The organism is Luteitalea sp., assembly GCF_044337415.1.
Taxonomy (GTDB): Bacteria; Acidobacteriota; Vicinamibacteria; order Vicinamibacterales; family Vicinamibacteraceae; genus Luteitalea.
Map to the genome: position 1 here is coordinate 1 of NZ_JBIINP010000026.1, position 43,784 is coordinate 43,784.

Consider the following 43,784-nt stretch of genomic DNA (forward strand, 5'->3'; position numbering starts at 1 on the left):
GCGGCGCCATCGTGGCGGCCGCCGACCGATTCGGCTACCGCGTCCTGTCGGCGGAAGAAGCCGAGGCCTTGCGCGGCCGCGACAACCGCGTCGTGATGGAGGCGATGGGCGTCAAGGCGTGGCAGCTGCCGCGCATCATCGCCCACATGCGTCGCGTCGCACTCGAGCGCGCCGGAGAGATCGCACTGTTTCCCGGTATCGACGCCCTGCTGCCGGCCCTGCCGCGGGCCGGCGTGCGCGTCGCCGTGGTCAGCTCCAACGCCGAAGGAGTCGTGCGCCAGGTGCTCGGCCCCGAACTGTCGGCGATGGTGAGCGACTTCGATTGCGGCGCGTCGCTGTTCGGCAAGGCAAGCAAGTTCCGCCGTGTCGTCAGACGGACCGGCGTGCGGCCGGACGCCGTCGTGAGCGTCGGCGACGAGGGGCGCGACATCGAGGCGGCCGTGGACGCGGGCGTGGCGTCGGCGGCGGTCACGTGGGGCTACGCGACGCGCGACCTGCTGGCGAGCAAGTCGCCCACACACCTGGTCGACAGCGTGGAGCAACTCGCGGCGCTGCTGGTCGGCTGACGGCCTCGGAAGGGCCCGTGTCCGAAGGTGGCCCGTCGAGCGTCGACCTGAAGGTCGACGCCCACGAACTGCGAAGGTCGACGCCCACGAGCCGTGAGGGGCGCCGCCCACCCTCCTGACGTTCGTGGCCGCCGATGTTCACATCGGCGGGCCTGTCACCGCGACCCCGCTACTGCGCGGTGGTCTTCTGCGCCGCGGGGCGCACCGTCGGGTACGTGATGCCGAGCTGCTCGAGGTACGTCTTGTACTTCGACGGGTCGTAGTAGTACTTCGACAGCGCCGGCCGGTACTTGTCCTGGATGGCCGTGTTCAGGTGCGTCGCCGGCTGGTCGCCCTCGCGGATCAGCGGGATGTACTTGCGGTCCTTCGTCTGCACGTCGGTGAAGTAGGCGCGGGCGTCCTTCACCACGTCCGGGCGCAGCACCACGTCGAGCACCGTCATCGCCACGACCTGCGCGCCATGGTTCACGCCCTTGTGCGCGATGGGCGTGGCCATGGGGATGGCGTTGGCCCAGTTGTGGCCAGGGCCAGCCTGGAAGTTGGCCGGGAAGCGGAGCGACACGGTGGGCACCGTCCACGAGATGTCGCCGATGTCGTCCGAGCCGCCGCCCCGCTTGGTGTCGTCGGGAATCTCTTCCTGTCCCTTGAGTTCGGACACTTTCGTGGTGAGGCCCACGACGGGCACGCCGAGTTCCTGCTGCGTCGCCTTGGCCAGCGTGACGTCGGCGTCGGTCCAGGTGGGGAGGCCCACCGCCTTGATGTTCTCGTGCATCGTCAGCGCCAGCGGCTTGTTGTAGTGCTGGGGCCATGCCGAGCCGAGCACACGCGAGGTCCACGTGGTGTCGGTCATGAGCGCGGCGCCCTGCGCCATCTTGTCGCCGATGTCCCACAGCTTCCGAATCTGCTCGTACGTCGTCTCGCGGAAGTAGTACCAGACGCTCGCGTTGCGAGGCACCACATTGGGCTGGTCGCCGCCATTGGTGATCACGTAGTGCGAGCGCTGCTGAAGTCGCAGGTGCTCGCGGCGCGCGTTCCATCCGGCGTTCATCAACTCCACGGCGTCGAGCGCCGACTTCCCGCGCCACGGGGCGCCAGCCGAGTGCGCCGACTCACCGGCGAACGTGTACTCGACCGACACCAGGCCGTTGCCCTGCGCCTCGCCCCACGAGGTGATGAGGTCGGTGCCGACGTGGTTGTAGAGCACGACGTCGACGTCCTTGAACAGGCCGTCGCGCACGTAGTAGGCCTTGGTGCCCACCAGTTCCTCGGCGATGCCTGGCCAGATCACGAGCGTGCCCGGGAGCTTCGCCTTCTGCATCTGACGCTTGGCGGCGATGGCCGCGACGATGTTGAGCGGCGTGCCGGAGTTGTGGCCCTCGCCGTGCCCGGGGGCTCCGTCGACGATCGGATCGCGGTAGGCGACACCCGGCTTCTGCGACGCCTGCGGGATGCAGTCGACGTCGGAGCCGAGGGCGATGACCGGTTTGCCTGCGCCCCAGCGCGCCACCCACATCGTGGGGATGCCCGCGACGCCGCGCTCGATGGTGAAGCCTTCCTTCTCGAGGATGCCGGTCAGGTACTTCTGCGTCTCGACTTCCTGGAAGCCGAGCTCGGCAAAGCTGAAGACCATGTCGGTCATCTGCTGCCCGAGGTCGAACAGCGCGGCCGACCTGACGTCGGCTTGCACGGCAGCCTTGAGCGCCGCCAGCGTCGGGTCGATGGCCGGTGATGTCGTGGACGTCGCCTGTGCAAAGGCGAGCACGGGAGACAGGAGCGTGAGCGACAGCAGGAACGAGGAGGTGAGCTTCATGTCGGTCGAGGATGGCCGGGCTCGGGGAGCCGGCCCTGCCTTCGCGGAGGGCAGGGCCCGTTGATGAGCGGCGCGGTCAGAGACCGCGCCCTACCGCTTCACGGTCGGATAGGTGATGCCGAGCTGCTCGAGGTACGTCTTGTACTTCGTCGGGTCGAAATAGAGCTTCTGCAACGCGGGCCGGTACTTGTCCTGGATGGCCGTGTTCAGGTAAGTCGCCGGCCGGTCTCCCTCGCGGATCAGCGGCGTGTACGTGCGGCCCTTCGTCTGCACGTTGACGAAGTAGTCCTTCGCCGCGCGCAGCACGTCGGGCCGGAGGAGGAGATCCACGATGGTCATCGCCTGCGCCTGGGCGCCCACGTTGATGCCCTTGTGCGCGATGGGGGTCGCCATGGCGATGGCGTTGGCCCAGTTGTGCCCGGGGCCTGCCTGGAAGTTGGCCGGGTAGTTCAGCGTGATCGTCGGCACCGTCCAGGAGATGTCGCCGATGTCGTCAGAGCCGCCGCCGCGCTTCTCCTCGTCGGGGATCTCGGTCTGCCCCTTGAGCGCCGGGATGGTCGTCGCCAGGCCGACGACAGGCACGCCCAGTTCGGCCTGCGTGGCTTTCGCGAGCGTGACGTCGGCCTCGCTCCAGGTCGGCAGTCCCACGGTGGTGATGTTGGCGTGCATGGCCTCGGCGAGTGCCTTGTTGCTGTGAATCGGCCAGGCCGAGCCGAGCACGCGCGAGGTCCACGTGGTGTCGGTCATGAGTGCGGCGCCCTGCGCCATCTTGTCGCCGATGCCCCACATGCGCCGGATGCCGGCCTCGTCGGTCTCGCGGAAGAAGTACCAGACGCTGGCATTGCGGGGCACGACGTTGGGCTGGTCGCCGCCGTTGGTGATCACGTAGTGCGAACGCTGCTGCAGTCGGAGATGCTCGCGGCGTGCGTTCCAGCCGGCGTTCATCAGCTCGACGGCATCGAGCGCCGACTTGCCGCGCCACGGGGCGCCTGCCGAATGCGCCGACTCGCCGCTGAACGTGTACTCGACCGACACCAGGCCGCTCTGGCTGTTGTCGCCCCAGGTGGTGGTGAGGTTGGTGCCGACGTGGGTGTACAGGACGGCGTCGACACCCTTCAGGAGGCCGGCCCGCACGTAGTAGGCCTTGGTGCCCAGCTGCTCCTCGGCGATGCCGGGCCAGATCACCAGCGTGCCCGGAATCTTCTCGCGGACCATCGCCCGCTTGACGGCCAGCGCCGCCACGATGTTGAGCGGGGTGCCGGAGTTGTGCCCCTCGCCGTGCCCGGGCGCGCCGTCGACGATGGGATCGCGGTAGGCGACACCGGGCTTCTGCGAGGCCTGCGGGATGCAGTCCACGTCGGACCCCAGGGCGATCACGGGGGAGCCGGAGCCCCACCGGGCGACCCACATCGTCGGAATGCCAGCCACCCCACGCTCGACCGTGAAGCCTTCCTTCTCCAGGATGCCCGTCAGGTACTTCTGCGTCTCGAACTCCTGGAAGCCCAGCTCCGCGAAGCTGAACACCATGTCGTTCATCTGTTGCCCGAGGTCGAACAGGGCCGTGCCCTTGATGTCGGCGGCCACGGCGGCCTTCAACTGCGTGATGCGCGGGTCGGTCGTCGGCGCGACGGCCGCAGGCACGGCCGGCGCGGCAGCGGGCTGCGCGGTCGTCTGGGCGGTGGCCAGCGTGGCGCCGAGGAGTGTGAGCGAGAGCAGGATCGTCGGTGTCTTCATGGGCAAGGGGCGGGTGCTGGCCGGGGGAGGGCCCGTTGCCCCAACCCGGCAGTCCCGTCGTGCCGAGAGCATACCCGGACCGGGCGTCGCCCGGCGCGGTGTTCCAGCGCAGGGCCCGACTGGGCGACAATCATGGGATGTCTGCCCCGGCACCTGCCGTGTCCGAGACGTTCCGTCGCGAAGTCGAACGCCGCCGGACGTTCGCGATCATCTCCCACCCGGACGCCGGCAAGACGACGCTCACCGAGAAGACGCTGCTGTACGCGGGCGCCATCGAACTCGCCGGGGCGGTCAAGGGCCGCGCGTCGCAGCGCGCCGTCGTGTCCGACTGGATGGACATCGAGCGCGAACGCGGCATCTCGATCACGTCGGCGGCGCTGGAGTTCGAACTGCATGGCTGCCGGGTGACCCTGCTCGACACCCCTGGCCACAAGGACTTCAGCGAAGACACGTACCGCACGCTGCTCGCGGCCGACAGCGTCGTCATGGTCATCGACGCGGCCAAGGGCATCGAGACGCAGACGCGGAAGCTGTTCGAGGTCGCCAGCCGGCGCAAGCTGCCGATGCTGACGTTCGTCAACAAGCTCGACCTGCCCGGGCGCGACCCGCTCGACCTGCTCGACGAAATCGAGCGCGTGCTCGGCGTGTCGGCGGCCCCGATGAACTGGCCCATCGGCACCGGCGACCGCTTCAAGGGCGTCTACGACCTCCGGCGGCAGGAGGTGCTGTTCTATGAGCGCATCGCCCGCAGCGCGCGGCGCGCGCCGGTCACCGTCACCGGCGCAGACGACCCGCAGCTGGCCGAGCTGATCGGCGAGCAGGCGCGCGACGAGCTCCTCGAGGGGGTGCACCTGCTCGAGGCGGCAGGCACCGCGTTCGATCTCGACGCCTACCGGGCTGGCAAGCAGACGGCGGTCTTCTTCGGCAGCGCGCTGACCAACTTCGGGCTGGAGTCCTTTCTGGAGGCGCTGGTGCAGTACGCGCCGTGCCCGCAACTGCGGGAGGACGTCGAGGGCAACCTCGTCGACCCGATGACGCAGGACTTCAGCGGGTTCGTCTTCAAGATTCAGGCGAACATGAACCCGAAGCACCGGGATCGCGTCGCGTTCGTGCGGGTCTGCACCGGGACGCTGACCAAGGACATGCAGGTCACCAACACGCGCCTGCAGCAGAACGTCCGCCTGTCGCGTCCGAGCCGCTTCTTCGGCCGCGACCGCGAAACCATCGAGGAAGCCTTCCCCGGCGACGTCGTCGGCCTGGTCAACCCGGGCCGTTTCGGCATCGGCGACACGCTCTACGCCGGCACGCCCGTCGTGTATCCCCCGATTCCGCACTTCCCGGCCGAGCACTTCGGCGCGATGCGGCTGCAGGACGTCCGGTTCAAGCAGTTCGACGACGGCGTGCGGCAGCTGGAGGAAGAGGGCCTGATGCAGGTGGTGTTCCCCGTCCACGGGGCGCGCTACCCGATCCTCGGGGTGGTGGGGGCCCTGCAGTTCGACATCATCGAGGCCCGCATGAAAGAAGAGTACGGCGTGGCCTGCCGCGTGGAGAAGCTGTCCTACGTGGCGGCGCGCTGGGTGCAGGCCGAGCCCGGTGTCCGGCTCACGCTGCCCAACAACGTGCTGTCGACCACCGATCGACGGGAGCGGCGGGTGCTGCTGTTTCCGTCGGAGTGGGACCTGCAGTTCTGCGAGCGCGAGAACCCGAACGTGCAGTTCCTGGCCATGGCCTGACGGACGCTGACGGGGAGGCTATCGAAGGGCGGGATCCTCTGGGCAGTGGCAGGCGTCCTAGACTAGGCGCGATCCAGCGCCAGGAACCTGCATGCGACTCAAGAGCTTCGTTCTCGCTTCCGCCATTGCCCTCGCCGCGACTCCTGCCGCGGCCGCACCTTTCACCGCCCTGTACGTCTTCGGCGACAGCCTGTCGGACAACGGCAACCTCGCGGCCATTGCGGCGGGTGCGGGCCTGGCCATCTCCCAGCCGCCGTACGCACCGGGACGCGCCAGCAATGGCAAGGTCGCCGTCGAGGTTCTGGCCAAGCGCCTGGGCCTGCCGCTGCTGCCGTTCGCGGCCGGCGGGACCAACTTCGCGGTCATCGGTGCGGCCACGGGTGAGGTGGTCAACCCGACCGGCATCCCGCCGATGGTGGACAACATCTCCGAGCAATTGCTCGGCGCCAGCCTGCCGATCGATACCGGGATCGGGTACCAGGTCGGCGGGTTCCTCGCGCTGTGGCCGCTCCCTGCCCTCGACCCGAACGCCCTCTACGTGGTCTGGGGAGGCGCGAACGACATCTCCATCAATCCCAGCGCACCGGTCGCGACTCAGGCTGCCGACAACGTCGGGGCGCTGGTGGTGGCGTTGTATGCCAACGGGGCGAGGAACTTCCTCGTGCCGAACCTGCCTGATCTTGGTGCCACGCCCGGGGCGGCTGGCCCCCTCGCGCCGGCCATCACCCAACTCGGGCTGGCCTACAACAGCCGGCTTGCCGGCAACCTGACACTGCTGGGTGCCCTGCCCGGGGCCAATATCGTCGCGTTCGACACGTTCTCTGCGCTGCAGAACCTCGGGCCCCGTTTCGCGAACACGACCCAGCCCTGCGTGATCGGCAACGTGCTGTTCTCGCAGTACGCGCCCTACTGCGGCCCCGGCGTCGAGGACGAGTTCCTGTTCTGGGACGCCTCGCACCCGACCGGCCGCGCCCACAAGATGCTGGGCCAGCAGTTCGCCCGCGCGGTCGGCGTGCCCGAGCCGGCCAGCCTGTTGCTCGGCGCGCTCGGCCTCGCCGGCGTGGCATACCGCCGTCGGCGCGCTGCCTAGGCAGCCCGTCCAGCGGTAGGGACACGGCGTCGCTACCCCCGTAGCGGCGCCGTGTCTTTTTGTACCCGAGCGGCGCCCCGCCGGGAGGCACCATGGCCGTCCGGCCCCGTCGCAGTTGAGCGTTGCGATTCGGATAGGATGCGGCGCATGCGCGCCCGCCTGCTGCTGCTCGTCGCCCTGGGGTTGCCCGCCGTCGCCGCCGCTCAGACCCCGCCGCCCGCGCCCCCTGCCGCGCCGGCTCCGCGCTACGAGAGTCGACTGGAGATCCTCGACATCCGCACCGGCGCGCGGACGGTGATCCATCGCAGCGACACACGCTTCGAGGCGCCGAACTGGTCGCACGACGGCCAATACCTCGTCTTCAACCAGCAGGGCGGGCTCTACCGGATTCCGGTCTCGGGCGGCACGCCGGTCAGGCTCGACCTTGCGGGCATCGAGGGTTGCAACAACGATCACGGCTTCTCGCCCGATGGCCGATGGCTGGCCATCAGCTGTCGACCCTCCTCGTCCGTGTACGTCGTGCCTGCACAGGGCGGCACGCCACGCCTGCTGACGAGCAAGACGCCCTCGTACTGGCACGGCTGGTCGCCCGACGGCAAGACGCTGGCCTACGTCGGCCAGCGCGATGGCGAGTTCGACATCTACACGATGCCGGTCGAGGGCGGCCCGGAGACTCGCCTGACGACGGCCGCTGGGCTCGACGATGGGCCGGACTACACGCCTGACGGCCGCTGGATCTACTTCAACTCGGTGCGCACCGGGCACATGCGCATCTGGAGGATGCGGCCGGATGGGTCGGACCAGCAGCAGGTGACGTTCGACGAGCCGTTCGGCGACTGGTTCCCGCATCCATCGCCCGACGGCACGTGGATCGTGTTCGTGTCGTTCGACGCCAGCGTCGAGGGTCACCCGCCGTACAAGGACGTGCACCTGCGCCTGCTGGCGCTCGACGACCCGAAGGCCACGCCGCGGATCCTGTTTCCGCTGTTCGGTGGGCAGGGCACGATCAACGTGCCGTCGTGGTCGCCCGACAGCCGCCGATTCGCGTTCGTGTCCTACGCGCGGCTGCCGTAGGTCGCAGGCCTGCCGACCGCCGACTGCCGACTGCCGTTCCCCTGTGTCATGCGCTTTGACAAGCCCTCGGGGGCCGGGCCACGATCGTCGGCGTATGGCCGTGGCTCCCGCCTCCTCGCCCGTCTCGTTCGACAAGTCGCTGATCAAGGTCGTCCTGCTCGAGAACGTCCACCAGAGTGCCGTCGAGGCATTCCGCGCGGACGGGTACTCGAACATCCACCAGCACGGCCGTGCCCTCGAGGGCGCGGCGCTCCGTGAGGCCATCGCCGACGCCCACGTCCTCGGGATCCGGTCGCGGACCCAGCTCACCGCCGAGGTGCTGGCGGCCGCCCCGAAGCTGATCACGGTGGGGGCGTTCTGCATCGGGACCAACCAGATCGATCTGGCGGCAGCGGAGACGCTGGGCGTGCCGGTGTTCAACGCGCCGTTCTCGAACACGCGCAGCGTCGCCGAGTTGGTGATCGCCGAGGTGGTCCTGTTGCTGCGCGACGTCCCGCGGCGCAACGCGAGCGCGCACCGGGGCGGCTGGGACAAGTCGCCGTCGGGGGCCCATGAGGTGCGCGGCAAGACCCTCGGCATCGTCGGCTACGGGCACATCGGCACGCAGGTCGGCCTGCTGGCCGAAGCCCTGGGCATGCGCGTGCTGTTCTACGACGTGGTGGCCAAGCTGGCGCTCGGCAACGCCCAGGCGGTGCGGTCGATGGACGCGCTGCTGGCGTCGGCTGACGTGGTGACGCTGCACGTACCCGAGACGCCGCAAACGCAGGGGCTCGTCGGCGCGGCACAGTTGCGGCAGATGCGTCCCGGCGCGCATCTGATCAATGCCTCGCGCGGCACCGTCGTCGACATCGAGGCCCTGGCCGAGGCGCTTCGGAGTGGGCATCTCGGGGGGGCGGCGCTCGACGTGTTTCCGCACGAGCCCGAATCCAACACCGAGCAGTTCGAGTCGCCCCTGCGCGGTCTCGACAACGTGATCCTGACCCCGCACATCGGCGGCAGCACGGCGGAGGCGCAGGAGGCAATCGGGGTGGAGGTGGCCGAGAAGCTGCTGACCTACAGCAACAACGGGTCGACGCTGTCGGCGGTGAACTTCCCGGAGGTGGCGCTGCCGGGCCACCCTGGCAAGCACCGGCTGTTGCATATCCATCACAACAAGCCGGGCATGCTGTCGCGCGTGAACGACGTGTTCGCCGATGCCCGCATGAACGTGGCAGCCCAGTACCTGCTGACCAGCGCGCGCATCGGCTACGTGGTGATCGACGTGGACGCCGACCCGAACGCCGACACCCCCGCCGTGCGGCGTGAACTGGCCGCGCTCGACGGCACGATCAGGGCGCGCTTGCTGTATTAGGCGCGCGCCTGGCCACCCTGGCCAGGCGGAGGTGACGTGCCGGCGTCCATGGAGAACGCCGGCCTCGACTCACTTCCTGGACGGTCCGGCGAACCGCGCCTGCGTGGCGTGGCAGGTGCCGCAGGTTGCGAGGAACTTGCCGTAGATGTCCTCGCGTTCGTGCGTGCGCTGGGCCGGCGCCGCATGGCCGGCGAGCACGGCGAGTTCGGTCTCGCCGTGGTCCATCTTCTTGCGCATCTTGGTCGGGACCATGTCCGATTCCATCTTCGGGCTGGCGAAGGTGCGCACGCCCTCCACCCACTGGGAGTCCGAGGGCGCCACGATGCCTTCGAGCAGGGCGTCCAGGCCATGCTGATGGAGCAGCATGTGCCCGACGACGCCGCCGACGTCGGCCGAGGTGGCTGGCGGCACGGTCGCGCGGACGTTGTTGGCCTTGTGGCACTGGCCGCAAGTGCCCAGCATCTTCGCGGTGGCCTGCGCGGCCACGTCGAGCGTTGCGGCAGACGCGACTTCCCGGGCGGCCTGCGTCAGGGTGCCCTCGAAGGCCTTGGTGCCGGCCGGCATGGGCACGCCGAAGGTGGCGTCGGCCACCGTGGCCGCCTTGGCCTTCGCGTCGGCGAGGTTGCCGCGGGCGATGGCGTCGTGCATCTCCAGGATCTGATTGAAGTGGGCCCGCATGTAGGCCGCGCGGACGGGATTGTGACGGTCGGTCGTCTGGGCCTGCAGTCGGAACCCTGTCGCTCCCGCGGTCAGCAGCGCGGCGAGGGCCACGAGCGTGCCGAACCTGCGGCCGATGATGAACTGGCGCATTCGTTCGCCTCCGCGGATCTGCGTTGCAGGGGATGTGCCGACGTTCCGGCGGACGGCCGGGCTGGAATCGCCGGAAATCCGGCCCCTGCGCGCGTGTGCCCCGGGAGCGTGACGGGGGAGGCGGGGACATATTCCCCGGGCGTATCGGAAATGTCCGCACCGGGTGGCGCGGGTGCGCGGGATCAGCGCCGTGGGACGGCGCGGTAGATCAGGTGTCGGGCCCCGCGGCGGCCGTGGCCCCGCACGCGCTCCAGCGTGACCGCGAAGCCGGCCGCGGCGAGACGACGCGCGAAGCGGTGATCCTCCCACGCCGACCATACGGCCAGCACCCCGGCAGGGCGCAGGTGCTGTCGGATGGCGGCCAGTCCGGCGCGTCCGTACAGGGCATCGTTGCCGTGAGCGGCGAACTCGGCCGGGCCATTGTCGACGTCGAGCAGGATCGCGTCGAACCCGTCGGTGTCGGCCCGGATGATGGCCAGCGCATCGCCGATGGCGACCTGCGTTCGCGGATCGGTCAGTGGCTGCCCAGCGAGGTGGCCGACGAACTGCTGGTTCCAGGCGTGCACTTCCGGGACCAGTTCGGCAATGACCAGGGCGGCGTCCGGCGGCAGGAGGTCGAGTGCGGCGCGCGCGGTGAAGCCGAGTCCGAGCCCACCGATGAGGACACGCGCGTGCGGCTGGCCGGTGAGCTGACGGCAGCCCACGGCCGCCAGGGCCTGCTCCGACCCCGTGATCGTGCTGGGCATCAGGCTGCGGCCGTCGGCGAGCAGCAGGAACTCGTGGCCCCGCTGGCGCAGCGTGATGCGCGTGCCGTCCGGTGTGTGGGCCTCGCCGAGGGTCTGCCAGGGAATCATGAGGGGCCGCCGGGCCTCCCGCGTGGGAGCCCGTGTGGTTCCAGTGTACGTCGAGGGTCACCGCGTACCCCGCGCGCCGCATGCCGCGGCCTCGCATTGCTCCCGCTGGGCGTGCGGCATACGATTGGGGCGCCCGTGCCCGCCCTCCGCGTTCTTCCCGCTGCAGTGTCCGTCCGGTTCGCCACTCTCGCTCGCGCGCGTCGCTCGCGCGGTCTCCTGGCGCAGCGCCTCGCGCGGCTCGTCGTGATCGGCGTCCTGCCGCTCGTGGCCGGTCGCGCGGCGGCGCAACCCGCGCCGGCCGGCGTGACCTCGCCCCTGTTGATGCCGCGGCCCGTCGGCCGCGCGGCGTCGGGGCCGGCGCCCACCGTGGACGGCGACGTGCTCGGGGACGGGGCCTGGACGAACGTGCCGGCGATGTCGGGCTTCGTGCAGGAGCAGCCGTTCGAGGGGCAGCCGTCGACCGAGCGCACGGAGGTGCGCTTTCTGGTCACCGCCGACACGCTGTACGTCGGCGTGGTGTGCTACGACACCGACCCGGCCGGCATCATCGTCTCCGATTCCCGCCGCGATGCGCCGCTCGAGGAGACCGACTCGTTCCGCCTGATCCTCGACACGTACCGCGACCGTCAGAACGGCTTCGTGTTCGGCACCAATCCGGCCGGCATCGAGTACGACGGGCAGGTGACCAACGAGGGGCAGGGCGGCGGCGGGCTCAGCAACGCGCAGATGCAGATGGGGGGCTCGGGGAGCGGCTTCAACCTCAACTGGGACGGGGCGTGGACCGTACGCGCCCGCATCTCGGACGTGGGCTGGTCGGCGGAGTTCGCCATCCCGTTCAAGACGCTCCGCTATCCGGCCGGCCGCACGCAGGTGTGGGGCGTGAACTTCCAGCGCAACATCCGCCGGCGCAACGAGCGCTCGTACTGGGCGCCGATTCCGCGACAGTTCTCGATCACGCGCGCCTCGCTGGCCGGCAGCGTCGAGGACATCGCGGTGCCCGTGTTCCGCAACCTGAAGCTGATGCCGTACGTGCTCGGCAACGTGGTGACCAGCGGCGAGAATCCCGCGAAGACCAACTGGCTCGGCGACGTCGGCGGCGACCTCAAGTACAACCTCACGCCGAGCCTCACGCTCGACGCCACGGTCAACACGGACTTCGCGCAGGTGGAGGTCGACGACCAGCAGGTGAACCTCGATCGGTTCAACCTGTTCTTCCCCGAGAAGCGGCCGTTCTTCCTCGAGAACGCCGGCTTCTTCGCCGTGGGCAATCCCGGGGAAGTGGACCTCTTCTTCAGCCGGGCGATCGGCATCTCGCCCACGGGACGCCCCATCCCGATCCTCGGCGGCGGTCGCGTCTCTGGCAAGGTCGGCGCGTGGAACGTGGGCCTGCTGGACATGCAGACCGACAGTCTCGACGCGACGCGGGACGCCGCCGGCGTCCCGAGCAACAACTTCGCCGTCATCCGCCTGAACCGCGAACTGCCGAACCGCTCGCAGCTCGGCGTGCTGTTCACCAACCGCAACGCGACTGGTGACTACGCGCGCCCCGACGACTCTGGACGCACCTACGCGGTCGACGGCCGACTCGGCATCGGCCTGCAGACCTTCCTGTCCGGCTTCTTCTCGGCAACCGAGGGCGATCGCAAGCCTACCGACACGGCGTTCAACGTGCGGTCTCGCACCAACACGCGTCGCTGGGATCTGGACCTCGGCTTCCAGCAGGTGGGCACGAACTTCAACCCCGAGGTCGGCTTCCTCACGCGGTCGGGGTACCGCAAGCCCGACGTGCGGGTCATGACCCGCTTCCGGCCGAAGGACTTCCTCGGCCTGCAGGAAGTGCGTCCGCACGCGTCCTACCGCAGCTTCTGGGGCTTCGACGGTTTCCAGGAGACGATGTACACGCACCTGGACAACCATTGGCAGTTCCGCAACGCCTACGAGGTGCACACCGGCATGAACCTCACGACCGAGGGCGTGCGCACGCCGTTCCAGATCTACCCGGGCGTGTTCGTTCCCCCGGGCACGTACAACAACGCCGAGGGGCAGTTCGTCTTCCAGACCAACCTCGGCGCGCCGGTGAGCTACTACCTGCAGACCTACATCGGCGGGTTCTTCAGCGGCAACCGCGTGACCACCAATCACACGTTCCGGCTGCGCCTCGGCGAGGCGTTCACCACCGAGACGTCGTACAGCCTCAACGACGTCGATCTGCCCCAGGGGCACTTCCGCACCAACCTGATCCGATCGCGCGTCAACTACTCGTTCACCCCGCGCACGTTCGTGCAGTCGCTGATCCAGTACAACGACCGCGCCGACCTGTGGTCGATGAACATCCGCTTCGGCTGGCTGCAGGCGGCCAACACGGGCCTGTTCATCGTGTACAACGACACGCGCTATCTCTACGACCTCGTGCAGCGGCCCGAGCGCACGGATCGCAGCCTGACCATCAAGTACAGCCGGATGTTCGACCTGCTGAAGTAGCGGACGGCCGATGTGGACATCGGCCGCCTCGACTCGATGGGTGCGTGGGCGTCGACGTTCACGTCGACGCACCGCCATCAGGGGCCGGGGGGCGATCAGCCGGCCAGTGCGCGCCACCCCTGCAGCAAGACGGTGGCCCACGGAATCTCCGTCACCAGCAGCACGACGAAGAAGGTCGCGACGTACGCGGCGCGGAGCGTGCCCTGGTCGGGGCGGCACATGCACAGCCCCATGATCAGCAGCAGCCACCCGAACCCCGCCACGGGCGCGATCGCGTAGGTCACCAGGCAGAAGAGCAGCAGCAGCGCATGCTGCCAGGGCCTCGCTCTTCGCTGGGGGAACCACATCACTGCCGCGAGCAGGGCTTCGAGGCCGACGCCGCCCCAGGTGAGGCCGGTCGCGAGCGCGCGCAGCGGCGCCGGTTCCCGCAGGATCGGGCCGTCGAGCAACTCGGCGCCGGCCGGCAGCGGCGCGAGGGCGTCGCGGCTCTCCTCGAGTTGCGCCTCCGACAACCCGCCGACCAGCATCGTGATGGACGCGAACCGAGGGTCATCGAACAGCGTCACCCGGAAGAACCGGTGGTCCATGTAGTCGGGGGAGAGGAACGCCTTCCACAGCACGGCGCCGCTCATGGCGAGCGCGACCAACAGGCGCGAGGCCGTGGCGAGGTGCTCCTCCGGCGTCGGTCCCTGTAACGCGAGCGCGGCCGCGAGGCACCAGTACGCGGTCAGGTAGATGTGGTTGTCTGGCAAGGGCCAGTCGACGGCCAACCGCGTCGCGATGGCTACCGCCGCGCCGAGCCACAGCGCCGGGATGCGTGCGGCGTCGGGCCGCACGATCGACAGCGCCCCGATGAAGAGCAGCGGCGCCTGCACGTACCACGGGCCCATCGGCCGCAGCAGCAGCACGAGCGCGGCGAGCGTGAGCGCCATCTGCACGCCCGGGGCGTGCGCGGGGCGCCACCAGTCACGGACGGACGTCATGGGTGTACTCGCGGAGGACGACCGGCGTGAAGCCGAGGGTGGTGCGGTCGACGTCGTGACGCCACACGGTGATGCGCACCCGCGTGACCGCGCGCTGGTAGCGCCGCTCGCGGGCCGCGACGGCCTCGGCCAGACGCCCGAGGCGGTACTGGCTGGGCAACGTCAGTGCGCGGGCGACATCGTCGTCCAGCGACGGCGCCAGTTCGGCCTCCTCGGAGCGTGAGGGCGCTTCCACGACGATGCGAATCGTGCGATGCGGCGCATCGTCGATGGTCGAGAACATGCCGAAGCCGCCGCCCTTCCAGGCGGTGAGGCCTGCGGCCTTTACCAGGACGATCTGCGTGCCGGCGACGAGCACGAGCACGAAGGCGGGCAGCACGGATCGCCAATGCATGGGCGTCATGATGGCCCAACTCGTCGTGGGGGCGAGATGGGCAGAAACACGGAAGGCCGGCGCGGAGCCGGCCTTCCGTGGTGGAACGGGGCGGGGTGGGGCTAGCGGATCACCACCACCTGGTAGCCCGCGCCGACGCGCTGGTAGTACGTGGGGCCGCACTGCGTGTAGGCCACGTTGCCCACGCGCACCGACGAGCACCCGACCGGCAGCGTCGGGATGATCACGCCGACCGGCGGCGCCACCACCTGGTACGACACCTGTCCGCCCACCATCACGCGCGTGTAGTACGCGTTGTCGGCGTAGTAGTAGCTCGACCCGCCGGCCACCACCGTCACGGCCGCGGCCGGAGGACGGGCCAGCATGGTGCCGATGGCGATGCCCGTAGCGACGCCGGCCGCGACCTTCCAGCCCTCGTAGCTCTCGTAGCGTCCGCCGACCACGTAGCCAGGGCGGTAGCCGCCACCAGCGGCGACGAACGCGCCTTCTTCCCCGACGACCGCGACACCGCCACGTCCGTAGCGGTTGGTGCCGGCGACCACCGTGCGCTCCTCGCCCTGGACGGCCACGGCGCCCCCGCCGTAGCCGTAGCCCGGGGCGCGGCGCGAGGCGGCCACGACCTGGCCATCCTCGTTGCGGACGGTCGTGCCACGACGACCCACCGCCACCGAGCCGTTCTCGTTGCCGGCCACGGCACCGCGGCGACCGACGGCGGCGTAGCCTTCGTCGCCCTTGACGGCGGCGCCGTTGCGGCCCACGGCCGCGCCATTCTTGATGCGGTCAGCGGCGAGGCTGGCGCCGCTGATGCTGACCATGCCTGCCAGCGCGAGCCAGCCCATCACGTTCACGAAGTTCTTCTTGCTCATGGTGTGTCCTCAGGAGTCCGACAGGCGGTCAGTGAGCCTTGGGCGCTGCCGCGGCCGGCTTGGCGACGGGAGCTGCCGCGGGAGCGGAGGCCGCGGGCGCCGCGGCCGCGATGGCGGTGGCGTCCTTGGCCTCGGTCACCTGCTCGGCGCGCTGCAGCATGGCGATGCCCTCGTAGTCGTCGCCGAACTTCGCCACGAACATGTCGTCGGCGAACGTGTCGTTGAACTTCCAGTTCGAGAACACCATGTGATGCGTCGGCTTGGTCTTGCGTGCGCCGTACTCGATGTGCGCCTGCAGGATCACCGGCTCGGCGCCCTGCGACACCCACACCTGCCACTTCGTCTCCCCGGTCGTGAACGAGAGGTGCTCGGCCTTCACGCCATTGAGATCCACGGTGTCGACCCACCCGGCGCCGCCTGCGGCCTCGCCGAGGAACGTGGGCGCGTTGGTGACGAGGAGTTCGGCCATCGGCACCGGGACGTCGTAGCGGGTGGTGATGGCTTCGATGGCGCCGTCCACCGTGTTGGGCATGGCGGCCTCGCCGAACACCTTCTCGCCGTGCAGGGCGATGGTGGCCTTGGCGCCGTCGTACCAGAAGTCGCGCTGCAGGTCGCCCTTGGACGCCATGTGCAGGCGGTCGGGCCGGCGCAGGTGGACCTGGTTGGTCAGCTTCTGCGTCTTCCGGGTACCGCCGGGGGCATCACGCGTGACCTCCTGCGCCACGTCCAGGGACAGGCTCTGGGCGGACGCCGCGCGCTGGGCCGCCTTGACGAGGATCTCCTTGCCCTTGGCCAGGCGCTCTGCGTCGGTCAGGGCGGCGGGCTTCGGGCTGCACGCGGCGCCGACGAGGGCAGCCAGCGCGAGGCCCAGGAACGCCGCGCGCGCCGGGCGCACGGACAGGGGGGTGGGGCGAACGTTCAAAATCTGACCTCCGACGGAAACGATGTCCTGTGCGACCTGCACGAGGCTCGGCAGTGTTAGACGCACGGTAGCAACTTCGGCCGGGGCTGTCTGCATGTACTTAGGTGCAAGGCTGGATGGCCCGACGGGCGATCGACGGGACTGCCCTCGCACCCCGCGCCCTGTGATGGACGCGCTCGGGAGAGACGCCGCGGGCGCCGGACGGCGCCCGCCGCAGGAGGGGTGGGGGCTACTTGGTCGCCCAGCTCACGTTGCCGCTCTCGTCGGTGACGGTGACGGCGATCGGGATGGGCGTGCCGTCGGGCGCGGTGGCGTTGCAGTCGAACACGTCGCCCTTCTTGGCCGCCTTCCACTTGCCGCCACAGGTGGCCTTGGCATCGACCTGCGCCTGCTGCTTCAGGCCGGTGACGATGGACGCTTCGACCTTCGAGAGGTCGAGCAGCCCCTCTGTCCTGGCGACCTTCCACGTGATGTTCCCCGTGTCGTCGGTCTGGGTGACGGCAATGCGCAGCGTGCCGCCGCCCTCGACGTCGCCGACACACTCGAAGACGTCGTCCTTCTTGATCGGCCGCGGCTCGCTCGGGCACGTGACCTTGGCGAGCGTCAGGCCTACCTGGTCCGACACGCCCTGCGTGATCGAGGGCCCGATCGACTCGACGTTCAGGTTCTGGGTGCAGCCCGACAGCACGCCGAGGCAGGCGACCATCAACAGGGCAGGAAGACGAAACGACGACGGCACGGTAACGGAACGCATGTAGACCCTTTCGAATCCAGTGGGGCGTGGGCGGCGGGGGCGATCAGTCGTCGTCCCCGATGTTGTACGCGATCAGGCGCCACGAGTCCTGTTCGCGGACGAGCTTGAAGCGACACGGCACGGTGGTGCCCGCGACGAGGGTCGCGGTGCCGGTGAACTCGGCCCCGGTGCCGTCGACGGACCGCGACGAGAAGGACAGGTCGCGGACCTTGTAGAGGCTCGGCGTCGCTGCCGCGGCGTCCTGCAACTGGGCGAGAGACTGGCGTTCCTTCAGCGGCGCCGAGTACAAGGCGTGTGCGGCAGCGAAGTCGCCCGTGCTCGTCGCCGCGACGAAGGCGCGGGCCACCTTCTCGGGTTCCTCCGTCGCTTGTCCCACGACGAAGAAGATGGCCGCGATGAACCCCACGAGCAGGATCAGCGCACCGCCACACCCGATGCCGACCCACTTCAGCCACGAACGTTCATTCGCCATACGGCCTCCCGAAACGCCTCACACACTACCTCAGCGGGTAGGTGGGCGTGGACGAGGAGAACGTGACAGGGGCGGCCGGCCTTGCACCCAAGGTCCAACTGGCTCGAGGGGCGTCCGGTCGCCACAATCACTCCACGCGTCAGGCGCGACCAGCGCCACGATTCCGGAGACGACATCCATGAAGAAGACCCTGCTGGCCCTTGTGGCTGCCGTGTGGTGCCTCGCGCCGGCCCTTGCCGGTGCCGAGCGCCTCAACGACAAGGAACTCGCGAACCTGATCTCGAAGATCGCCTCGGACGAGGACAAGTTCCGCGACGCGCTCGACCCCCAGCTGAAGAAGGCGGTCTACCGCGGCCCGAACGGCGAGGTGAACGTCGAGCGCTTCCTGAAGGACTTCAGCGACGCGGCCGAGAAGCTCGAGGACCGCTACAAGAAGGACTACTCGGCCAGCACCGAGGCCGGCGACCTGCTTCGGCAGGGCACGACGGTCGACAACTTCTTCAAGCGTGACCAGGCCGCGACTCGGGGCGAGAGCGAGTGGAACCGCTTTGCGGAGAACCTGAAGGTCCTCGCGGCCGCCTACGGCACCGAGTTCCCGATGCCGGCCGGCGCCGCCGTGCGTCGCGTGGGTGACAAGGAAGTGATTGCGGCGGCCGACGGCCTGGCGCGCGATGCGGACCGCCTCAAGAAGGCGGTCGACAACGGTCTGAAGCAGAACAAGTCGATCGACAAGGCGACCCGTGAGGCCGCCGTGCGCGACATCGACCTGATCAAGCAGGACGCCAACGCGCTGAAGTCCGCGGTCAACGGCGGCAAGCCGGCGTCGGCCCAGGCCACGCAGCTGCTCGGACGCGTGGGCAAGGTGAACGAGTTCCTCGGCGGGACGCCGGTGGCCGCGGCCACGCCAATCCTCGGCGTGCTCGGCGGCAAGGCCAGCATCCTGTCGCAGGCCTTCGGCATGGCCTCGCCCGTGCCGATGGCCCGCTAGACTCGACACACGCACTTCATCGCGCGCGTCGCGGGCGGCTGCCTGCGACGCGCGCGTTTCCGTGAGAGACACCCATGCGCCCGACTCTTCCGTCCGTGATCGCGATCGCCCTCCTGGCCGCCGCGCCGGTGCTCGTCGCCCGGTCGCAGGCCCCGGCCGCACCGGCGGCACCTGCCGCCCCACGCGCGCCCGTCGCCCCCCGCACACCAGGGCAGGCCCTGCAGGCCGACGACCCCTCCACGTGGCCCCAGCAGCTCACCGTGGAAGGCGCAGCGGTCTTCGTGTATCAGCCGCAGCCCGAGGCGCTCTCCGGCGACCGGCTCACCGGTCGCGCGGCCTTCTCCTGGCAGGACGCCGATGCGAAGGAGCCGTCGTTCGGCGCGCTCTGGTTCGACGCGCGCATCGAGACCGATCGCGACGCCGACTCGGCGCTGATCGACGACTTCCAGATCACGCGCGTCCGCGTCACCGGCGTCGACGAGGCCAAGGAGCGCAGCATCACCTCGGCCCTGCAGCGCGCCACGGCGCAGGCACGATTCGAGACGACGCTGTCCACGCTCACGTCATCGCTGGCCTCGGCCAAGGACGCCAAGGTGCAGGCCGACGGGCTCCGCCACGACGCGCCGAAGATCGTCATCGCCAACGAGCGGTCGGTGCTCGTGACGATCGACGGCCCGCCGAAGCGTGAGCGACTGAAGGACTCCACGCTCGAGCGCGTCGTCAACACGCCGTTCTTCATCGTGTACGACCCGTCGACGCGCAAGCACTACCTGCATGGCGAACAGGCCTGGTACGCCGCCGCCGAGGCGACCGGTCCGTACGCGGTGGTCAGCGCCCCGAGTCCGGCCGTGGCGCAGGTCTGGAGCGCCGTGGTGGCCGCGGCCACGAAGGCCGGCGACACGCCCGGTGAGGGCGCCTCGCAGGTCGATGGCCCGCCGCCGGCCGTCGTCGTCGCGACCGAGCCGACCGAGTTGATCGCCACCGATGGCCACGCCGAGATGGTGGCCATCCCCGGGACGACGCTGCAGTACGTGAAGAACACGCCGTCGGATGTCTTCTTCGACACGACGACGCGCAAGGTGTACGTGCTGCTGTCCGGACGCTGGTTCTCGACGTCGGATGTGGTCAACGGCCCGTGGGTGTTCATGGAGTCGTCGGCGCTGCCGGCCGACTTCGCGAAGATCCCCGCCGACTCCGACAAGGCGCTGGTGCGCGCGAGCGTCACCGGCACCGACGAGGCGCGCGACGCCGTGCTCGACAGCTATGTGCCGCAGACGGCGCAGGTGGATCCGAAGACGGCCAAGGCCGACGTGACGTGGGACGGCGCACCGCAGTTCAAGAAGATCGACAACACGGTGATCTCGTATTCCACCAACTCGAGCACGCCCGTGTTCCAGATCGACGGCGTGTACTACGCGTGCGCGGACGGCGTGTGGTACGAGGCCGCCGGGCCGCAGGGCCCGTGGGCCGTCTCGATGAAGACCCCGCCGAAGCTGGAGCAGGTGCCGCCGAGCAACCCGTACTACAACACCCGGTACGTCGAGGTGTACAGCGCGACGCCGCAGGTCGTGTACGTGGGCTATACGCCGGGCTACATGGGGGCGTATCCGTGGGGCGGCACCATCGTGTACGGGACGGGCTTCTACTATCCGCCGTACTACGGTGGCTGGTATCGACCCTATCCGGCCACGTGGGGCTTCGGCGCGAGCTACAACCCGTGGACCGGCTGGGGCTTCTCGGTCGGCTTCGGCGGGCCCAGTGGCTGGCTCGCCGTGGGGACCGGCGGTGCGAGCTTCGGCTTCGGCGTCGGGCCGATGGCGGTGGGCTGGTATCCGCGGCCGTACTACGGCGGCGTCGGCTGGTTCGGCGGCGGCTACTACCGGCCGTCGTGGAACAGCGTCCACGTCAACAACATCAACATCAACAACTACTACCGGCCCGGCTGGAACGGGGGCGGCATCTACAACCGCCCCGGCTACACCCGTCCGGGCGTGCGCCCCGGGCATGGCGGCGGCTACAACCGTCCCGGATACGGACCCGGCTACAACCGTCCCAACAACGGCGGCTACACGCGGCCGGCCACGCGCCCGGTGCCGGCGACGCGGCCCGCGCCCGCCACGCGTCCCGCTGGAGCGACCACCCGCGACCGTCGCCCGAACGACGTGTACGCGGCGCCTGACGGGTCGGTGCACCGGCCCGGCATCAATGGCTGGGAGACGCGCGACAAGGGCGGCTGGCAGCGGCCGTCGCCCGGCGCTGCGAACACCCGCGACCTCGATCGCGACCAGATGGCCAGGCAGCGCGGCACCAACCGCGCGGCGCCGAGCAGCATGGGCGCCACGCCGCGGTCGCGCCCCTCGGGCGGGAGCGCGGCCCGGCCCGCCCCGCGGACCGGCGGGAGCGGTGGCGGCGGCGCGCGCCGTCGGTAGAACGGCGAGGGGGGCGCGGACATCGACGCCGCCCCCCCTGAATCCTTTTCGCGCGGCGCGGCTCTCTCTCTGCAGTGGCCGCGATGCACGCGGCACGCCCAGCCGGAGAGACCACTCATGAGCCGCTTCCTGCCCGTCAACGTCCACCCCATCGAGCGTGTCCTTCGCGTCGGCCTCGGCGTGGTGCTGGTGGGGGCCGCCTACGCCGGGACCATCGGCGCGTGGGGCTACCTCGGGCTCGTCCCGATCGTGACGGGCGTCCTGAGCAGCTGCCCGCTCTACACTGTGCTCGGAATCTCGACGTGTCCGACCCGCACCTCCAGGACGGCGAACTGACCGACGCGACACTGCTGGCCCGAGCGGCGGCCGGAGAGGCCGCTGCGTTCGACGCGTTCGTGGGGCGTCACCAGGCGAGCGTGTTCCGTTTCGCGCGCACGCAGGTCGCCCGGCCCGATGCGGCTGAAGACCTGTTGCAGCAGACGTTCCTCTCGGCCTGGCAGGCCGCCGGCGCCTTCCGCGGCGACGGGTCGGCCCGTGGCTGGCTGTTCACGATCACCCGTCATGCGGCGACCCGGTGGCGGGAGCGCGATGCGCGCGCGGCGATCGACGACACGCCCGTCGACCAACTCGGCCTCGAGGCCGGGTGGGGAGGGCCGAGTCCGGAACTGCAGGCGATGCATCGGCAGATGCAGGCCCGCGTGGCTGAGGCGCTTGCCGGCCTCGCGCCCGAGGACCGGGAGATCCTCACCCTGCGCGACCTCGATGGCGTGCCGGGCGACGAGGCGGCGGCGTTGCTCGGCCTCGGCGTCGCGGCCATGAAGAGTCGGCTGCACCGGGCGCGGCTGCGGCTGGCCGTGTCCTTGCGCGAGGGAGGGTGCGATGCTGCCCGATGATCGCTTGATTGCCGGCCTGTGGTGTTCCGAGGTGCTGGAGCACCTCAGCGAGTTCCTGGACGGCGAGCTTCCGCCAGACACCCTGGCCCTGGCGCAGGAGCACGTGGCCGAATGCACCACGTGCGCGGCCTTCGGTGCGCGCTTCGCCACCGCCGTCGCCGCCCTCAAGGCCCTGCCGGCCGCCGACCCGCTGGAGGCATCGGTCGCCGAGCGGCTCCGTGAGCGGCTGGCCGCGGCACGCTGACCCGTCAGTTTGGGGCGTCACCCGTGGAAGTCCCGGAGTGAACCTCCGTGTGTCGCGCAGGTGACACACCGTGGGTTTGGCCCTACCCATCCGCCACACGTTGCGCTACCATCCTGCGCCAGCATGACTCAGCCACTGGCGGCCACCGTCTTCGCGGTCGACGACGACGAGAGCTTCCTGACCGCGATCGGGCGCGTGCTCCGCCTCGGCGGATACACCGTGGAGCCCGTGCCGAGTCCCTCGGCCTTCCTGGAGCGCCAGCCCTCGTCGGTCCTGGGCTGCCTGCTGGTCGACCTGCAGATGCCGGACATGACGGGCCTGGAGTTCCAGCAGCGTCTCCGCGCCTCGGGCTGGACCCAGCCGGTCATCTTCCTCAGCGGCCAGGGGACGATTCCCGCCACGACGCAGGCGCTCAAGGGCGGGGCGGTGGACTTCCTCACCAAGCCGGTCCGCTCCGAGGACCTGCTCAATGCGGTGGGCGAAGCGGTCGAGCGCCACAAGGGCATGCTGGCCACGGCGCAGGAACTGGCTGGGCTGCGCGCCCGGTACGAGTCGCTCACGCCACGCGAGCGCGAGGTCTGCCTCGGTGTGGCGCGCGGCCAGTTGAACAAGCAGATTGCCTACGACCTGAACCTGACGCTGGCCACGATCAAGTTCCACCGCGCCCGCGGCCTCATCAAGCTGGGCGTGAACTCGGTGCCCGAACTCGTGTTGCTGCTCGACAAGATCGGCGTGCTCGAAGCGCCGATCGGTCCAGTGGCCCAGCGATGACCCTGGAGACACCGGGGCTGCGCGCGTCGGTCCTCGCGACCTGAGGCGCTCGGCCTCGGCACGCTCCCTCCCGCCTTCGCGTCAATCCTCGCCCGGCGAGGACGGGAGCCACACCCGGAACACGGCGCCGCCTGCCGGCACGTTCTGCGCCGTGATCAGCCCTCGCGCCGCCTCGACGATCGAACGCGTAGTCGCCAGTCCCACGCCGAGCCCTTCCGCCTTGGTGGTGTAGAGCGGGTCGAACAGCCGCTGCAGCGCCTCGTCCGGGATGCCGGGGCCGTGATCGCGCACCTCGATCATCACGCCGCCGTCGCGCGTCAGCGTGCGCAGCTCGACGGCCTCGCGCGATGTCCGCGACGCCATGGCATCGGTGGCGTTGACGACCAGATTGAGCAGTACCTGCTTCAGCTGCGTCGGGTCGATGCGCACCGGCGGTAGCGCCGGCTGCAACTGCACATCCAGCGAACTGCCACGCAGGCGCGTGTCGTGATCCACGAGGCGCAGCATCTCGGTCACCACGGCGTTCACGTCGACGCGGCGCGCCTCGACGCGTTGCCGCTTCAGCATCGCCCGCATGTGCCGGATGATGCCGCTGGCACGCTCGTTGTCGGCGATGACCTCGGCGAGAATGCCGCGCACGTCCTCGAGGGGAGGCGCAGGGCGTGCGAGGAGGGTGAGGGCCGACTCGGCGTGGCTCAGGATCGCGGTCAGCGGCTGATTGAGCTCGTGCGACAGCGACGCCGCGAGTTCGCCGAGGCCGGCGACGCGGTCGACATGGGCCAGCACGTCGAGTTGCTGGCGGATCGACGCATCGGTGCGCTTGCGGACGACGGCCGTGGCCATCATCTCGCCGACCGTGCGCAGGTCGTCCCCCATTCGCTCCGACGACGCGCGCGTCCCGTCGTGGCGCACCGAGAGGATCGCCATGATCCGTCCATCGACGCGCAGCGGCATCAGGAGTGCGGCCGTGCCGCGCGCCACGGTCGGCGGCATCGACACCTCGAGGACCTCCGACACGTCGTCGACGTGCACCACCTCGCCGTGGAGGAGCATCGGGGCGGCCCACGACAGCAGCGCGTCGTCCAGCATCGAGGCGCCGGTCGCGCCCGGTTCGAGTCGCCAGCGGGCGACGAGCGTCGGGTGGGTCGGCGATTCCACCGCCCACAGCGCGCACTCGGCCACGGCGAGGACGCTGCCCACATGCGCCAGGCCGGCGGCAATCTGCGGCTCGAGGTCGCCGTCGGGCAGGTTGGCAACGTCGGTGGACACGTCGGCCACCAGTGCCTGCTGCCGGACGCGCGCGGCCAGCCGTTCCTCCGATTCCCGTCGACGCCGCCGCTCGGCGACCAGACCGAAGATCAACGCCGTCTGCAGCGCGAGTGCCGACAACCCGCCCAGCACCCACGGACGGGAAGCCTGCCAGCGCGAGGGCTGCGCGTTGATGAGGCGTGTCCCCCGGGGCACGCGGCCGGGATCGATGCCGAAGCGGGCGAGCAGGCTGGCATCCAGCGTCGGCGTGCTGGCGACGACCCCGCGGCCGAGCGATTCTGGCGGTGCCCCCTGCAGGATGGTCTCGACGAGGCGGGCGGCCTGCGCGCCCACGTCCTCGACCCGGTAGATGAGGCCGCCAAGGGCGCCTTGGCCGATCGTGATGTCGTTGGTGACCACGACCGGCCCGCGCGCCACGGGACGAATCGTGTCGAGCAGGATGGACGCCGACAAGGGGCGCCCCTCGCGATCGGCCTGTCCGGCGCCGACGACGATCACGGTGCCGGCGGGCAGGGCGGCGACGCGGTCGCGCAGGTCGGCGAGGGTGTGCTGGGTGAGGTCGGTCACCGACCGCACCGTGGCCAGCGGGCGCAGTCGCTCGCGGATCCGCGCGTTCAGCGCGCGATCGTTGTCGGAACTGCCGCCGATGAGCGCCACGTCGTGTGGCGTCGGCAACAGGCGCGCCACGAACGCGTACGAATCGGCGGCGTCGGCCGGGACGGTGAGCTGCGCCGTGGCGGGCAGCATCGGCTGCGGGTCCTGGCTGACGTACACGAGGGGTGTGCGTGCCGGCAGGCCCAGCGTCTCGCGGATGAGCAGGTAACCGGGGTGACCGAAGCCGATGATGGCGTCGATGCGGCGGTCGCCGTACTTGGCCCGGATGAACTCCTCCTGCTGCTGCGCGAGTTCCGGCGGGTCGGCGAGGTCGTAGAGGTACTCGGTGTAGACGGCGTAGGACCGGTCCTGCGAGCGCGTCAGCTCGGCAAGCACGCCGCGCGCGAGCAGGTCGAACATCGGACGCCCCGGCTGCACCGGCACCAGCACCAGCACCACGGGCCGGGTGTCGCCGGTGATGGTCTGGCTGAAGGCCGACGCGGACGGCCAGCCGCCGAGCAGGCCGAGCAGGAGCAGCAGCGCACGGCGCCTCACGACGCCTCCTTCACGGAGGCGTCGGGGCGAAGAGCGGGTAGCCAGATCCGGAAGACGGCGCCGGGGCCGTCGGCCTGGCCCGCCGAGATCCGGCCGCCGACCGCTTCGACAATGGATCGGGAGATCGCGAGACCGACGCCGAGCCCGTCCGCCTTGGTCGTGAAGAACGGGTCGAACAGGCGCGGCAGGACGTCGGGCGCGATGCCGGGGCCGAAGTCGCGCACCTCGATGACCGCGCCGTCGTCGCGCGCGCTGGTGCGCAGGTGGACCGGCTGGCGCAGCGTCGCGCCGCTCATCGCGTCGACCGCATTCACCACCAGGTTGAGCAGTACCTGCTTCAGCTGGGTCTCGTCGATGCAGACGAGAGGCACGCCCTGGCCCAGTTCGAGCTCGACGGTCGTGCGTCGCATGCGCGCGTCGTGCGCCACGAGGCGCCGGATCTCGGCGGCGACGACGTTGACGTGCACCGGCGTGGCCTCGACGCGGCGCTTGCGCAGCGTCGTGCGCATGTTGCGGATGATGCCGCCGGCGCGTTCGTCGTCGGCCATCACGTCGGCGAGGATCTCGCGCACTTCCTGGAGCGGTGGGGCCGGCAGCGCCAGCAACTGGTGGGCCACCTCGGCGTTGCTGAGGATGGCCGCCAGGGGCTGGCTCAGCTCGTGCGCGATCGAGGCGGCCGCCTCCCCGAGGCCGGCCACGCGGTCCACGTGGGCCAGCGTCTCGAGCTGCGCCCGGCTCGAGGCGGCTGCGCGCGCGCGGACGACCGCGGTGGCGACGATGCCGCCGACCGTACGGAGGTCGCCGATGACCTGCGCGGTCCAGGCCTGCGAGTGCGGGTGCGTGAGCGAGAGGACGCCGACGGCGCGCCCGTCGACGCGCAGGGGCAACATCAGCACCGAGGCCACCGGCGTGGGCGGGAGCGCTTCGGGGGGCGGCACGACCTGCGCAAGATCCGAGACCTGCACTTCCTCGCCGCGCTCGAGGCGCGGTCGGGCCCAGCCGAGCAACACCTGGTCGAGCACGGTGACCACCGGCAGGGCGCCGGGCTGGTTCACCCAGCGACAGAAGAGGCGCGGCGGCGTGCCTGGCTGCTGCCAGGCCCAGAGCGCGCAGTCGCTGGCGCCGAGCGTCAGGCCGACGTGCTCGAGACTGCGCACCATCTGGGTCTCGACGCGATCGGCGGAGGTCTCGGCGAAGGCCGACGAGATGTCGGCCACGAGTGCCTGCATGCGCAGTCGTTGCGCCAGGGCCTCCTGCGATCGGAGCCGTCGCCGTCGCTCGGACAGGAGACCGCCGATCAGGACCGTCTGCAGGGCCAGCACGGTGGCGCCCGCGAGGATCCACAGCCGGTAGCCATCCCAGGTGTTCATGGGACGATGCCGCACTTGCGTCCCGGGCGGCACAGTACTGGCGCTGATGCCGAACCGATCGAGTTGCCGCGCATCCACCACGGCCTCGGCGCGCAGGTCGAGCGGGGGAATCGAGGTCGCGGGGGTGCCGTCCAGCAGTCGCCGGGCGACCTGCGCCGCCGCGCGTCCGGCCTGCGCCACGCCGATGACCACGCCTCCCAGCACGCCCTCGTCGATCACCAGGTCGTTGGACACCACCACCGGCCCGGTCGCCACGGGGGCGATGGCCGCCAGCAGCGACGGGTGCGACACGGGGCGGCCCCTGGCGTCGGCCAGTGCGGAGCCGAGCAGGACATACGTGCCCTTGGGCAGCGCGGCGAGGCGGGCGCCCACGTCCTGGGGGCCGAGGCCAGTGAGGTCGTGGAGATGATTGGCCGGCACCAGCGGCGACAACTGCGCGAGGCTGGCGTTGTTGAGGACGCGATCGGCCAAGGAGGCCCCACCCACGAGCGCCACGTGATGGGGCGCCGGGCGCAGGCCGCGCACGAACGCGTACGACAAGGCAATCGACTCGCGCGCGATCACGCGGGTGCTGTTGGGGGCGTCGGGCAGGCGGGGATTGCCTTCGATGAAGACGATCGGGACGCTCGCCGGCAGGCCGACATCCTCGCGCAGCCGCGCGTAGGCCGGGTGACCGACGGCGATCACCACGTCGACGCGCCTGGTCGCGTACTTGGCGCGGATGAACTGCAACTGGCGGGCGTTGACCTCGGGCGGATCGAGCCAGTCGTACAGGTACTCGAGCGAGACGCTCGGCGCCGGCGAGCCGCGCAGGAACTCGTCCAGGATGGCGCGCGCGATCGTGTCGAAGAGCGGCCGCCCTGGCTGCAGCGGGATGATGACCAGCACCGTCGGCGGGGTGGCGCTGCGGCCCTCGACGAGCGGACGCGGCGCGGGTTGCCCGAGGGCCCCCGAGGCAGCGAGCGTCGCCGCCAACAGGATCAGCGGCAGGCGCAGGCGGGCGGGCCACCGGGCCATCGCGCCTGGTGACTGGGGACGTCGCGGCACGGGCGGAGGCGCACTACCCGTGCACGGGCGTGCCGGATGGCTCGGTCCGGAGCGCGTCGCGGATGGCCTCGAGGAGTTGCTGGCTGCGGAACGGCTTGCGCAGGCACGCGGCGGGCGCGACGCGCTGCAGCATGTCCTGCGTCTCGGTGGCATCGTGCGCCGTGATGAACACCGCCGGGGGCGCGTCGCCGCGCGACCGCAGCCCGCCGTAACACTCCGGCCCGCTCAGGCCCGGAAGGTGGATGTCCAGCACGAGGCAGTCGAACGCGCCAGCAGCGTCCTCCGCCAGCAGGGCCTCGGCCGACGCAAACGTGGTCACCTGCAGGCCACTGAGCTCGAGCATGCGCGCCACCCCTCGTCGAATCGATGGGTCGTCATCCACGAGGGCAATGCGCGCCGGGGCGTTCATTTCTGTCTCAGTCAACGATAGGAGCGGGGCGGGGCAGGGACAACTATCCCAAGGTGAGGCGACCGCACACGATGACTTCCACCAAGAGCCAATGGCAGGGGTGCCAGCGGGTCACTACCGTGGACCCCACGCGCCGCCGCTCTTCGGAGGCGCAAGAAAGGAATCCTCTCGATGACTCGCAAGTTGCTCGCCGAGGCTCTCGGCACGTTCTGGCTCACCTTCGCCGGCTGTGGCAGCGCTGTGCTCGCGGCCGCGTTTCCTGACGTCGGCATCGGCCTGTTGGGCGTGTCGTTCGCTTTCGGTCTCACGGTGCTCACCATGGCCTACGCCATCGGGCATGTGTCGGGCTGTCACCTGAACCCCGCCGTCTCTGCCGGTCTCTGGGCTGGCGGACGGTTCGACGCGCGCGACCTCGTGCCCTACACGCTGGCGCAGGTGGCCGGCGCGATCGCGGCCGCGGCCCTCTTGTTGCTGGTGGCGTCGGGCAAGCCCGGCTTCGACCTCGCCGGTGGACTGGCGGCCAACGGCGTTGGCCTGCATTCGCCCGGCGGCTACTCCATGACGGCCGGCTTCGTGATGGAAGTGGTGATGACGGCGATGTTCCTCGTGATCATCATGGGGGCGACCGACAAGCGCGCGCCGAAGGGCTTCGCGCCGATCGCCATCGGTCTCGGCCTCACGCTCATCCACCTGGTGAGCATCCCGGTCACCAACACCTCGGTCAATCCTGCGCGCAGCACGGGACCGGCGCTCGTGACGGGCGGCTGGGCCATCCAGCAGCTGTGGATCTTCTGGGTCGCACCGCTGCTCGGCGGGGTGCTTGGCGGAGCGCTGTACCGCCAGTTCGAGGACTGATGTGGCAGATGGCCCCGAGGCGCGCCAGTGCGCCTCGGGGCCATGCGCCACAGCCTGTCGACTATCTAAAGATGCGTTGGGCGGCGCCGATGTGTTCGGCTGGTGCAAGCCCCCCTCGTTCCGACTGCTGACGCCCCCGGGGCAGCGTTCCTGGCCACCGTCACACACGAGGTCCGAACCCCGCTGAATGCCGTCATCGGGATGACGGAACTTCTCCGCCAGATGGCCTTGCCTCCCGAGGCCGCTGGCCTGGTGGAGACCATCCACATGAGTGGCGAGCACCTGCTCGCCCTGGTCAACGACCTCCTCGACTCGGCGCGCCTCGAATCGGGCCGACTCCAGTTGGAACACGTCGACTTCCTGCTGCGCGAGGTCGTCGAGGAGGCCGTCGAGATCGCGGCCGCCACCACCGGCGCGCGTCGCCTGTCGGTGGCCGCCGTGATCGATCCGCGCCTGCCCGACGTGGTGCGCGGCGACCCGCGTCGCCTCGGGCAGGTGCTGCGGAACCTGCTCGGCAACGCCGTCAAGTTCACGCCTGCCGGTCACGTCGCGCTTCGCCTGCAGCGCCTCGCCGAGGAGCGGGCTCACGTCGTGTGCCGGCTCGAGGTGGAGGACACCGGCATTGGCATGCCGCCTGAGGACGTGCCCCGGCTGTTCGAGCCCTTCATGCAGGCCGACGAGGCGACCGCGCGCCGCTTTGGCGGCACCGGGCTGGGGCTGTCGATTGCCTCGCGCCTGGTCGAGGCGATGGGCAGCCGGATCGAGGTCGACACGGCGCCCGGCCGGGGCAGTCGCTTTCGTATCGACCTGAGGCTCGAGCGCGCGGGCCGGCGCGATCAGCTGGCGCTCCCCGGGTGCCAGGGCCTGCGTGTGGCGTTGGCCACACCCGACCCGCTGCTGGTGGACGCCATCGGCGCCCAGGCGGCACGGCTCGGGGTGTCCACGGAGTGCCTCTCCACCGCCCTCGGAGGGGCGCCGGAGCATTACGTGGTGCTCCTGCTGGACCCGCGTTCGCCCGAGGCCGAGACGCACCGCGCCGCCGCGACTGCCGCCGGAGTGCCGGTCGTGTGCCTGCTGCCGCCCGGGGCAATCAGCCCGGCGGGCTCGCCCCTGCACCTGCGCCTGCCGGTGAGGCTGTCGGCACTCGCGCACGTGCTGGCGACGCTGCAGCCGCATGTGGCGCACACCCACGGCGCCCCTGCACCGCTCCCCGGCCGCCATGTCCTCGTCGTCGAGGACAACGACGCCAACCAGATGCTCGTGCAGTGCGTGCTCGACAGCGTCGGCGTGACGGTCGACCTCGTCGCCACGGGCGAAGAGGCGTGCGAGGCGCTGCGGCGGCGCCACTACGACCTCGTGTTCATGGACTGCCGCCTGCCCGGCATGGACGGACTGGCCGTCACGCGCGCGGCACGCGCCGACCGGTCGCTGCCGCGCGTGCCGATCATCGGGCTCAGCGCGAGCATCCAGGCCGGGACACGACAAGCGTGCCTGGCCGCAGGCATGAACGACTTTCTCGCCAAGCCGGCCCGGCCGTCGGCGTTGCTCGACGCCTTGCGCCGCTGGCTGCCCACCACACCGGCCAGCCGCGACGCCGCCGCGCCGTGCACGCACGGGCCTGCCGTCGGCACCGCGCGCTTCGATCCGACCGTCCTCACGGAGCTGCGGCGCCTCGGCGTGCTGCCCGCCATGATCGCGGCCGCCACGCGCGACCTGCCTCGTGGCCTCGCGGAGCTGCGCGAGGCGTCGACGACAGGCGACCTGGCGCGTCTCGCGCTGGTCGGCCATCGCTTCACGACCATGCTCGGGAACGTCGGCTGGACCCGGGCTGCCGATCTCGCCTCGCGCCTCGAGGTGGCCTGTGACCGCCCTGGCGCGCCGGCGGTCCTCACCCTTGCCCGCGCCCTCGAGCAGGAAGTGCTCGAGGGTCGCCACGCGCTGGAGCCGCTGCTGTCGGCTCCGGCGCCGGAGATGCCCTGCTGATGCGTGCCCTCATCGTCGACGACGAACCGACCGTCTGCCTGCTCCTCTCGCGTATCCTCGCGCGCGACTTCGGCTGCGAGGCGAGCAATGCCAGCAACGGCATCGAAGCGCTCGACCTGCTCCAGCGGGAGAGCTACGACTTCATGCTGCTCGACCTGCTGATGCCGGTGATGAGCGGGTTCGAGACGCTGCAGGCGATCCGCAAGGACCAGGCCCTGCGCGACCTGCCGGTGATGGTCATGTCGACGGTCCGCGAGGAATCGCGCGTGCGTGAGGCCATCGGACTCGGCGTCGGCACCTACGTGACCAAGCCGCTGCGTCCCGCCGAGATCACCGAGCGACTGACGCGCTTCGTATCGCGGCTCGGGACGTCGGGCGTGCTGTCGACACCGCCGCGCTCCTGCGCCGGGCTGGCGCCGGGCGCGCGCGTGCTCGTCGTCGACGACGATCGGGACTTCCGGCACTTCGTGCGCAGCACGCTCAGCCCCGACTACTCCGTGGCGACGGCATCGGGCGGCGCCCAGGGGCTGCGGATGGCCATGGACACGACGCCTGGCGTCATCCTGCTCGGTCCGCAGATTGGTCCGCTGCGGGCTCCGCTGTTCCTCGAGAAGCTGCGAGCGATGCCCAGGCTCGCCTCCGTGCCGGTGATCGCGGCCATGCCCGGCCGCAGCGGGTCGCGCCCGGCCGGGGTCGATGGCACGATCGACCGGACCTTCGTCGCCGAGACCTTCCGCCGCCAGTTCGACGACCTCGTGGCGGAGTCGGTCGACGACGACGGGGGCGGCGGCTCGTCCGTTGGCTCGCCCGGCAGCCGGGCCAGCACGCTTCGGGCCCACCTCCAGACGGCGGCGATCCAGGTGTTCGGCATGCACCTCGGCCTGCAGGTCGAGGTGGACCCCTCGGCCCCGCCTGCCTCCCCTGGCGACGAGGTGGCCTTCGTGCCGCTCGGCATGACACGCCCAGAGGCCGACTACCGCATCCTGCTGCGTGCCGCGCCCGACGTCGCGCGCGCACTCGCGGCGCGGGGGCGTCCGTACGGCGAGATCGACGACGTGGCGATCGCCGCGACGTTGCAGGACCTCATCTGGATGCTCGGGTCACGCGTCCTCGCCGCCTTGCGGACCGCTGGCGACCTGGGGGAACTCGATGCCCCCGCATCCACGCGCTGGACCACGGCCGACCCTGCGCGCGACGGGATCACGCTGGCGGAGGTCGGCCTGATCAGCACCGGCGGTGACGTCAGTTGCTCGGTGCTCGTGCGGGCAGCGCCGCGTGGCAACGGCCGCGCGACACGGCTGCCGTGAGCCTGTCCAACGACAGGGCCCGAACGACACGACGGCTGCGTGGCTCGCGCCCGGGGCGCGCAACCGATACCTGGATCGTCATGCGGATCCTGATCGCGGACGACGATTCGGTCACCCGGCGCTTCCTGAAGCGGCTGCTCGAGCGCAACTTCGGCGCGACGGTCGGCGAGGTCGCCGATGGCATGTACGTCCTCGACACGCTCCAGCGCGCCGAGTACGACCTGCTCCTCCTCGACCTCCGCATGCCGGTGCGCGACGGCATCAGCACACTGAAGGCCCTGCGGCGGACGTCCAGCGTCGGCTCGCTGAACGTGATCGTGATGACGGCCTCGCGTGACGAGCGGCTGGTGATGGATGCCGTCAAGCTCGGGATCACCGACTACATCCTCAAGCCGTTCGAGCCGGAGTCGCTGACGCGGCGTTTCGAGCGCATCTTCCTTGCGTACGGCTACCCGTTGCCGTTCCACGAGCCCCAGGCCACCGAAGGGCCGGCCGACCTTCCGCCACCGGCTCCCATGCCCCCGCCGCCGATCGAGGACGACCCGATCGCGGAGTTCTCGCTGCGACCCGTGACGGCGGCGGGCGACCTCGGCCTCGTTGGGCCCTTGCCGGCCGACTCGCCGACGCTGCGGTTACTCGACGTCCTGCCGCAGATGGTGTGGGTGACCGGACCGGACGGCCGCCCCGAATACCTCAACCCGCGTGCCCAGGCCTTTCTCGACGGCGACGCGACGGCGGCGGCCGGGTGGGGCTGGCTCCATCTGCTGCACCCCGACGACGTGCAGGAGGTGCGGCGGCTGTGGACCATGGCCGTGCGGACCGGCCAGGCGCAGAAGGCCGAGTACCGCCTGCAGACGCGGCCGCGCCACTACCGCTGGTGTGAGGCCGAGTGGGTGCCGCTCACCGGCGAGCACGGCACCGTGCTCAAGTGGGTGGGGGTGTGGATCGACATCGACGACCGCAAGCGCCTGCAGATGGTGGCGCAGCGGGACGACCGCACGTTGTGGCGGCAGCGCGATGCGGTGATGGCCACCGATCCCGCCGGGCGCGTCACCTTCTGGAACGAAGCCGCGACCCGCCTGCTGGGCTGGTCTGCCGAAGAGATGATCGGCCGTTCGGTCCTCGAGCGATTCCCCGACGCGGCCCGCACCATCATGGCCGAGCGCCTGCGCGGCGTGATGGGAGGGCAGGAGTGGGTCGGTCGCTTCCAGGACTTCCGCAAGGACGGCTCGCGCGTGAGCACCGAAGCCCGCCTCGTGGCCCTGCCTCGCGCGGGCCAGGCGCGCGCCGGCGTGCTCTGGGTGTCGGGCGAATCGGGGAGCCGCGGGCATCAGGCGCCCGTCCAGCCGCCAGCCCCTGACGTGCCAAGCACATAGCGGGCCAGCATTCACGCACGGGTACCTCCTGCTGATTGGCAGGTCATGAGGTTGCTCGGGCGTCTTCCCGTCCTCGGGCCGTTCCTCGTCGAGCTACTCGCGCCGCAGACCATCGTCTACCGTCGCCATGGCGATCGCGAGGATCGCGTCCGACGACTCCGTGCGCAGGGGCTGGCGATGCTCACCATCGTCACAGGCCTCGCATACCTGGCCTGGCTGGCGGGCGTGATCGACTGGAGCCATCCGCTGATCGGCGGTGCCTTCCTCGGCGCCGAGATCGGCTGCCTCGGCCTGTTCATCCTTGCCTCCACCGGCGCGTGGCGCATGCGCTTCAAGCCCGTGGTGGCGCCGATGTCCTTGCAGGCGGTACCCACCGACATCCTGATCACCGTGTGCGGCGAGCCGCTTGCTGTGGTGACCCGCACCCTCCAGGCGGCGCTCGCGGTGCGCTGGCCCGGCGTCAAGACCGTCTACGTCCTCGACGACAAGGGCAGCGAGGAGGTCGAGGCACTGTCGGCACGGCTTGGCGCCGTGTACGTGTCGCGAGCCAGGGACGGCGCCGGCAACGCCGACTACAAGGCCGGCAACCTGAACTACGGCCTCGCGCGGGCGCACGGCGAGTACGTCATGACGCTCGACGCGGACCAGGTGCCAGAGCCCGACATCCTCGAGCGGCTGGCGCCGTACCTCACCATTCCGCGGACGGCCTTCGTGCAGTCGCGCCAGTCGTTCCTCGTGCCCGAGGGCGACCCGTTCTACTGCCAGGACCTCGTGTTCTACAACACGCTGCAGCCGGCCTTCGATGCGCACGACATGGTGCTGTCGTGCGGGTCGGGCGTGCTGTATCGCCGCGCGGCCCTCGACGAGAACGGTGGCTTCGCGACCTGGAACCTGGTGGAGGACCTGACCACGTCGTACGAACTCCACTCGCGCGGCTGGAAGTCCATGTACTACCCGTATCCGCTGGCGGCCGGCCTGGCGCCCGACACGGTCTGGGGCGTGTACAAGCAGCGGGGCCAGTGGGCCTTCGACACGATGCGCCTCTTCTTCTGGCGCAACCCCCTGCTGCAGCGCGGCCTCGCGTGGCAGAAGCGGATCAACTACTTCATCATCGGCTACTCCTACATCACGGCCGGCTTCATCGCGCCGCTGTTCTACCTGATCCCGATCTGGACCTACGTCACCGGGCACACCGTGCTCACCGGGCGCGAGATCGACTTCGCGCTCTTCCGCACGTTGTACTTCCTCACCATGACCCTGGCGATGCGGTGGCTGTTCCACCACCACGAGCCGGGCAAGCAGTTCCAGATGCTGGTCGGGCTCTTCCCGATTTACGCCGTGAACACGATCCGGGCGCTGTGGTACCCGCGCAGCAAGCCCGGCTACACCGTCAACAACCAGCGGCCCGCGCGGCGCGCGCGCGCCTGGCCGCCCATCGTCGCGCTCACGCCGCAGCTGGCGTTGCTGCTCGCCAACGCCATCGGCCCCTTCTACGCCCTGCTGATGCACACCACGTCGCCGCGGATCGTCGCGGCCAACGCGTGCGTGTCGGCCATGGCGATCTGGTCGCTCTCGCACGTCTGTATCGCCGCGCTCGACAAGCACAGCTGGCAGCGCGAGCGCGACCCGGTGACCTTCTATGCCCTCCCGGCCCGGCACTAGGAAGCTTCGCGTCGCGGTCGTCGCCGTCTGGCTGGCCCTGGCCCTCGGGACCGCGTGGTGGATGTCGCCGCGCGACCACGGGTCGGTCGGCGCGGAGGCGTCGCGCCTGCATCGTGCGGGGCGTGCTGCCGAGGCGGCGGCGGTACTGCGCAGCGCCACGGCCGCCGAACGACGCGACCCGGCGGTGCTCGAGGTGCTGGGCGGCGTCGAGCGTGATCTCGGTCGGGCGCGCGAGGCCGAGCAGGCCTTCGCGACGGCGCTCCGCCTCGACCCGGCGCGCATCGAGGCGCGTCTCGGCCTCGCCTCGGCGCTGCTGGCGCGTGGGGCGAACGTCGAGGCCGCGCAGGTGCTCGTCGCGGCTGACGTACCTGCCACATCCACGGTACGGCAGCGATGGCTGGCGCTGATGGCGCAGGCGGGGCAGCCCGACCTGCTGGCCACGGCCGCCGATCGGGTGCTGGCGCAGGATCCGAATGACGTCGGCGCCCTGTCCCGTGCGCTCGACGCGGCGATGCAGCGGCACCGCTGGCCGCAGGCCATCACGTTCGGACTCCGGTTGGCGACCCTCGATCCCGCTCGTCGAGAGGCGACGCTGGTCGCCGTGGCCACGGCGCAGGAAGCCTCCGGCGATCTGGCCGCCGCGTACGAGACGCTGAGCCGGATCGACGATCCGACCACCTGGCGCGCGCAGGCACGCATCGCCTCGGCACTCGGGCGGTTCCGCGAGGTGTCCGAGCTCTGGCAGCGTCACCCCGATGAGGTGCCGACGGTCGAGGAACGCACGGCGCGAGCGTGGGCGTTCCAGCAGACGGGGCTGGCGAGCGCGGCCGATACCGACTACCGCATGCTGATGTCGCAGGGCGCACTGACCCCGGAGGCGCGGGTCCGATACGCGTGGTGGCTGGCCGAGCGCGGGCAGCGCGCCGAGGCGTCGCGAGTCGCGGCGGGGTTGCCCGTCACGGCATCCACGCTGGAACTCCTGACATTCACCGCGGCCTGGGCCGGCGACGACGAGCGCGCAGCCGTGCTGTTGCCTGACTGGTTGGCGAGACATCCGCGCGACGCGGCGGCGTGGGCACTCCTGGCCGAGGTGTCGCGGCGACGCGGCGAGTCCGACACGCGGACTCGCGCCCTGGCGCAGTTGGCGGCGCTCGACCCGGCCCAGGCGGCGACGCATCTGGCGCTTGCCCGCCAACTGGCCTCCGCCGGGCAGATCGACCAGGCGATTGCAGCGTACGAGCGTGCCACGCGTACGCCCGGATCGGCAGAAGGCCTCGAGGAACTGGTGGCGCTCCTCGAGCAGCAGGCCCGCACGCGGGAGGCGATCGCGCAATTGCAGAGACTCGAGACCCGCGTGGGCCCGAGCGCCGACCGCCTGGCGCAGGAGGCGCGCTTGTGGCGGCGGGTGGGGGATCCCCGCGCCGCGGTCGAGTCCTGGCGCCGCGCCCTTGCGGCGCGTCCGCAGTGGGCCGACGACCCGGCGGTGCAGGCAGAGGTTGCCCGCGCCTACGCCGAGGCCGGTGACTGGGCGCCCGCTGCCGCGGCAATCGCCGTGGCCTTGCGCGCGCCGGCCGATGCCGACCTCTGGCGCGTGGCGGCCGATATCGAGACGCATCGCGGCCAGCCGGGGCGGGCCGTGGACCATCTGCTGTCGCTGGCGCGCCACCGCAGCCTCACCCCAGACGAACGTCGCTGGCTCGCCGGGCAGGCCGAGGCCGCGCAGCGCATCGATGTGGCGCTGGCCGAGTACGACAGGCTGCTCGCCGTGACCCCGTCGGCGGGTGCGCTCTGGCAGAAGTGGCGGAACTCGAGGCGCAGCGAGGTCGACACGGCGCCGCCCTCGATGCGTGGCGCCAGGTGCCGAGCGCGGCGCGCGGCGAGGGCTACTGGCGGCAGCTCACGTGGGCCGCCGCCCGCGTTGGCCCGGAGGCGGCTATGGCGGCCTACGACGAGGCCTGGAGCAGCGGGCATGCCGATGCCGCGCAGTGCCTCGAGGCGGCGCGCCTGCACGCGATGGCGCGGCAGCCGGCCGATGCGCTCGTGTGGTACGAGCGGCACCTCGCGGCGCCGGGCGCCACGCCAGTAGGACTCGAACTCGAACTCGCGCGCGCGCACCTCGGCGCTGGCCATGCGGCCGATGCGGCCCTGTGGGCCTCGCGGGCGCGTGCCGATGCCGGTGTGCGAGCCGACGCCATGTACGTGGAGGCGCAGGCACGACACCTGGCCGGGCAGCCGCGCGAAGCGGCGGCACTGCTCGAGGACCTGCTGGACGACACCCGCGCGTCGGCGCCGATCACGGGTGAGTGGCTCGCGTGGCTCGCGCGCACGTCGCAGGCGCGTGGACGCACGCTCGACGCCTACGTGCGCTTCGGCGAGGCGCTGGCCCGTGGGGCCACGCCGGCAGGGGAGTTCTGGCTGGCGCGTGGCGACCTGGCGCACGGCCGGGGCGACCTCTGGCGTGCCCGCACCAACTACACGGACGCATCTCGCGCGGGCGCCGAAGACGCGGCATCGCGGCTCGAGGGGCTCGGCGCGGAACGTCGGCCGGTGGCGGCTATCCCGACGGAGGTGTTCTGGGACACCAACGACTTCCGGCACGCGAGCGTGGCCGGACGACTGTCGCTTCGGCCCACCGATCGGGCACGCCTCGCCGGGGAGTGGGCCACGGGGCGCGTGAGTCAGGGCGCAACCGCCTTCGACCGCTCGGCCGCGACGATCGTGATCGACCGTCTGTTTCCCACCGAGCGCACGACACTGGGCGGCCAGATCGGCATCGAACAGGCGCGCGGTGCCACGCAGCCCCTCTGGCGCGTCGACGGGGCCTGGCACCACACCGGCGGACAGGCGGTGCAGGTCGAGGCGTTCCGCGAGTCGCCGTGGCGGGCCGACACGTGGGATGCGCGCATGCGCTACAACCGCATCACCGATCTCGCACGCATCCCCGGCGACTTCCATGCGACGGGGCTCCGCGTCGGCGCCGTGCTGCCGATCACGGATCACCAGGAACTGCAGGGGAACGTCGCGGCGCGCACCTTCAGCGACGGTAACCGCCAGGCCCAGGCGTACCTGCAGTACCAGGTGCCACTCTCGAGCCGCCGTGACACCTGGGTCGCCCTGCAGCCCTACGGGTACGTCGAGCAGTGGGAACGGTCCGACCCGCGCTACTTCAGTCCCGAGCAGCAGGTGACGGCGGGGGCGACGCTGCGGGCCATCGTGCGCCGGGGCGCCTGGGAGGTCGACGTCTCGGCCACGCCGCAGTACCTTCGCAGCGAGAGCCGCACGGGCTTCGGCTACGCGGCGGTGGGCAGCGTCCGTCGCGACGTCGGCCCGGTGTCAGTGGGGGCGTCCGGCATGGTCTTCGACGATCGCAAGATGGCCTACCGCGTGCAGCGGGTCACGGTGGATGTGCAGGTGCCCATCGGACGGTGATGCGGACGATCGCGGCAGGCGTCCTCCTGGTCCTCGCGCTCGGCGCCTCTACCGCGTGCCGTACGGGCAGGACGCTGCGCACTCCTGACGCCCGCCTCGACGCGCTGTGGTCCAGCTACCTCGCGACGTACGTCCAGCCATCGGGAGCCGTCGTCGATCCGCTGCGCGACGGGCAGGTGTCGTCGGAGGCGCAGTCCTACGCACTCGTCCGGGCGGTGTGGATGCGCGACCGCGCCACGTTCACGCGCGTGCTCGCCTGGACCGACGCGCACCTGGATCGCCCGGATGGGCTGCATGCCTGGCTCTGGGACCCGGCCACGGGACGGGTGCGCGACGCCAACACCGCCACCGACGGCGACATCGAGATTGCGTGGGCCCTGGCCCTGGCCTCGATCGCCTTCGACGAGCCCGAGTACGCCTCGCGTGCGGCGGCCCTCGTGCGGGCCATCCGGATGCACACCGGCATCCCGGTCGCGCAGGCCTGGTGTCCGTCGGCCGGCAACTGGGCGCGCGCCGAGCGCATCGTCAATCTCTCGTATTTCTATCCTTACGCGTTTGCCTGGTTCGCGCGGCTCGATCCCGAGGGGCGCTGGGACCAGGCCGCCGATGCCAACTACCGCCTGCTGGGGCAGGCGCTCGGGGCCGGCGCCCTGGCGTTGCCCGTCGACTTCGCGATGGTCTCGGCCGATGGGGCGCTGTCGCCGCTGCCAGAGGGACACATGCTCGGGCGCACGTTCTCGTTCGACAGCATCCGCATCGCCTGGCGGCTCGAACTCGCGTGCCAGCTGCAGCGGGACCCACGGGCCTGCAACCTGTCGGCGACCCTGGCGCGGCACGTCGAGGCCGTGGTGGCCAGGGATGGCCGCTTCGTCACCAGCTACGATGCTGGCGGCACGCCACTCACCACGCAGACCTCCCTCAGCTTCCCGGCGGCCTTCCTGCCGGCCATGACCCGCGTCGTGCCGGATCGGGCCCGCAGCTGGCGCGCGCGGGAGCTCGGCGACGAGGCCCTCGATCAGCTCATGCGGGTCGACGACCGGTACTACGATGCCAACTGGGCGTGGTTCGGCCTGGCTGCCGCCGACGGTGTCCTCGTGCGACGCACGCCCTCGCTCGACCGGCTTCGCGTTCCTGTCCCGTGAGCCGGGCCCGTCAGGCTCAGGCGAGCCGGTGCGCTATATTCGCCACACAGCCATGACGACTCGAATCATCCTGTCCGCAACGTGCCTGTGCGCCACGCTGCTCGCCGCGTCCCTCGCCGCGCAACAGCCGCAGTCCACGACCACCCCCAAGCCCAGTCCGAAGGACACCGAGGTGTGGGAGCCCGAGCCCAGGGTCGTCTCGCCGGGCGCGACCATAGCCGAGCCACCGTCTGACGCCATCGTTCTCTTTGATGGGAAGAACCTCGACGAGTGGGTGAACGTGAAGGGCGGCGGCCCGGCGGGCTGGACCGTGGCCGATGGCGTCTTCACCGTCAACAAGCCGGTGGGCAACATCCAGACGAAGCGCTCGTTCGGCAGCTATCAGCTGCACATCGAGTGGCGGGTGCCGGCCAACATCACCGGGAAGGACCAGGCGCGCGGCAACAGCGGCCTCTTCCTGGCATCGACGGGTGGCGGCGACGCCGGCTACGAGCTGCAGATTCTCGACTCCTACAGCAACCGGACGTACTCGAACGGTCAGGCTGCCAGCATCTACAAGCAGGCCATCCCGCTGGCCAACGCGATGCGCAAGCCGGGGGAGTGGAACACGTACGACGTGATCTGGACGGCGCCTGGGTTCAACGCCGATGGGACGCTCAGGTCGCCGGCCCGTGTCACGGTGCTGCACAACGGCGTGCTGGTGCAGTACGGCTACGAGCTGACGGGCGAGACCGTGTACATCGGCAAGCCGTCGTACAAGGCGCACGGGCCGACGCCCATCAAGCTCCAGGCCCACGGCGATCCCAGCGAGCCGCTGAGCTTCCGCAACATCTGGCTGCGCGAGCTGAAGTAGGTCGAGGCCTCGGATGCGACGGGGGCCGGTCGCGTTCGATGCCTGATCACGGCCCGGCTATTGACTCGCACCTGACCGGCTCGGCCTAATGGGCCGAGCCCGACCGTGTCGCCGTCCCCAGACTCCCCGCCGTCGCCGCCTGCCTCGCACGTGCGCGGGGTCGGCGTGGCCCTGTTCGTCCTCGCGGGGCTGTCGCTCATCGCGCCGCTCGCCAGCGGCACGACGATGCACCGCGTCGGCTTCTTCCTGGTGCTGGCCGGGCTGCTCGAGGTCTACGACGGGTTCAGGCGTGCCCGCAACGCCGACGCGCGCGCGGCCTGGTCCAACGGCGCGAGCACGGCCGCCCTCGGCCTGTTGATCCTCAGCGGCGGCTCGCTGGTCGCCGGCGCCTTCATGGTGGTGCTGGGTGGCTGGTTCCTGCTCGACGCCCTGCGCTACGCCTGGCGCGGCGTCGTGGCCATGCGCGCGCCGCAGGCCGCGGCCGACTACCGCCTGTGGCTGCTGCCGCTGCTGGCCAATCTCGTCCTCGGGTTGGCCATCCTGCTGCTGAGAAACCACGTCCAGCCGATCACGATCGCGATCACGGCGTTCCTGCGCATCCTCGGATCGGCCTGGAACGTCCTGGCCTCCCCGGTGCTCGCGCCGACCGACGCGGGCGACCGGGCGCTCGTCGACATCGGCCTCGCCGAGCATCCGGACATGCTCGTGGTCGCTGACCGCATCGAACAGGAGGAACTCGCACGCGGCCCCTTCGACCGCGAGTGGATCGTGGGGTTCACGGCCACGCTGTTCGCGCTGCACGCCGGCCGCATGGGATTCGATCGCACGCTCGTCGGGTTGCTCTCCCCGACGGTCGCGGTGCTCGGTGACTGGTGCATCGCGCTGCTGGTCGCCGCGTTCGTGGTGGTCCCGGCGCGCGTCGGGTTCCGCAAGATCACGCGTCCCTTCGAGCGTGCGGCGTGGAGGCTCTCGCTCGGCACCTGGCCGTCCCGGCTGGCGCGGGCCGCGCAGCGCATCGCGCGCTTCTGGCTCGATGCGCGCCTGCGTTTCGCCATCCGGCTCCGCCAGGCGCGGTACTCGCCCCGCACCGCGATCCGCCGTGGCTTGCGGATCGGGCTGCCGGTGTCGGCGGTCATCGCGGCCACCGTGCCCGTGTGGGGCATGAGCTGGTACTTCGACACGGAGAACTGGGCGGCGGGCGTGTGGAACTCCTGGGCCGAGGCGCGCACGGACACGTGGCGCGAGGAGATGATCGAGCGCGTTCGTGCGGGGTTGCCCGTGGGCACCGGTGCGCAGGCGTTCGCCGTGGCGCCCACCGACATGCCGGCGCGCGGCGACTTCGGGTTCCTCGTGATTGGCGACACGGGCGAGGGCGACGCGTCGCAGCACGTGCTGCGCGACTCGTTGTGGCAGGCTGCGGGGCAGCCGGGTGTGCGCTTCGTGGTGCTCTCGTCGGATGTGGTGTACCCCACCGGGGCGATGCGCAACTACGAGGCGAATTTCTGGCTGCCGTTCAAGGGCGTGCGCGTGCCGATCTACGCCATCCCGGGCAACCACGACTGGTACGACGCGCTCGAGGGGTTTGCCGCGACGTTCCTCGAGCCGTCGGCCGCGCGCCTCGCGATGCGCGCCCGCATCGAGGTCGACGGCCGGATCACCACCACGACAGACGGTGACATCGAGGCGTTGATCGCCAAGGCGGCTCGGCTGGGCCGCGAGTACGGCATCACCGTGGCGAAGCAGCGGGCGCCGTTCTTCCAGGTGCAGACCGAGGACTTCGCCTTGATTGCCGTCGACACCGGCGTGGCGCGTCGGGTGGACGAGGAAGAGTGGGCCTGGCTCGAGTCGGCGCTGCAGGCCGCGCGCGGCAAGTTCGTGATGGCCGTGCTGGGGCACCCGCTGTACGCCGGCGGGCAGTACCTGGCCGATCCCGACGACGATGATCCGACGGGGTTCGCCGCGATTCACGCGCTGCTGCGTCGCCACGGCGCGGCCATCGTGATGGCTGGCGACACGCACGACCTCGAGTACTACGAAGAACCGGCGGGCGCGGGCGGAACTGCCGCGCCGATGTACCACTGGGTCAATGGGGGCGGCGGTGCGTACCTCAGCTTCGGCACCGCGTTGGCCTGGCCCGAGACCCCTGCCACTCGTCGCTGGGGCTTCTACCCGGGGCGCCGTGCCGTCACCGACAAGATCGCATCGTCTACGCCGTGGTGGCGACGGCCGGCGTGGTGGTGGACGCGCGACCTCGGCGCGTGGCCGTTCTCGGCCGAGTGGCTGTCGGCCTTGTTCGATTCCAACGAGGCGCCGTTTTTCCAGAGTTTCGTGGAGGTGCGGGTGGAGCCGTCGGCGCGACGTGTTCGTATCCTGCCGTGGGGCGTGCATGGCCGCCTGCGCTGGAGCGACCTGCAGGCCTCGCCCGGGCTCAGGCCGGTAGGGGTGCCGCCAGACGCGCCGATCGAGTGGACCGTGCCCTGGCCCGGGCCCGCGCCGACCGTCCCGTCGCCGCCACCCAGCCAGCCGTAAGCCAGGACTGCCGACTCCCGACTGCCGACTGCCGACAGGTGCTGTGCACTGCCGACTCCCGACTCCCGACTGCCGTTCCCTCACTCCCACCTGAACACGCGCGCCGCGATCGCCGTGCCGGCCGCGAACATCACGCTGAGGATCGCCACCTCCGGCAGGTGCGCGCCCCAGCCCTCGCCGCGCCA

34 protein-coding genes are annotated in these 43,784 nt (G+C 70.8%); 21 read left to right on the top strand and 13 right to left on the bottom strand.

Translation table 11 applies throughout. The annotated features are described in order from the left end of the window. Positions 1 to 566, top strand: a 566-nt coding sequence (locus tag ACIRDX_RS06855; RefSeq protein ID WP_396624659.1) for an HAD hydrolase-like protein, incomplete at its 5' end; no start/stop codon positions are given. 169 nt (positions 567 to 735) lie between these two features. Here ACIRDX_RS06855 and ACIRDX_RS06860 read toward each other — a convergent pair. Further along, positions 736 to 2,376: an amidohydrolase gene (locus tag ACIRDX_RS06860; protein ID WP_396624660.1), complete on the bottom strand. Its 1,641-nt coding sequence runs from the start codon at positions 2,374 to 2,376 to the stop codon at positions 736 to 738. A gap of 90 nt (positions 2,377 to 2,466) precedes the next feature. Beyond that, on the bottom strand, positions 2,467 to 4,110 hold the full coding sequence (locus ACIRDX_RS06865; protein WP_396624661.1) for an amidohydrolase: 1,644 nt from the start codon (positions 4,108 to 4,110) through the stop codon (positions 2,467 to 2,469). A gap of 158 nt (positions 4,111 to 4,268) precedes the next feature. Between ACIRDX_RS06865 and ACIRDX_RS06870 the strand changes: the two genes are divergently transcribed. The 4 genes from ACIRDX_RS06870 to serA all read left to right on the top strand — a co-directional run bounded on the left by ACIRDX_RS06870 (position 4,269) and on the right by serA (position 9,358). Further along, positions 4,269 to 5,843, top strand: a complete 1,575-nt coding sequence (locus ACIRDX_RS06870) for a peptide chain release factor 3 (RefSeq protein ID WP_396624662.1) — start codon at positions 4,269 to 4,271, stop codon at positions 5,841 to 5,843. A 91-nt stretch (positions 5,844 to 5,934) separates the two neighbouring features. After that, positions 5,935 to 6,933: an SGNH/GDSL hydrolase family protein gene (locus ACIRDX_RS06875; protein ID WP_396624663.1), complete on the top strand. Its 999-nt coding sequence runs from the start codon at positions 5,935 to 5,937 to the stop codon at positions 6,931 to 6,933. 147 nt (positions 6,934 to 7,080) lie between these two features. Next, entirely contained in the window at positions 7,081 to 8,007 is a 927-nt protein-coding gene (locus tag ACIRDX_RS06880; RefSeq protein ID WP_396624664.1) for a TolB family protein, read from the top strand. 94 nt (positions 8,008 to 8,101) lie between these two features. Continuing rightward, positions 8,102 to 9,358 carry a phosphoglycerate dehydrogenase gene (serA, locus tag ACIRDX_RS06885; RefSeq protein ID WP_396624665.1) on the top strand — a complete coding sequence of 419 codons (1,257 nt, stop codon included), beginning with the start codon at positions 8,102 to 8,104 and terminating at the stop codon, positions 9,356 to 9,358. 69 nt (positions 9,359 to 9,427) lie between these two features. Here the strand turns inward: serA and ACIRDX_RS06890 are convergent, their stop codons facing one another. Continuing rightward, the gene (locus ACIRDX_RS06890; protein ID WP_396624666.1) at positions 9,428 to 10,168 is read right to left on the bottom strand and encodes a hypothetical protein; all 741 of its coding nucleotides are present in this window, start codon (positions 10,166 to 10,168) and stop codon (positions 9,428 to 9,430) included. Positions 10,169 to 10,350: 182 nt separating this feature from the next. Beyond that, positions 10,351 to 11,022, bottom strand: coding sequence for a spermidine synthase (locus tag ACIRDX_RS06895; protein WP_396624667.1), 672 nt, complete (start codon positions 11,020 to 11,022; stop codon positions 10,351 to 10,353). A gap of 165 nt (positions 11,023 to 11,187) precedes the next feature. On the opposite strand from ACIRDX_RS06895, the gene ACIRDX_RS06900 reads away from it, so the two are divergent. Beyond that, positions 11,188 to 13,503 (top strand): DUF5916 domain-containing protein, encoded by a 2,316-nt coding sequence (locus ACIRDX_RS06900; RefSeq protein ID WP_396624668.1) that lies wholly within the window; start codon positions 11,188 to 11,190, stop codon positions 13,501 to 13,503. Positions 13,504 to 13,598: 95 nt separating this feature from the next. Here the strand turns inward: ACIRDX_RS06900 and ACIRDX_RS06905 are convergent, their stop codons facing one another. From ACIRDX_RS06905 to ACIRDX_RS06930, 6 genes are all read right to left on the bottom strand, one after another. Further along, entirely contained in the window at positions 13,599 to 14,486 is an 888-nt protein-coding gene (locus ACIRDX_RS06905; protein WP_396624669.1) for a hypothetical protein, read from the bottom strand. After that, the gene (locus ACIRDX_RS06910) at positions 14,470 to 14,880 is read right to left on the bottom strand and encodes a hypothetical protein (RefSeq protein ID WP_396624670.1); all 411 of its coding nucleotides are present in this window, start codon (positions 14,878 to 14,880) and stop codon (positions 14,470 to 14,472) included. Before ACIRDX_RS06910 ends, ACIRDX_RS06905 begins: the two co-directional genes overlap by 17 nt. Before the next feature lie 101 nt (positions 14,881 to 14,981). Next, positions 14,982 to 15,746, bottom strand: coding sequence for a DUF6515 family protein (locus tag ACIRDX_RS06915; protein ID WP_396624671.1), 765 nt, complete (start codon positions 15,744 to 15,746; stop codon positions 14,982 to 14,984). 28 nt (positions 15,747 to 15,774) lie between these two features. Further along, complete coding sequence (locus ACIRDX_RS06920) at positions 15,775 to 16,668, bottom strand: DUF2092 domain-containing protein (protein WP_396624672.1); 894 nt, start codon at positions 16,666 to 16,668, stop codon at positions 15,775 to 15,777. A gap of 229 nt (positions 16,669 to 16,897) precedes the next feature. Further along, entirely contained in the window at positions 16,898 to 17,422 is a 525-nt protein-coding gene (locus tag ACIRDX_RS06925; RefSeq protein ID WP_396624673.1) for a DUF4333 domain-containing protein, read from the bottom strand. A gap of 43 nt (positions 17,423 to 17,465) precedes the next feature. Beyond that, positions 17,466 to 17,894 (bottom strand): hypothetical protein, encoded by a 429-nt coding sequence (locus ACIRDX_RS06930; RefSeq protein WP_396624674.1) that lies wholly within the window; start codon positions 17,892 to 17,894, stop codon positions 17,466 to 17,468. Between the two features lie 178 nt (positions 17,895 to 18,072). Between ACIRDX_RS06930 and ACIRDX_RS06935 the strand changes: the two genes are divergently transcribed. From ACIRDX_RS06935 to ACIRDX_RS06960, 6 genes are all read left to right on the top strand, one after another. Continuing rightward, positions 18,073 to 18,882: a hypothetical protein gene (locus tag ACIRDX_RS06935; protein ID WP_396624675.1), complete on the top strand. Its 810-nt coding sequence runs from the start codon at positions 18,073 to 18,075 to the stop codon at positions 18,880 to 18,882. Positions 18,883 to 18,956: 74 nt separating this feature from the next. Next, positions 18,957 to 21,311 carry a hypothetical protein gene (locus tag ACIRDX_RS06940; RefSeq protein WP_396624676.1) on the top strand — a complete coding sequence of 785 codons (2,355 nt, stop codon included), beginning with the start codon at positions 18,957 to 18,959 and terminating at the stop codon, positions 21,309 to 21,311. 117 nt (positions 21,312 to 21,428) lie between these two features. Then, positions 21,429 to 21,647, top strand: coding sequence for a DUF2892 domain-containing protein (locus tag ACIRDX_RS06945; RefSeq protein ID WP_396624677.1), 219 nt, complete (start codon positions 21,429 to 21,431; stop codon positions 21,645 to 21,647). After that, positions 21,614 to 22,204: an RNA polymerase sigma factor gene (locus tag ACIRDX_RS06950; protein WP_396624678.1), complete on the top strand. Its 591-nt coding sequence runs from the start codon at positions 21,614 to 21,616 to the stop codon at positions 22,202 to 22,204. The genes ACIRDX_RS06945 and ACIRDX_RS06950 overlap by 34 nt, the downstream gene beginning before the upstream one ends. Further along, positions 22,191 to 22,448, top strand: coding sequence for an anti-sigma factor family protein (locus ACIRDX_RS06955; RefSeq protein WP_396624679.1), 258 nt, complete (start codon positions 22,191 to 22,193; stop codon positions 22,446 to 22,448). The genes ACIRDX_RS06950 and ACIRDX_RS06955 overlap by 14 nt, the downstream gene beginning before the upstream one ends. 123 nt (positions 22,449 to 22,571) lie before the next feature. Beyond that, positions 22,572 to 23,219 carry a response regulator transcription factor gene (locus ACIRDX_RS06960; RefSeq protein WP_396624680.1) on the top strand — a complete coding sequence of 216 codons (648 nt, stop codon included), beginning with the start codon at positions 22,572 to 22,574 and terminating at the stop codon, positions 23,217 to 23,219. A gap of 81 nt (positions 23,220 to 23,300) precedes the next feature. On the opposite strand, the gene ACIRDX_RS06965 is transcribed toward ACIRDX_RS06960, so the two are convergent. From ACIRDX_RS06965 to ACIRDX_RS06975, 3 genes are read right to left on the bottom strand one after another with little or no spacing between them, the layout of a single operon-like run. Then, positions 23,301 to 25,637 (bottom strand): ATP-binding protein, encoded by a 2,337-nt coding sequence (locus ACIRDX_RS06965; protein ID WP_396624681.1) that lies wholly within the window; start codon positions 25,635 to 25,637, stop codon positions 23,301 to 23,303. Beyond that, entirely contained in the window at positions 25,634 to 28,054 is a 2,421-nt protein-coding gene (locus ACIRDX_RS06970; RefSeq protein WP_396624682.1) for an ATP-binding protein, read from the bottom strand. The genes ACIRDX_RS06965 and ACIRDX_RS06970 overlap by 4 nt, the downstream gene beginning before the upstream one ends. Before the next feature lie 13 nt (positions 28,055 to 28,067). Continuing rightward, the gene (locus tag ACIRDX_RS06975; protein ID WP_396624683.1) at positions 28,068 to 28,478 is read right to left on the bottom strand and encodes a response regulator transcription factor; all 411 of its coding nucleotides are present in this window, start codon (positions 28,476 to 28,478) and stop codon (positions 28,068 to 28,070) included. Positions 28,479 to 28,634: 156 nt separating this feature from the next. Here ACIRDX_RS06975 and aqpZ point away from each other — a divergent pair, with 156 nt between their 5' ends. From aqpZ to ACIRDX_RS07020, 9 genes are all read left to right on the top strand, one after another. Continuing rightward, positions 28,635 to 29,318, top strand: a complete 684-nt coding sequence (gene aqpZ / locus ACIRDX_RS06980) for an aquaporin Z (RefSeq protein ID WP_396624684.1) — start codon at positions 28,635 to 28,637, stop codon at positions 29,316 to 29,318. A 102-nt stretch (positions 29,319 to 29,420) separates the two neighbouring features. Continuing rightward, positions 29,421 to 31,301: an ATP-binding protein gene (locus ACIRDX_RS06985; protein WP_396624685.1), complete on the top strand. Its 1,881-nt coding sequence runs from the start codon at positions 29,421 to 29,423 to the stop codon at positions 31,299 to 31,301. Continuing rightward, a complete protein-coding gene (locus tag ACIRDX_RS06990; RefSeq protein WP_396624686.1) occupies positions 31,301 to 32,608 on the top strand; it encodes a response regulator in 1,308 nt (435 codons plus the stop codon). The genes ACIRDX_RS06985 and ACIRDX_RS06990 overlap by 1 nt, the downstream gene beginning before the upstream one ends. Positions 32,609 to 32,688: 80 nt before the next feature. Then, positions 32,689 to 33,984, top strand: a complete 1,296-nt coding sequence (locus ACIRDX_RS06995) for a response regulator (protein WP_396624687.1) — start codon at positions 32,689 to 32,691, stop codon at positions 33,982 to 33,984. Positions 33,985 to 34,029: 45 nt separating this feature from the next. Beyond that, positions 34,030 to 35,646, top strand: a complete 1,617-nt coding sequence (locus tag ACIRDX_RS07000) for a glycosyltransferase (protein WP_396624688.1) — start codon at positions 34,030 to 34,032, stop codon at positions 35,644 to 35,646. Further along, positions 35,624 to 37,732 carry a tetratricopeptide repeat protein gene (locus ACIRDX_RS07005; RefSeq protein WP_396624689.1) on the top strand — a complete coding sequence of 703 codons (2,109 nt, stop codon included), beginning with the start codon at positions 35,624 to 35,626 and terminating at the stop codon, positions 37,730 to 37,732. The genes ACIRDX_RS07000 and ACIRDX_RS07005 overlap by 23 nt, the downstream gene beginning before the upstream one ends. A gap of 1,342 nt (positions 37,733 to 39,074) precedes the next feature. Continuing rightward, positions 39,075 to 40,217, top strand: coding sequence for a glycosyl hydrolase family 8 (locus ACIRDX_RS07010; RefSeq protein ID WP_396624692.1), 1,143 nt, complete (start codon positions 39,075 to 39,077; stop codon positions 40,215 to 40,217). A gap of 52 nt (positions 40,218 to 40,269) precedes the next feature. Continuing rightward, the gene (locus ACIRDX_RS07015; protein WP_396624690.1) at positions 40,270 to 41,070 is read left to right on the top strand and encodes a DUF1080 domain-containing protein; all 801 of its coding nucleotides are present in this window, start codon (positions 40,270 to 40,272) and stop codon (positions 41,068 to 41,070) included. Between the two features lie 105 nt (positions 41,071 to 41,175). Continuing rightward, complete coding sequence (locus tag ACIRDX_RS07020) at positions 41,176 to 43,599, top strand: metallophosphoesterase family protein (protein WP_396624691.1); 2,424 nt, start codon at positions 41,176 to 41,178, stop codon at positions 43,597 to 43,599. Positions 43,600 to 43,784: the final 185 nt, after the last annotated feature.

Bases quoted from the DNA above. Each gene is read 5' to 3' on its own strand.
- ACIRDX_RS06860 (WP_396624660.1), bottom strand. From the start codon at position 2,376: ATGAAGCTCACCTCCTCGTTCCTGCTGTCGCTCACGCTCCTGTCTCCC.
- ACIRDX_RS06865 (WP_396624661.1), bottom strand. From the start codon at position 4,110: ATGAAGACACCGACGATCCTGCTCTCGCTCACACTCCTCGGCGCCACG.
- ACIRDX_RS06875 (WP_396624663.1), top strand. From the start codon at position 5,935: ATGCGACTCAAGAGCTTCGTTCTCGCTTCCGCCATTGCCCTCGCCGCG.
- ACIRDX_RS06880 (WP_396624664.1), top strand. From the start codon at position 7,081: ATGCGCGCCCGCCTGCTGCTGCTCGTCGCCCTGGGGTTGCCCGCCGTC.
- serA (WP_396624665.1), top strand. From the start codon at position 8,102: ATGGCCGTGGCTCCCGCCTCCTCGCCCGTCTCGTTCGACAAGTCGCTG.
- ACIRDX_RS06890 (WP_396624666.1), bottom strand. From the start codon at position 10,168: ATGCGCCAGTTCATCATCGGCCGCAGGTTCGGCACGCTCGTGGCCCTC.
- ACIRDX_RS06895 (WP_396624667.1), bottom strand. From the start codon at position 11,022: ATGATTCCCTGGCAGACCCTCGGCGAGGCCCACACACCGGACGGCACG.
- ACIRDX_RS06905 (WP_396624669.1), bottom strand. From the start codon at position 14,486: ATGACGTCCGTCCGTGACTGGTGGCGCCCCGCGCACGCCCCGGGCGTG.
- ACIRDX_RS06910 (WP_396624670.1), bottom strand. From the start codon at position 14,880: ATGCATTGGCGATCCGTGCTGCCCGCCTTCGTGCTCGTGCTCGTCGCC.
- ACIRDX_RS06915 (WP_396624671.1), bottom strand. From the start codon at position 15,746: ATGAGCAAGAAGAACTTCGTGAACGTGATGGGCTGGCTCGCGCTGGCA.
- ACIRDX_RS06925 (WP_396624673.1), bottom strand. From the start codon at position 17,422: ATGCGTTCCGTTACCGTGCCGTCGTCGTTTCGTCTTCCTGCCCTGTTG.
- ACIRDX_RS06930 (WP_396624674.1), bottom strand. From the start codon at position 17,894: ATGGCGAATGAACGTTCGTGGCTGAAGTGGGTCGGCATCGGGTGTGGC.
- ACIRDX_RS06935 (WP_396624675.1), top strand. From the start codon at position 18,073: ATGAAGAAGACCCTGCTGGCCCTTGTGGCTGCCGTGTGGTGCCTCGCG.
- ACIRDX_RS06940 (WP_396624676.1), top strand. From the start codon at position 18,957: ATGCGCCCGACTCTTCCGTCCGTGATCGCGATCGCCCTCCTGGCCGCC.
- ACIRDX_RS06945 (WP_396624677.1), top strand. From the start codon at position 21,429: ATGAGCCGCTTCCTGCCCGTCAACGTCCACCCCATCGAGCGTGTCCTT.
- ACIRDX_RS06955 (WP_396624679.1), top strand. From the start codon at position 22,191: ATGCTGCCCGATGATCGCTTGATTGCCGGCCTGTGGTGTTCCGAGGTG.
- ACIRDX_RS06960 (WP_396624680.1), top strand. From the start codon at position 22,572: ATGACTCAGCCACTGGCGGCCACCGTCTTCGCGGTCGACGACGACGAG.
- aqpZ (WP_396624684.1), top strand. From the start codon at position 28,635: ATGACTCGCAAGTTGCTCGCCGAGGCTCTCGGCACGTTCTGGCTCACC.
- ACIRDX_RS06990 (WP_396624686.1), top strand. From the start codon at position 31,301: ATGCGTGCCCTCATCGTCGACGACGAACCGACCGTCTGCCTGCTCCTC.
- ACIRDX_RS06995 (WP_396624687.1), top strand. From the start codon at position 32,689: ATGCGGATCCTGATCGCGGACGACGATTCGGTCACCCGGCGCTTCCTG.
- ACIRDX_RS07000 (WP_396624688.1), top strand. From the start codon at position 34,030: ATGAGGTTGCTCGGGCGTCTTCCCGTCCTCGGGCCGTTCCTCGTCGAG.
- ACIRDX_RS07005 (WP_396624689.1), top strand. From the start codon at position 35,624: ATGCCCTCCCGGCCCGGCACTAGGAAGCTTCGCGTCGCGGTCGTCGCC.
- ACIRDX_RS07010 (WP_396624692.1), top strand. From the start codon at position 39,075: ATGCGGACGATCGCGGCAGGCGTCCTCCTGGTCCTCGCGCTCGGCGCC.
- ACIRDX_RS07015 (WP_396624690.1), top strand. From the start codon at position 40,270: ATGACGACTCGAATCATCCTGTCCGCAACGTGCCTGTGCGCCACGCTG.